The sequence below is a fragment of the Amycolatopsis sp. A133 genome (assembly GCF_031082405.1).
In the GTDB taxonomy this organism is placed as follows: Bacteria; Actinomycetota; Actinomycetes; order Mycobacteriales; family Pseudonocardiaceae; genus Amycolatopsis.
Genome location: NZ_JAVHJU010000023.1, coordinates 1 through 54,850, shown reverse-complemented (window position 1 = coordinate 54,850; position 54,850 = coordinate 1). Strand labels below are relative to the sequence as shown.

59 protein-coding genes, 1 tRNA gene and 1 pseudogene are annotated in these 54,850 nt (G+C 70.1%); 29 read left to right on the top strand and 32 right to left on the bottom strand.

Translation table 11 applies throughout. The features are described 5' to 3' along the window. The first annotated feature begins 74 nt into the window (after positions 1–74). The 6 genes from Q5425_RS17930 (at position 75) to Q5425_RS17905 (ending at position 5,923) form a co-directional block, all read left to right on the top strand. Positions 75–593, top strand: a complete 519-nt coding sequence (locus Q5425_RS17930) for a DUF402 domain-containing protein (RefSeq protein ID WP_308673383.1) — start codon at positions 75–77, stop codon at positions 591–593. Between the two features lie 119 nt (positions 594–712). Beyond that, positions 713–1,618 carry an ABC transporter ATP-binding protein gene (locus Q5425_RS17925; RefSeq protein ID WP_308673382.1) on the top strand — a complete coding sequence of 302 codons (906 nt, stop codon included), beginning with the start codon at positions 713–715 and terminating at the stop codon, positions 1,616–1,618. A gap of 11 nt (positions 1,619–1,629) precedes the next feature. Beyond that, complete coding sequence (locus Q5425_RS17920; protein WP_308673381.1) at positions 1,630–2,373, top strand: ABC transporter permease; 744 nt, start codon at positions 1,630–1,632, stop codon at positions 2,371–2,373. A 68-nt stretch (positions 2,374–2,441) separates the two neighbouring features. After that, a complete protein-coding gene (locus Q5425_RS17915; protein WP_308673472.1) occupies positions 2,442–3,860 on the top strand; it encodes a glycosyltransferase family 39 protein in 1,419 nt (472 codons plus the stop codon). Positions 3,861–4,031: 171 nt separating this feature from the next. Further along, entirely contained in the window at positions 4,032–5,303 is a 1,272-nt protein-coding gene (locus Q5425_RS17910; RefSeq protein ID WP_308673380.1) for a sensor histidine kinase, read from the top strand. Continuing rightward, on the top strand, positions 5,300–5,923 hold the full coding sequence (locus Q5425_RS17905) for a response regulator transcription factor (protein ID WP_308673379.1): 624 nt from the start codon (positions 5,300–5,302) through the stop codon (positions 5,921–5,923). Before Q5425_RS17910 ends, Q5425_RS17905 begins: the two co-directional genes overlap by 4 nt. On the opposite strand, the gene coaE is transcribed toward Q5425_RS17905, so the two are convergent. Then, positions 5,920–7,104, bottom strand: coding sequence for a dephospho-CoA kinase (coaE, locus tag Q5425_RS17900; RefSeq protein ID WP_308673378.1), 1,185 nt, complete (start codon positions 7,102–7,104; stop codon positions 5,920–5,922). The two genes, Q5425_RS17905 and coaE, sit on opposite strands and share 4 nt — an antisense overlap. Positions 7,105–7,638: 534 nt before the next feature. On the opposite strand from coaE, the gene Q5425_RS17895 reads away from it, so the two are divergent. Then, a complete protein-coding gene (locus tag Q5425_RS17895; RefSeq protein WP_308673377.1) occupies positions 7,639–7,887 on the top strand; it encodes a hypothetical protein in 249 nt (82 codons plus the stop codon). Between the two features lie 10 nt (positions 7,888–7,897). Here Q5425_RS17895 and Q5425_RS17890 read toward each other — a convergent pair whose 3' ends face one another. Further along, positions 7,898–8,344: an OsmC family protein gene (locus Q5425_RS17890; RefSeq protein ID WP_308673376.1), complete on the bottom strand. Its 447-nt coding sequence runs from the start codon at positions 8,342–8,344 to the stop codon at positions 7,898–7,900. Positions 8,345–8,518: 174 nt separating this feature from the next. Between Q5425_RS17890 and Q5425_RS17885 the strand changes: the two genes are divergently transcribed. After that, the gene (locus Q5425_RS17885; RefSeq protein WP_308673471.1) at positions 8,519–9,133 is read left to right on the top strand and encodes a TetR/AcrR family transcriptional regulator; all 615 of its coding nucleotides are present in this window, start codon (positions 8,519–8,521) and stop codon (positions 9,131–9,133) included. A gap of 78 nt (positions 9,134–9,211) precedes the next feature. Here the strand turns inward: Q5425_RS17885 and rpsA are convergent, their stop codons facing one another. Further along, entirely contained in the window at positions 9,212–10,711 is a 1,500-nt protein-coding gene (rpsA, locus tag Q5425_RS17880) for a 30S ribosomal protein S1 (RefSeq protein ID WP_093952570.1), read from the bottom strand. A 318-nt stretch (positions 10,712–11,029) separates the two neighbouring features. On the opposite strand from rpsA, the gene Q5425_RS17875 reads away from it, so the two are divergent. The 6 genes from Q5425_RS17875 to Q5425_RS17850 all read left to right on the top strand — a co-directional run bounded on the left by Q5425_RS17875 (position 11,030) and on the right by Q5425_RS17850 (position 17,017). Continuing rightward, positions 11,030–11,881: a class I SAM-dependent methyltransferase gene (locus tag Q5425_RS17875; protein WP_308673375.1), complete on the top strand. Its 852-nt coding sequence runs from the start codon at positions 11,030–11,032 to the stop codon at positions 11,879–11,881. Further along, positions 11,878–12,792: a GNAT family N-acetyltransferase gene (locus Q5425_RS17870; protein WP_308673374.1), complete on the top strand. Its 915-nt coding sequence runs from the start codon at positions 11,878–11,880 to the stop codon at positions 12,790–12,792. The genes Q5425_RS17875 and Q5425_RS17870 overlap by 4 nt, the downstream gene beginning before the upstream one ends. A gap of 22 nt (positions 12,793–12,814) precedes the next feature. After that, on the top strand, positions 12,815–13,735 hold the full coding sequence (locus tag Q5425_RS17865) for a GNAT family N-acetyltransferase (protein ID WP_308673373.1): 921 nt from the start codon (positions 12,815–12,817) through the stop codon (positions 13,733–13,735). 122 nt (positions 13,736–13,857) lie between these two features. Continuing rightward, positions 13,858–14,556: an ABC transporter ATP-binding protein gene (locus tag Q5425_RS17860; RefSeq protein ID WP_308673372.1), complete on the top strand. Its 699-nt coding sequence runs from the start codon at positions 13,858–13,860 to the stop codon at positions 14,554–14,556. Then, positions 14,553–16,448: a YhgE/Pip domain-containing protein gene (locus Q5425_RS17855; protein ID WP_308673371.1), complete on the top strand. Its 1,896-nt coding sequence runs from the start codon at positions 14,553–14,555 to the stop codon at positions 16,446–16,448. The genes Q5425_RS17860 and Q5425_RS17855 overlap by 4 nt, the downstream gene beginning before the upstream one ends. After that, complete coding sequence (locus tag Q5425_RS17850; RefSeq protein ID WP_308673370.1) at positions 16,445–17,017, top strand: TetR/AcrR family transcriptional regulator; 573 nt, start codon at positions 16,445–16,447, stop codon at positions 17,015–17,017. Before Q5425_RS17855 ends, Q5425_RS17850 begins: the two co-directional genes overlap by 4 nt. Positions 17,018–17,168: 151 nt before the next feature. Here the strand turns inward: Q5425_RS17850 and Q5425_RS17845 are convergent, their stop codons facing one another. The 3 genes from Q5425_RS17845 to polA form a co-directional block, all read right to left on the bottom strand. Further along, positions 17,169–18,770 (bottom strand): serine protease, encoded by a 1,602-nt coding sequence (locus Q5425_RS17845; RefSeq protein ID WP_308673369.1) that lies wholly within the window; start codon positions 18,768–18,770, stop codon positions 17,169–17,171. A gap of 102 nt (positions 18,771–18,872) precedes the next feature. Continuing rightward, complete coding sequence (locus Q5425_RS17840; RefSeq protein WP_308673368.1) at positions 18,873–19,400, bottom strand: EF-hand domain-containing protein; 528 nt, start codon at positions 19,398–19,400, stop codon at positions 18,873–18,875. 157 nt (positions 19,401–19,557) lie between these two features. Further along, a complete protein-coding gene (gene polA, locus Q5425_RS17835; protein WP_308673367.1) occupies positions 19,558–22,299 on the bottom strand; it encodes a DNA polymerase I in 2,742 nt (913 codons plus the stop codon). Between the two features lie 62 nt (positions 22,300–22,361). On the opposite strand from polA, the gene Q5425_RS17830 reads away from it, so the two are divergent. Next, positions 22,362–22,802 carry a hotdog fold thioesterase gene (locus Q5425_RS17830; protein ID WP_308673366.1) on the top strand — a complete coding sequence of 147 codons (441 nt, stop codon included), beginning with the start codon at positions 22,362–22,364 and terminating at the stop codon, positions 22,800–22,802. Positions 22,803–22,806: 4 nt separating this feature from the next. Beyond that, complete coding sequence (locus Q5425_RS17825; protein ID WP_308673365.1) at positions 22,807–23,778, top strand: LysR family transcriptional regulator; 972 nt, start codon at positions 22,807–22,809, stop codon at positions 23,776–23,778. Here the strand turns inward: Q5425_RS17825 and Q5425_RS17820 are convergent. Continuing rightward, a complete protein-coding gene (locus Q5425_RS17820) occupies positions 23,744–24,514 on the bottom strand; it encodes an alpha/beta hydrolase (protein ID WP_308673364.1) in 771 nt (256 codons plus the stop codon). The two genes, Q5425_RS17825 and Q5425_RS17820, sit on opposite strands and share 35 nt — an antisense overlap. 550 nt (positions 24,515–25,064) lie before the next feature. On the opposite strand from Q5425_RS17820, the gene Q5425_RS17815 reads away from it, so the two are divergent. The 5 genes from Q5425_RS17815 to Q5425_RS17795 all read left to right on the top strand — a co-directional run bounded on the left by Q5425_RS17815 (position 25,065) and on the right by Q5425_RS17795 (position 29,892). Continuing rightward, positions 25,065–26,222, top strand: coding sequence for a branched-chain amino acid ABC transporter substrate-binding protein (locus Q5425_RS17815; protein WP_308673363.1), 1,158 nt, complete (start codon positions 25,065–25,067; stop codon positions 26,220–26,222). 110 nt (positions 26,223–26,332) lie between these two features. Beyond that, complete coding sequence (locus Q5425_RS17810) at positions 26,333–27,295, top strand: branched-chain amino acid ABC transporter permease (RefSeq protein WP_308673362.1); 963 nt, start codon at positions 26,333–26,335, stop codon at positions 27,293–27,295. Further along, positions 27,292–28,419 carry an ABC transporter permease subunit gene (locus tag Q5425_RS17805; RefSeq protein WP_308673361.1) on the top strand — a complete coding sequence of 376 codons (1,128 nt, stop codon included), beginning with the start codon at positions 27,292–27,294 and terminating at the stop codon, positions 28,417–28,419. Before Q5425_RS17810 ends, Q5425_RS17805 begins: the two co-directional genes overlap by 4 nt. Before the next feature lie 5 nt (positions 28,420–28,424). Then, a complete protein-coding gene (locus Q5425_RS17800) occupies positions 28,425–29,189 on the top strand; it encodes an ABC transporter ATP-binding protein (protein WP_396135189.1) in 765 nt (254 codons plus the stop codon). Next, the gene (locus tag Q5425_RS17795) at positions 29,179–29,892 is read left to right on the top strand and encodes an ABC transporter ATP-binding protein (protein ID WP_308673359.1); all 714 of its coding nucleotides are present in this window, start codon (positions 29,179–29,181) and stop codon (positions 29,890–29,892) included. The genes Q5425_RS17800 and Q5425_RS17795 overlap by 11 nt, the downstream gene beginning before the upstream one ends. Before the next feature lie 45 nt (positions 29,893–29,937). On the opposite strand, the gene Q5425_RS17790 is transcribed toward Q5425_RS17795, so the two are convergent. Both Q5425_RS17790 and Q5425_RS17785 read right to left on the bottom strand, forming a co-directional pair. Continuing rightward, the gene (locus Q5425_RS17790; protein WP_396135186.1) at positions 29,938–30,462 is read right to left on the bottom strand and encodes a hypothetical protein; all 525 of its coding nucleotides are present in this window, start codon (positions 30,460–30,462) and stop codon (positions 29,938–29,940) included. A 34-nt stretch (positions 30,463–30,496) separates the two neighbouring features. Then, positions 30,497–31,111 carry an ANTAR domain-containing response regulator gene (locus tag Q5425_RS17785; RefSeq protein WP_020646628.1) on the bottom strand — a complete coding sequence of 205 codons (615 nt, stop codon included), beginning with the start codon at positions 31,109–31,111 and terminating at the stop codon, positions 30,497–30,499. A 175-nt stretch (positions 31,112–31,286) separates the two neighbouring features. Between Q5425_RS17785 and Q5425_RS17780 the strand changes: the two genes are divergently transcribed. Beyond that, positions 31,287–31,360 (top strand) — tRNA-Leu (locus tag Q5425_RS17780). A gap of 620 nt (positions 31,361–31,980) precedes the next feature. On the opposite strand, the pseudogene Q5425_RS45745 reads toward Q5425_RS17780, so the two are convergent. After that, positions 31,981–32,433: pseudogene (locus Q5425_RS45745) on the bottom strand (recombinase family protein); the annotation flags it as partial. Positions 32,434–32,448: 15 nt separating this feature from the next. On the opposite strand from Q5425_RS45745, the gene Q5425_RS17770 reads away from it, so the two are divergent. Further along, positions 32,449–33,057 (top strand): hypothetical protein, encoded by a 609-nt coding sequence (locus Q5425_RS17770; protein WP_308673357.1) that lies wholly within the window; start codon positions 32,449–32,451, stop codon positions 33,055–33,057. Positions 33,058–33,678: 621 nt separating this feature from the next. Here the strand turns inward: Q5425_RS17770 and Q5425_RS17765 are convergent. The 17 genes from Q5425_RS17765 to Q5425_RS17685 form a co-directional block, all read right to left on the bottom strand. Then, a complete protein-coding gene (locus Q5425_RS17765; RefSeq protein ID WP_308673356.1) occupies positions 33,679–36,387 on the bottom strand; it encodes a LysM peptidoglycan-binding domain-containing protein in 2,709 nt (902 codons plus the stop codon). Positions 36,388–36,397: 10 nt separating this feature from the next. Further along, positions 36,398–36,802: a pilus assembly protein TadG-related protein gene (locus tag Q5425_RS17760; protein WP_308673355.1), complete on the bottom strand. Its 405-nt coding sequence runs from the start codon at positions 36,800–36,802 to the stop codon at positions 36,398–36,400. Further along, entirely contained in the window at positions 36,799–37,215 is a 417-nt protein-coding gene (locus Q5425_RS17755; RefSeq protein WP_308673354.1) for a hypothetical protein, read from the bottom strand. The genes Q5425_RS17760 and Q5425_RS17755 overlap by 4 nt, the downstream gene beginning before the upstream one ends. After that, positions 37,212–37,580: a hypothetical protein gene (locus Q5425_RS17750; RefSeq protein WP_308673353.1), complete on the bottom strand. Its 369-nt coding sequence runs from the start codon at positions 37,578–37,580 to the stop codon at positions 37,212–37,214. Before Q5425_RS17750 ends, Q5425_RS17755 begins: the two co-directional genes overlap by 4 nt. Continuing rightward, the gene (locus Q5425_RS17745) at positions 37,580–37,774 is read right to left on the bottom strand and encodes a hypothetical protein (protein ID WP_308673352.1); all 195 of its coding nucleotides are present in this window, start codon (positions 37,772–37,774) and stop codon (positions 37,580–37,582) included. The genes Q5425_RS17750 and Q5425_RS17745 overlap by 1 nt, the downstream gene beginning before the upstream one ends. Before the next feature lie 13 nt (positions 37,775–37,787). Then, positions 37,788–38,630: a type II secretion system protein gene (locus tag Q5425_RS17740; protein WP_308673351.1), complete on the bottom strand. Its 843-nt coding sequence runs from the start codon at positions 38,628–38,630 to the stop codon at positions 37,788–37,790. After that, entirely contained in the window at positions 38,627–39,487 is an 861-nt protein-coding gene (locus Q5425_RS17735) for a type II secretion system protein (protein WP_308673350.1), read from the bottom strand. The genes Q5425_RS17740 and Q5425_RS17735 overlap by 4 nt, the downstream gene beginning before the upstream one ends. Next, on the bottom strand, positions 39,484–40,836 hold the full coding sequence (locus tag Q5425_RS17730) for a CpaF/VirB11 family protein (RefSeq protein WP_308673349.1): 1,353 nt from the start codon (positions 40,834–40,836) through the stop codon (positions 39,484–39,486). The genes Q5425_RS17735 and Q5425_RS17730 overlap by 4 nt, the downstream gene beginning before the upstream one ends. Next, on the bottom strand, positions 40,826–41,632 hold the full coding sequence (locus Q5425_RS17725) for a hypothetical protein (RefSeq protein ID WP_308673348.1): 807 nt from the start codon (positions 41,630–41,632) through the stop codon (positions 40,826–40,828). The genes Q5425_RS17730 and Q5425_RS17725 overlap by 11 nt, the downstream gene beginning before the upstream one ends. Beyond that, positions 41,629–42,174, bottom strand: a complete 546-nt coding sequence (locus Q5425_RS17720; RefSeq protein WP_308673347.1) for an SAF domain-containing protein — start codon at positions 42,172–42,174, stop codon at positions 41,629–41,631. The genes Q5425_RS17725 and Q5425_RS17720 overlap by 4 nt, the downstream gene beginning before the upstream one ends. Positions 42,175–42,272: 98 nt before the next feature. Continuing rightward, complete coding sequence (locus Q5425_RS17715; protein WP_308673346.1) at positions 42,273–43,154, bottom strand: hypothetical protein; 882 nt, start codon at positions 43,152–43,154, stop codon at positions 42,273–42,275. Further along, positions 43,148–43,558: a hypothetical protein gene (locus Q5425_RS17710; RefSeq protein ID WP_308673345.1), complete on the bottom strand. Its 411-nt coding sequence runs from the start codon at positions 43,556–43,558 to the stop codon at positions 43,148–43,150. Before Q5425_RS17710 ends, Q5425_RS17715 begins: the two co-directional genes overlap by 7 nt. 264 nt (positions 43,559–43,822) lie before the next feature. Next, a complete protein-coding gene (locus Q5425_RS17705) occupies positions 43,823–44,242 on the bottom strand; it encodes a DUF6355 family natural product biosynthesis protein (protein WP_308673344.1) in 420 nt (139 codons plus the stop codon). A gap of 547 nt (positions 44,243–44,789) precedes the next feature. Continuing rightward, entirely contained in the window at positions 44,790–45,998 is a 1,209-nt protein-coding gene (locus Q5425_RS17700; RefSeq protein WP_308673343.1) for an NAD(P)/FAD-dependent oxidoreductase, read from the bottom strand. Further along, a complete protein-coding gene (locus Q5425_RS17695) occupies positions 45,995–47,089 on the bottom strand; it encodes an MAB_1171c family putative transporter (protein WP_308673469.1) in 1,095 nt (364 codons plus the stop codon). Before Q5425_RS17695 ends, Q5425_RS17700 begins: the two co-directional genes overlap by 4 nt. A 26-nt stretch (positions 47,090–47,115) precedes the next feature. Beyond that, positions 47,116–47,667 (bottom strand): hypothetical protein, encoded by a 552-nt coding sequence (locus tag Q5425_RS17690; RefSeq protein WP_308673342.1) that lies wholly within the window; start codon positions 47,665–47,667, stop codon positions 47,116–47,118. Beyond that, positions 47,664–48,110, bottom strand: coding sequence for an XRE family transcriptional regulator (locus tag Q5425_RS17685; RefSeq protein ID WP_308673341.1), 447 nt, complete (start codon positions 48,108–48,110; stop codon positions 47,664–47,666). The genes Q5425_RS17690 and Q5425_RS17685 overlap by 4 nt, the downstream gene beginning before the upstream one ends. Positions 48,111–48,262: 152 nt before the next feature. Here Q5425_RS17685 and Q5425_RS17680 point away from each other — a divergent pair, with 152 nt between their 5' ends. Then, the gene (locus tag Q5425_RS17680) at positions 48,263–48,715 is read left to right on the top strand and encodes a helix-turn-helix domain-containing protein (RefSeq protein WP_308673340.1); all 453 of its coding nucleotides are present in this window, start codon (positions 48,263–48,265) and stop codon (positions 48,713–48,715) included. On the opposite strand, the gene Q5425_RS17675 is transcribed toward Q5425_RS17680, so the two are convergent. The 4 genes from Q5425_RS17675 to Q5425_RS17660 all read right to left on the bottom strand — a co-directional run bounded on the left by Q5425_RS17675 (position 48,716) and on the right by Q5425_RS17660 (position 50,718). Then, complete coding sequence (locus Q5425_RS17675; protein ID WP_308673339.1) at positions 48,716–49,345, bottom strand: prepilin peptidase; 630 nt, start codon at positions 49,343–49,345, stop codon at positions 48,716–48,718. A 97-nt stretch (positions 49,346–49,442) separates the two neighbouring features. Next, positions 49,443–49,628, bottom strand: a complete 186-nt coding sequence (locus Q5425_RS17670; RefSeq protein ID WP_308673338.1) for a hypothetical protein — start codon at positions 49,626–49,628, stop codon at positions 49,443–49,445. A gap of 80 nt (positions 49,629–49,708) precedes the next feature. After that, positions 49,709–49,885 carry a DUF397 domain-containing protein gene (locus tag Q5425_RS17665; protein WP_308673337.1) on the bottom strand — a complete coding sequence of 59 codons (177 nt, stop codon included), beginning with the start codon at positions 49,883–49,885 and terminating at the stop codon, positions 49,709–49,711. Continuing rightward, positions 49,882–50,718: a helix-turn-helix transcriptional regulator gene (locus tag Q5425_RS17660; RefSeq protein ID WP_308673336.1), complete on the bottom strand. Its 837-nt coding sequence runs from the start codon at positions 50,716–50,718 to the stop codon at positions 49,882–49,884. Before Q5425_RS17660 ends, Q5425_RS17665 begins: the two co-directional genes overlap by 4 nt. A gap of 179 nt (positions 50,719–50,897) precedes the next feature. Between Q5425_RS17660 and Q5425_RS17655 the strand changes: the two genes are divergently transcribed. The 5 genes from Q5425_RS17655 to Q5425_RS17635 all read left to right on the top strand — a co-directional run bounded on the left by Q5425_RS17655 (position 50,898) and on the right by Q5425_RS17635 (position 53,337). Further along, positions 50,898–51,128, top strand: coding sequence for a hypothetical protein (locus Q5425_RS17655; protein ID WP_125592348.1), 231 nt, complete (start codon positions 50,898–50,900; stop codon positions 51,126–51,128). 433 nt (positions 51,129–51,561) lie between these two features. After that, positions 51,562–51,894 carry a hypothetical protein gene (locus tag Q5425_RS17650; protein ID WP_308673335.1) on the top strand — a complete coding sequence of 111 codons (333 nt, stop codon included), beginning with the start codon at positions 51,562–51,564 and terminating at the stop codon, positions 51,892–51,894. A gap of 24 nt (positions 51,895–51,918) precedes the next feature. Continuing rightward, entirely contained in the window at positions 51,919–52,284 is a 366-nt protein-coding gene (locus Q5425_RS17645; RefSeq protein ID WP_308673334.1) for a hypothetical protein, read from the top strand. Beyond that, positions 52,281–53,057 carry a Scr1 family TA system antitoxin-like transcriptional regulator gene (locus Q5425_RS17640; protein WP_308673333.1) on the top strand — a complete coding sequence of 259 codons (777 nt, stop codon included), beginning with the start codon at positions 52,281–52,283 and terminating at the stop codon, positions 53,055–53,057. Before Q5425_RS17645 ends, Q5425_RS17640 begins: the two co-directional genes overlap by 4 nt. Before the next feature lie 13 nt (positions 53,058–53,070). After that, entirely contained in the window at positions 53,071–53,337 is a 267-nt protein-coding gene (locus Q5425_RS17635) for a hypothetical protein (protein WP_308673332.1), read from the top strand. Positions 53,338–53,360: 23 nt separating this feature from the next. On the opposite strand, the gene Q5425_RS17630 is transcribed toward Q5425_RS17635, so the two are convergent. Next, entirely contained in the window at positions 53,361–54,692 is a 1,332-nt protein-coding gene (locus Q5425_RS17630) for a helix-turn-helix transcriptional regulator (protein WP_308673331.1), read from the bottom strand. Positions 54,693–54,850 lie beyond the last annotated feature (158 nt).

Here is a 54,850-nt window from a genome sequence, read left to right as displayed (position 1 = left end):
CGCACCTTAGCCCGAACGCGTGACGGCCGTGACGGAAGTGCGCGAATCGTCACCGGCCCGGCAGGATGACCGGCATGGCCCCACTGCACCCCCCGAAGATCGAAGTCTTCGACCCCGCCGCGCGCGTGAACATCGACCCGAAGGGCATCCACCGGGAGGTCGAGGAGTTCCGCGAGGAGCCGTTCGGCCTGTACCTCGCCCGCCCGACGCCGGGCCGCGCGCAGTTCCACTACCTCGAGTCGTGGCTGGTGCCCCGGCTCGGCCTCCGCTTCACCGACTTCTGGTTCTCCCCCGGCCACGAACGCGACCAGGACTTCTACCTCGACGTCGTCCGCGTCCGCCGCGACGGCCCGCGCTGGATCGCCACCGACCTCTACGTCGACATCGTGCTCAAGGACAAGCTCTCCCTCCGCGTGATCGACACCGACGAGCTCCTCGAAGCCCACGCCGCCGGTCTCGTCACCGCCGAAGACGCGCAGTACGCGCTCGAGACCACCTACGCCGCGGTGGAAGGACTGGCCGCGCACGGCTACGACCTCACCGCCTGGCTGGCCACCCTGGACATCACGCTGACCTGGCGCCGCCGCCCCTAGGGGTCGCCCATCCGCCGATCGGTTGATGCAGGTCCGAGCCGTCCTGACGATCCGCCGAGGGGCCTCCCCGCGCGATTCTTGATCCGTCCACAACGGATCCGGGAAAAGGGGACGGCGCCATGCCGGTCATCGAAGTCGAGCACCTCCACAAGCGGTACGGGGACAAGGTCGCGGTCGACGACGTGTCGTTCAGCGTCGAACGCGGTGAGATCTTCGGGATCCTGGGCCCGAACGGCGCGGGCAAGACCACGACCGTCGAGTGCCTGGAGGGCCTCCGCACGCCCGACGGCGGTGAGCTTTCGGTGCTGGGGCTCGACCCGCGCCACGACCGAGCCGAACTGCGCCAGCGCGTCGGCGTCCAGCTCCAGGAGAGCCGGCTGCAGGACAAGCTGCGGGTCGGCGAGCTGCTCGGCCTCTACGCCGCGTTCTACCGGACGCCGGCCGACCCGGACCGGCTGCTCGCCACGCTGGGCCTGAGCGAGCACCGGAACACCGCCTACAAGAAGCTCTCCGGCGGGCAGCAGCAGCGGCTGTCCATCGCGCTCGCGCTGGTCGGGAGCCCGGAGGTGGCGGTGCTCGACGAGCTCACCACCGGCCTCGACCCGCAGGCCCGCCGCGACACGTGGGACCTCATCGAGACGGTGCGCGCGCAGGGCGTGACGATCCTGCTCGTCACGCACTTCATGGCCGAGGCCGAACGGCTCTGCGACCGGATCGCGGTGATCGACGCCGGCCGCGTCGTCGCCGTCGACACCCCCGCCGGCCTCGTCGCCCGGGTCACCGACGAGCAGGTCGTGCGGTTCCGGCCGTCGGCACCCCTGGACCCCGGCCGGCTCCAGGCGCTGCCGGAGGTCCGGAAGGCCGAGTGGCACGCCGACCGCCTCGTGGTCAGCGGCCGCGGGAACGTGCTCCACGCGGTGACGTCGCTGCTCGCCCGCCTCGGCGTGATCGCCGAGGACCTGCGCGTGGAGCAGGCCAGCCTCGACGACGCCTTCGTCGCACTCACCGGCCACCGGCCGGAATGAAGGGGGAAACCATGTCCGTCCTGACCAAGCTGACCGCCGCCGAAGCCAAGGTGTTCCTGCGGGACCCGGGCGCGCCGGCCATCGTCGTCGGCATCCCGCTCGCGCTGCTGCTCGTGTTCGGGCTGCTGCCCGGGGTGAACGAGCCGAACCCCGAGTACGGCGGGCACAGCGTGCTGGCCACCGTCATCGCGCCGATGGCCATCACGATCCTGCTGGCCATGCTGGCGCTGACGCTGTTCCCGACCGCGATGGGCACCTACCGCGAAAAAGGCCTGCTGAAGCGGCTTTCCGCGAGTCCGGTGTCGCCGGGCCTGCTGCTCGCCGCGCAGCTGCTGGTGAACCTGGCCGCCGCCGTCGTCGTGGTCGTGCTGATCGCCGGGGTCGGCGGGCTCCTGCTCGGCATTCCGTTGCCGGGCAACCCGGGCGGCTTCCTGCTGTCGATCGTGCTCGGGGCGGTGGCGCTGTTCTCCGTCGGCCTGCTGGTGGCGGCCCTGGCGCCGACCGGCCGCGCGGCCAGCGGCATCGGGAGCGCGCTGTTCTTCCCGATGCTGGCGCTCGGCGGGGTCTGGGTGCCGAAGGAGAACCTGCCGGTCTTCCTGCAGCACGTCGCCGACGCCCTGCCGCTGGGAGCCACGCTCAACGCGCTGCGCGCCACCTGGGCCGGCGACGCCCCGGAGCTGCTGCAGCTCGGCGCGATGGCCGTGTTCGCCGTCGTCTGCACGACCATCGCGGCGCGGGTGTTCCGGTGGGAGTGACGACCGCGCCCGCCCCGGTCCGGCTCGCCCCGGTCGCCGTGCGGCCGGTGGCGATCGTGACGGCGCTGATGGCGATCCCGTTGCTGCTGACGGCGAACCGCTACGGCTACGCCGGCGACGAGCTGTACTTCCTGGCCGCCGGCCGGCACCTCGCCTGGGGATACGTCGATCAACCGCCGCTGCTGCCGCTGCTGGCGAAGGCGATGGACTCCCTCGGGCACTCGCCGTTCGTGCTGCGGATCCCGGCGATGCTGGCCGTGCTCGCCGGAATCGCGCTCACCGCGCTGATCGCCCGCGAGCTGGGCGGCGGTGTGAAGGCCCAGACGCTCGCCGCCGCCACCTTCGGCGTGTCGGCCGAGCTCCTGGCGGGCGGGCACTACCTCGCGACGTCCACAGTGGACCCTTTCCTGTGGACCCTGGTGCTGTGGCTGCTGGTCCGCTGGCTGCGCACCCGGGCCGGCAGCCTGCTCGTCTGGGCCGGCGTGGTGACGGCGATCGCGCTCTACACGAAGTTCCTCATCGGCGGCTTCTGGCTCGCCGCCGGAGTCGCGGTCCTCGCGTGCGGACCACGGGAACTGCTGCGCCGGCCCGGGTTGTGGCTCGGCGCGGCGATCGCCGCGGTGGCGCTGGTGCCGACGCTGATCTGGCAGGCCACGCACGGCTGGCCGCAGCTGGGCATGGGCGCGGCGATCTCGGCGGAGGTCGGCGGCGCCTGGGGTGGCCGGGCGACGTTCGTGCCGGGGGCGTTGTTCGTCGCCGGGCTGCCGGTCGGCGTCGTCTTGCTCTGCTACGGCCTGTGGCGGCTCCTGCGCAGCCGCGAACTGCGCTTCCTCGGCTGGACGACCGTGCTGCTCACCGTCGTGTTCATCGCGGTGAACGGCCGGTTCTACTACCTCGCCGGGATGTACCCGGTGTGCTGGGCGGCGGCCGCCGTCGCGCTCGAACGCGGGGAGCCGGCGCGCTGGTGGCGGTGGATCGCGACCTGGCCGTGGTACGCGCTGTCCGCGTTGCTCGTCCTGCCCGTCGCGCTGCCGATCTGGCCGCGGGCGTGGCTGGCCGAGCACCCGTCGCTGCCGTCCCCGCTGCTGGCCTACAGCGAGATCGGTTCGCCGGAGGCCGCCCGCTCGGTGGCCGGCGCGTTCGCCCGGCTGCCCGAGCGGGACCGGACCGCGGTGGTCACCGAGACCTACTGGGAAGCGAGCGCGCTCGACCGGTACGGCCGCGACCTCGGCCTGCCCGAGCCGGCCAGCGGGAACCGCGGCTACGCGACGCTGGTCGTCCCGCCCGAGAGTGCCACGGACGTCCTGTTCGCCGGCGCAGATCCGCGGCCGCTGCTCGGGCACTTCGCCGCCGTCCGGCCGATCGGCGCGGTGGACACCGGTGCCGCGAAGCCGAGCTATTTCGACGGCGTGCCGCTGTGGCTGGCGACCGGCCGCGCCGAACCGTGGTCCGCGTTGTGGCCCAAGCTGGTGAACACGCGTGCGTGACCATCCGTCCGGTGCCCCACGTAGGGTGCGGGAAAGACCGGCGCCGACCACGGACAGGGGCAGGATGGACGCCGTAGGCACGGCCACCGCGCTGCCGCGCACCGCGGGCCGCTGCTTCGGGAGCGCGAGCGACTTCGGGCCCGTCCGGCGGGAGCTCGAGGACGTGAGCGCGTGAACCTCGGGGTCGCCTGGGACCGGCCGATGTGGCCGCCGGAGTCGGCGCGGACCGCGGCCGGCTGGCAGCCGTGGCTGTACCGCGTCGAACGCTTCCTGCCCGGCGTGCTCCTGGCCGTCGCGTTCGCCATCAACCTCGGCGTCGGCGGCCACGACGGCCACTGGTGGGCCGTCACCGGCGCCCTGGTCGCCGGGACCGTGCTCTGGGTGCTCGGCACGGTGGTCTTCGCGCCGGCGCGGCTACGCGATCGGCCCCTCTTCGCCCTGCTCACGTTCCTCGGCATCCTCGCGCTGGGCAGCGCCCTCCAAGTCCGCGACGTCACCTACGTCATCTTCATGATCTACGCGTTCCTGTCCGCCATGCGGCTGCGGCCCACGTGGCTGGCCTTCACCGCGCTGGGCGTGACGTCGCTGCTGATCAACACCCTCGGCAACGGCGGTCCGGTGCACGCCCTGCGGGAGCGGCCGGGCGTCTGGATCACGATCATCGTCGTGCAGACCGCGGCCATCGGGGGCGGCGGGCTGCTGTCGGCGGCGGTCGCCCGGCAGAACGAAGAGCGCCGGCGCATGCTCGACGAGCTGGCCGCGGCCCAGGCGGAGAACGAAGGCCTGCAGCGGCAACTGCTCAGCCAGGCCCGCGAGGCCGGGGTGCTCGACGAGCGGCAGCGGCTGGCGCAGGAGATCCACGACACCCTGGCGCAGGGCTTCACCGGCATCATCACGCAGCTCGAAGCCGCCGCGCTGGCCAAGGACGAGCCGGCGCAGTGGCAGCGGCACCTGGACTCCGCGACCGCGCTGGCGCGGGAAAACCTCACCGCCGCCCGCCGTTCGGTGCGGGCACTGCACCCCGAGCACCTGGACTCCGCGACGCTGCCGGAGGCGCTCGCCGGCGTCGCGGCGCGGTGGAGCGCGCGGACCGGGGTGCCCGCCGCGGTGACCGCCACCGGCGTCCCGCGGCCGCTGCACCCCGAGATCGAGTCGACCATCCTGCGCGTCACCCAGGAAGCATTGTCCAATGTGGACAAGCACGCCGCGGCCGGCCGGGTCGGCCTCACCCTGTCCTACATGGACGACGAGGTGACCCTCGACGTCCGCGACGACGGCGTGGGGTTCGTCCCCGCACCCGGCCCGGGGTTCGGGCTGCCCGGGATGCGGCGCCGCGTCCAGCGGCTCGCCGGCACGCTGCACGTCGAGTCCGAACCCGGTGGCGGCACCGCGATCTCGGCCGCCCTGCCCGCCGTCCCGTCCCCGCCGGAGGCCTCCGCATGACGATCACCGTGCTCATCGCCGACGACCACCCGGTGGTGCGCGACGGCCTGCGCGGCATCTTCACCGGTCGCGGCTTCGAGGTCGTCGGCGAAGCCGCGAACGGCGCCGAAGCCGTCTCGCTGACCGAGCGGCTGCGCCCCGACGTCGTGCTGATGGACCTGCGGATGCCGGGCACCGACGGCGTCGCGGCGATCACCGAGCTGGCCCGGCTGGGCAACCCCGCGCGCGTGCTGGTGCTCACTACGTACGACACGGACTCCGACGTCCTGCCCGCGGTCGAGGCGGGCGCGACGGGTTACCTGCTCAAGGACGCTCCGCGCGAGGACCTGTTCCGCGCGGTCGAGGCCGCCGCCCGCGGCGAGGCGGTGCTCTCCCCCGCCGTCGCGAGCCGGCTGCTGGGCCGGATGCGCGAGCCCGTCCGGGAACCGCTGTCCCAGCGCGAACTTGAGGTGCTCACCCTGGTCGCGCGCGGGTCGACGAACAAGGAAGCGGCGAAGAAGCTGTTCATCAGCGAGGCGACGGTCAAGACCCACCTCGTCCACGTCTACGCGAAACTCGGCGTCAACGACCGCGCGGCCGCGGTGGCCGTGGCCTTCGAACGGGGGCTGCTGGGTTCCTAGGGCGTCCAGCCGCCGGTCGCGGCCCACTTCTCCGCGCGGGCGAAGACGCCGTTGACCCACTCCTGCTTCTCGTCGGCGTAGGCCTCGACCGTGCCGTCGGCGGCGTGCGCCCCGGCCAGCCGCAGCTTCACGTCGCGGTAGTCGTCGCGCTCGCCGGGGTTCGCGCGCAGGAAGTCGCGGAAGAGCAGCGCGAGCCGCCACGCCGGCGTCTCCGCCGATCGGACGTGCAGGTTCACCGCGCGCTTCGGGTCGGCGCCGACGTGCAGGCGTTTGGGCCACGTCCCGGCGCCGTCCTGGGCGTCGTCGTACCAGTCGCCGGCCAGCCGGGGGAATCCGGCGTCGGCCAGCAGTTCCCCCAGCGTGTCCGCGTCGGCCGAGGTGGGCACCGTCAGCTGCAGGTCGAGGACGTCCTTGGCGGGCAGGCCGGGCACGGCCGTCGACCCGATGTGGTCGGCGCGGACGCCCAGCTCCCCCGCCGCCGCGCGGACCCGGGCCAGCACCCGCTCGGCCTGCGCCGGCCAGGTGAGGTCGTACTCCGCGATCTTCGGCGACACCGGCGGCCGCGGACGGCGCAGCCGGACGTTCGCCTCGAACGGCACCAGCCGGTCCGCCCACAGCGCGTCCACCTCGGCCAGCACGGCGTCTTCGGCGCCGCCGTTGTCCAGCCAGACGTCCGCGACGGCGCGGCGCTGCTCGGTGCTCGCCTGCGCCCGCATCCGCGCCCGCGCGTCCTCTTCGGCCATCCCGCGCGCCGACACCAGCCGCCGCACCCGCACCTCGACCGGCGCGTCCACGACGACCACCAGGTGGTAGGCCGTCGCGAGCCCGTTCTCGACCAGCAGGGGGATGTCGTGGACGATGATCGCGTCCGGGTTCGCGGCCGCCATCAGCTCGCCCGTGCGGGCGCCGACCAGCGGGTGCACGATCGCGTTGAGCCGGCGCCGCGAGTCGTCGTCGGCGAACGCCTTCGCGGCGAGCACCGGCCGGTCGAGCGAACCGTCGGCGGCCAGGATCCCGGCGCCGAACTCCGCCACCAGCCGGGCGAGCCCCTCGGTCCCGGGTTCGACCACCTCGCGGGCGATCCGGTCGGAGTCCACCAGCACCGCGCCGTGCTCGGCGAGCCGGTTCGCCACGGTCGACTTCCCGGCCCCGATCCCACCCGTCAACCCCACACGCAACATGCCGATCACCCTAGTCAAGCGGTGGTCGCACCCTCGGTGGACACGTCCGGTGAACCCTGCGCCATTTGTGTGACAGGTGGGAAAATGTCGTAACACTGCGCTGATCCGGTCGACTTCACCGGCAAGTGCGCCGCCTGGCGCGCGATCGAGGGGGGTTCGCGAGGAGGACCAGAACCGGCAGAACGGCCGCCGTCCTGCTGTGCGCCGCCGGGCTCGCTTTGGCCGGGCCCGAAGCCGCCGCCCGGCCCGCACCGGCGGCGGGCGCAGCGGAACCGCCGGTGCGCTGCCTGGCCGGCGTCCGCCGGGTGCAGACCACGAGCCGGGCCACGCCGTCGCAGCGGCTGTACGCGGTGCAGAACGCGTGGATCCCGTTCACCACTTCGGGCTCCGCCCCATGCCTCAAGAACGGAGGATTCACAAGGCGATCGTGACGCGTGACTCAACCGATATCCGGACACGCCGTGTTGCTTACCCACGCCGACCCGCGCGGATGCGTACGGTGCCCGCGTCGGAGTCGCCCCACGCGGAGGAACGATGGCGGGAAGCAAGCACGTCGGGAGGCACCGGCTCGGTACGCCGGGGCTGGTGCACTGCGTTCTCCATCACCCGGTGGCCGACGCCTTGGCCGATTACCGGCGGACCTGGCTCAGCACGCTGCTGGTGCCGGCCAAGCACAGCTTCGCCGGCCTCCGCCGCAAGGCCCGCGCCGCCGCGCTCGAACGCATCTGGGTCCCGGCCGTCACCCCGCGCGGACCGGTCGCCGTGACCGTGCGCGCCGCCTGAGCGACGCCGGTCAGCGGCCGGTTTCGCGCGTCTCGATCGCGATCTCCGACGACAGCGTGCGGTGCACCGGGCACTTGTCGGCGATCAGCATGAGCTTGGCGCGCTGGTCGTCGTCGAGGTCGCCCTCGAGTTCGATCTCGCGCGTGATCCGGCTGAGCATGCCGCGCTCGGTTTCGCACCGTTCGCAGTCTTCGGCGTGGATGCGGTCGTGCCGCAGCCGGACGGTCGCCCGGGTCAGCGGGATGCCCTTGCGGTCGGCGTACATCCGCAACGTGATCGCTGTGCACGAACCCAGCGAGGCGAGCAGCAGCTCGTACGGGTTCGGGCCGGCGTCGGCGCCGCCGACCGCGACCGGCTCGTCGACGAGCAGCGTGTGGGTCGCCGTGGTGACCCGCTGCGTGTAGGTGCCGTCGCCACTCGCGGTGACGACGACGGTGCCGGGTTCGGGGTGGTCCATCCGCTCGCAGTCCTCTCGATCACGCCCGCGGAACGGGATACCGGCGATCCGGACATCCGGCGCATTCCCAAGACGCGGCGGATATCGTATCTTCTGCTGCGGGTGGGTCACCCGGACGCCGCCTGCGCCCGGCTGCCGCAAAGGGGGTGCGCCGTGGCTACCAGGCACTTGCCGATGCGCCCGGCCGACCAGGGTGGCCGCGAGCGCTACCTCGACGCGGCGCTGTCGGTGCTCGTGGACCGAGGTGTCCCGGGGCTGACCGTGCGCGGGGTGGCCGAGGCGGCCGGCGCGTCGACGCTCTCGGTGTACGCCCGCTTCGGCGGCCGCGCGGGCCTGCTCGACGCCCTGTACGAACGCACTTTCGACTCGCTGCGGGAGCTGCTGGAAGGCCTGCCGCCGTCGAGCGAGGACGGCGTCGCCGATCTGCTGCACCTCGGGCTGGAGTACCGGCGCTTCGCCCGCGACAGCCCGACCCGCTACGCGTTGATGTTCGAGCGCCCGGTCCCCGATTTCGACCCCGATCCGGCGCTGCGCTCGGCGGTGCTGCGGACGACGTTCACCTTGTTCATCGCCCGCGTCCAGCGGGTCTGCCCGCCCGGCGCGGACGCCCGGTCGGCGGCCTACCGGCTGTGGACGGCCATGCACGGCCTCGTCGGCGCGGAGCTGATGATGGCTTCGCGGCGGCCGTTGCCGGACTGGTTCATCCCGCCCACCGACGAAGCCAACGAGGAGATGTACCGCCAAGGCGTCACCGCCATGATCACCGGCCTCGGCCTGCGCAACCGCTGACGCGGAAACGACGGAAAACGCCAGCACCCCCGGTCCGCTGGACCGGGGGTGCTGGCGTTCAGCTCGGAGAGCTAGTGCTCACGCACCGCCGGAGAGCTTCTCGCGGAGCGCCGCGAGCTGCTCGTCGGAGGCGAGGGTGCCACCGCTGCTCTTCGTGTCGGTCGCGGTCGAGCCCGAGGTGTAGCTTTCCGCGCCACCCTCGATGCCGGTCGCCGCGTCGGCCGCCGCTTCTGCGTCCTGCTCGACGGCCTTCACGACCTGCTTCATGTGGGCCTCGTAACGAGTGTGCGCCTCGGCGTACTGGCGCTCCCACTCCTCACGCTGCTTGTCGAAGCCTTCCTGCCACTCCTGGGTGTCCGGGTCGAAGCCTTCGGGGTAGATGTAGTTGCCCTCGGCGTCGTACTCGGCGGCCATGCCGTACTGGGTCGGGTCGAACTCGGTGTCCGGCGTGACACCCTCGTTCGCCTGCTTCAGCGACAGCGAGATGCGACGGCGCTCGAGGTCGATGTCGATGACCTTGACCATGACGTCGCCGTTGACCTGGACGACCTGCTCCGGGATCTCCACGTGGCGCTCGGCCAGCTCGGAGATGTGGACCAGACCCTCGATGCCCTCTTCGACGCGGACGAACGCACCGAACGGAACCAGCTTGGTGACCTTGCCCGGCACGATCTGGCCGATCGCGTGGGTGCGGGCGAACTGGCGCCACGGGTCTTCCTGGGTCGCCTTCAGCGACAGCGAGACGCGCTCGCGGTCCATGTCGACGTCCAGGACCTCGACCGTGACCTCCTGGCCGACCTCGACGACCTCGGACGGGTGGTCGATGTGCTTCCAGGACAGCTCGGAGACGTGCACCAGGCCGTCGACGCCACCCAGGTCCACGAAGGCACCGAAGTTGACGATGGACGACACGACGCCCTTGCGGACCTGGCCCTTGGCGAGCGCGTTGAGGAACTCGCTGCGCACCTCGGACTGGGTCTGCTCGAGGTAGGCGCGGCGGGACAGGACCACGTTGTTGCGGTTCTTGTCCAGCTCGATGATCTTCGCCTCGAGCTCGCGGCCGACGTACGGCTGCAGGTCGCGCACGCGGCGCATCTCGACCAGGGACGCGGGGAGGAAGCCGCGCAGGCCGATGTCCAGGATGAGGCCGCCCTTGACGACCTCGATGACGGTGCCCTTGACGGGCTCGTCCTTCTCCTTGAGCTCCTCGATCGTGCCCCAGGCGCGCTCGTACTGCGCGCGCTTCTTGGACAGGATCAGACGGCCTTCCTTGTCCTCCTTCTGGAGAACGAGGGCTTCGACCTCATCGCCGACGGTGACAACCTCAGCCGGGTCGACATCGTGCTTGATGGACAGCTCACGCGAGGGGATGACACCCTCGGTCTTGTAGCCGATGTCGAGCAGGACCTCGTCGCGGTCGACCTTGACGATCGTGCCTTCGACGATGTCGCCATCGTTGAAGTACTTGATCGTCTTGTCGATAGCCGCGAGGAAATCTTCCTCCGACCCGATGTCGTTGATGGCGACCTGCGGGGCCGCGTTCGGGGCGGTCGGGGCGGTGGCGGTGTCGATGGTCATTAGGCGGGTTGCTCCGGTGGATGGGAATCGAGGGTTGGCAGTTGTCGGCGCGATGGGGCGGCATGCGGCGACCCTGCAAGCAAACGTCCACCAGTGAACGACCGCGGCATGACCCCGCATACGGTGCGCGACCCGAGTCCCAACCAGAAGCTGAGCGGAAGGCAGCGCGAACCCACTGCGCTAACACTTATCCTACGCGGCAGCCGCTAGGCGGCACAATCAGGGTCCCCCTGGCTCGCTAAGGTCCTCGCGGAAGCAAACCGCACGCACGAGGACGCAGGTGGAGCAGGTAGCGCCCACCGGGACCGGAGACCCATCATGCCACCGGAGCAGGCGCCCGCGCCCGGGCGCCACGACGCCGCCGAGCACCGGCTGGGCACCACCGCGGTCGCCTACCGCGAGGTCGGCGGGGCCGAAGCTGCCGCGGCCAACCTCGCCTGGTGGGACGCCGACGCGGACGACTACCAAGCCGAGCACGGCGGGTTCCTCGGCGACGCCGACTTCGTCTGGTGCCCGGAGGGCGTCCGGGAAGCCGAGGCGCGGCTGCTCGGCGACGTCCGGGGCAAGCGCGTGCTGGAGATCGGCTGCGGGCAGGCCGCCTGCGCGCGCTGGCTGACGGCCGAAGGCGCCCACGCCGTCGCGACCGACCTTTCCGCCGGCATGCTGCGCCACGCCCGCGACGGCAACACGCGCACCGGCCTCGACGTCCCGCTGGTGCAGGCGAACGCCGAGCGGCTGCCGCTGGGGTCCGGCAGCTTCGACGCGGCCTGCTCGGCCTTCGGCGCGATCCCGTTCGTGGCCTCGGTGGACGCGGTCTTCGCCGAGGTGCACCGGGTGCTGCGGCCGGGAGCGCCGTGGGTGTTCTCGGTGACCCACCCGATGCGGTGGATCTTCCCCGACGACCCGGGCCCGCAGGGGCTCACCGTCACCCAGCCCTACTTCGACCGCACGCCGTACGTCGAGGTCGACGACGAGGGCACCGCCACCTACGTCGAGTACCACCACACGCTCGGCGACTACGTGCGCGCGCTGGCGGGGGCCGGGTTCACCCTCACCGACCTGGTCGAGCCCGAGTGGCCGGACGGGCACACGCGGGTGTGGGGCCAGTGGAGCCCGCTGCGCGGCAAGCTCTTCCCGGGCACCGCGATCTTCCGCACGCACCGCTCGTGAACCCCCTCGAAGCGCAGCAGAACGCCCGGTTCGCCGCGCTCGACCCGCTGCTCCCGCCGATCGCGGCCCCGCCGTCGCCGTCGAGCGAGCCGCTGGTGGTGACGGCGGGCGGGCTCAAGGCAGGCGGCCTGCTGACGCACGTGGTACACCCGCCGGGGTCGTGGCCGACACTCTGGGGGCCGTCGGACATCCGGGACCTGACCGCGGTGCCGGGCGACAGCGGCGCGGCGGGCCTGGCCGCCCTGCTCGGCGCGTGGCGCGACCGGCTGCGCGGGACACCGGCGGCCCCGGACTCGGCCTGCACGCTGACCTGGCCCAGCCGCGACGCCGAGGCGTCCGCGGTGCTCCTGGCGCACGGGTTCGCGCCGATGACGTGCCTGGCCGTGCGCGCCCCGGACCCGCCCGAGGGGCCCGGGACGGCCCGGGTGACCGTCCGGCGCGCCGACGAGGGCGACGCCGAGGCGCTGACCGACCTGCGGCTGGCCGAGTGGCGCTACACGTCACTGGTCGGCACCGCGGTGCCGCGGCCGGGTGCCCGGGCGCTGCTGCGCGCGGAGGTCGTCCGCGCGGTGCGCTTCGGCGGGCAGACCTGGCTGGCGGAGGACGACGGCGTGCCGGCGGGCATGGCCGCCTGCGCGCCGGCCACGCCCACGCCGGGCGACGCCGTCCACGGACGGCTGCGCCCGGGCCGCTGGGGGTACGTCGACACGCTGTCGGTCGCGCCCGCGGCCCGCGGCGGCGGGGTGGGCCGGGCGCTGATGGCGGTGGCGCACCGGGAGCTGCTCCGGCCGGGGACCGCCGGGACGTTCCTCTTCTACCACCCGGCGAACCCGCTCTCGCCGGTGTTCTGGCACCGGCAGGGCTATCGTCCACTGTGGACCATGTGGATCCGGCGTCCCGCCTGGTCCTGATCCCACGATCCGAGGGGCCACCATGGAGATCGCCGAGCCGTTGCTCGCGGCGCACCGGGCGCGCTTCGCCGCCGTCGACGCGCTGCTGCCGCCCGCCGCACCGCCGGCCGACGGCGAGCGCCTGGACGCGGCGACCGCGGACGGCACGCGGGTCACCGGGGTGCTGCAGCGGCAGCGGTTCGCCCCCGGCGACGTCCCGATGCTGTGGTCGGCCGCCGACACCTGGCAGCTGTTCCCGTACTTCGGCGCGACCGGCACCGAAGGTGCGGACCTCCTGCTGCGCGCGCTGAAGGGCCGGCTCGAGACCGAGGAGACCGGCGACGACTCGGCGTGCGTCGTGCTCTGGCCGAGCCGGGACGCCGAGGCGATCCGCGCCTTCCTCGACCACGGCCTCGTCCCGCTGTCGGCGCTCGGCGTCCGGACCGCTCCCCCGCCCGAGGCGGTCCCGGGTGTCACCGTCCGCCGGGCCGGCCCGGCGGACTACGCCACCGCGCTGAAGCTGGCCGAAGCGACGTTCGACTACACCGGCCTGGTCGCCTCGCCGCGGCGGGACAACACCGCCGAGCTGCTGGGCCCCGGCCTGAAGCGGGCGCTCGCCGAGGACGAACCGGCCGTCTGGCTGGCCGAAGAGGACGGCGAAACCCGCGCGGTCGCGCACTGCGCGTGGGAGGAGGCGACGCCGGGGAACGAAGCCGGCGAGCTGCTGCAGCCGGGACGCTGGGGGTACGTGAACAACGTCGTGACCGCCCCCGGCGAGCGGGGCAGCGGGTTCGGCCGGGCGCTGATGGCCCACGTGCACCGGGAGCTGCACCGGGGCGGTGCCACCCGGACGTACCTCTACTACAACCCGACCAACCCGCTGTCCTCGGTGTTCTGGCACCGGCAGGGTTATCGTCCACTGTGGACGACGTGGGAGGTGCGACCGGCGTCGGGACTGCGCTGATCCAAGATCCGGCGAACCACCCACAAGTGTGACGTGCGTCCGGTGATCTTGCCGCCACTCCCGGCGGGGACTAGTTTTTGAACTGACCGGTCAGTTCAAAAGTTCGCGAGGCGGGAGAAACCGTGCAGGTCCGAGCCGATCGGGTGTCCCTCGAAGGGCACCACGGCACCTTGTTACCGCCCACCTCGCTGACCGTCGGCGCGGGCGACCTGGCGATCGTGCACGGCGAACCCGGCGTCGGCGTCACCGCGTTCGGGCTGGCGCTGGCCGGGCGGCTCAAGCCGACCACCGGCACGGTGCACGCCGAGGGCGTCGACGCCCCGCTGACCGAGCTCGTCGCCGTCGTCGACGCTCCCGGCGTCAGCGAGCCCGACGACGCGCTGCCCCTGCGCGTGGTCGCCGGCGAGGAACTCGCGCTGGCCCACCGCCCGGCGGGCAAGGAGGACGTGGCCCGCTGGCTCGCCGGCCACGACGCCGCGCCGTTCGCCGGCACGCGCTTCGAGAACCTCGCCCCGGCGCTGCGCACCCGGCTGCTCACCGAGCTGGCCGCGGAACGCAAGGGTGTGCGCCTGCTCGTGCTCGACACCCCCGACCGGCACACCAGCGACGTCGAAAGCTGGGCCGGGCTGGCACGCGAACTGGCCGGGCGCGGCCTCGCCGTCGTCGTGCTGACCGCGACGACCCCGCGGTCCGCGCTGCCCTTCACCCCGGCACAGGTCGGCGCGGCCGAGCAGCCCGCGCCGCAGCACTGTGCTCTCCCCGAAGCTCCCCCCGAACCGACCGAAGAGCTCCCCGAGAGCACTGACGGAGTCCCCGAATGAACGCCTTCCGGATCGCGCGCAACGAGCTGCGCCGCCTCTCCACCGGCACCCTGCCGAAGCTCGCGCTGGTCGCGCTCGTGCTGGTGCCGCTGCTCTACGCGTCCTTCTACCTCTACGCGAACTACGACCCGTACGGCCGGCTCGACAAGCTGCCCGCCGCGGTCTTCACCAGCGACACCGGCGCGAAGGACGCCGGCGGCCAGGAGCGCAACGTCGGCCGCGAAGTGACCGACGAGCTGGTCAAGTCCGGCACCTTCCAGTGGCACGAGGTGTCCGAGCAGGAAGCCCGCGACGGCGTCCGCGACGACAAGTACTCGTTCGCCATCGGCATCCCCAGCGGGTTTTCCGCCGCGCTGCTGTCGGTCGGCAACTTCCAGCCCCAGCAGGCGACGATCACGCTGACCACCAACGACGCCAACAACTACCTGTCCGGCACGATCGCCAAGCAGGTCGCCGAGCAGGTCCGCAAGACGATCGCCGAGAAGGTCGGCAGCGAGGCCGCGGACCGGTTCCTGGTCGGTTTCTCCACGATCTACGCCAAGACCCAGGAGGCCTCGACCGGCGCCTCGCAGCTCGCCGACGGCGCCACGCAGCTCAAGAAGGGCCAGCAGCAGCTGGCCGACGGCGCGGCGAAGCTCGCGGACGGTTCTTCGACGCTGGCGACCGGCCTGGGGACGCTCAAGAGCGCGACGGCGTCGCTGCCCTCGCAGACGCAGCAGCTCGCCAACGGCGCTTCGCAGGTGGCCGCCGGGAACCAGAAGGTCGCCGACGCGGCCTCGATCGCCGCGACGGCGTCGTCCGACATCCAGGGCAAGCTCGACTCCTACCGCAGCCAGCTGCAGACCGACCTGCGCGACGCGGGCGTGCCCGACGCGCAGGTGCAGGCGATCCTGGCCAAGGCCGACCAGCTGCGCTCCCCCGTCGACCAGGCGAACAGCAAGATCCAGCAGGCCAACGGCGACCTCGCGAAGCTGGCCGACGGCGCCCGCCAGGTGTCCGACGGCGCGGCCAAGCTCGCGGCGGCGTCCCCGCAGCTGGCGAGCGGCATCGCCCAGGCGTCCGACGGCGCGAACCAGCTGCGCGACGGCGCGTCCCAGCTCAGCGACGGCGAAAAGACCGCGGTCACCGGCACGAACCAGCTCGCGGACGGCGCGGTGAAGCTGCGCGACGGCCTCGCGGCCGGGCTCAAGCAGATCCCGAACCCCGACGACCCGACCCGCAACGCGACGGCCACCACGATCGCGGACCCGGTGGCGGTGAACGCCAACGGCGAGGCGTCGGCGGGAACGTACGGGGCGGGGCTGGCCCCGTTCTTCATCTCGCTGGCCACCTGGATCGGCGCGTTCGTGCTGTTCCTGATCCTGCGCCCGCTCTCGACGCGCGCGCTGACCGCGGGCGCGGCGCCGTTCCGGGTCGCGGTCGGCGGCTGGCTGTCCTCGGCGCTGCTGGGCATCGCGCAGGTGGTCGTCCTGTTCGGCGCGGTGACGTGGCTGGTCGGCATCCACATCGCCCACCCGCTCGCCGCGATCGGGTTCGCCGTGCTGGTGTCGCTGACGTTCGCCTCGGTGGTGCACGCGCTCAATGCGTTCTTCGGTGCGGTCGGCAAGTTCCTCGGCCTGGTGCTGCTGGTGCTGCAGCTGGTGAGCGCGGGCGGCACGTTCCCGTGGCAGACGATCCCGGACGCGTTGTACCCGCTGCACGTGGTGCTGCCGATGGGCTACGCGATCGACGGCTTCCGCCACCTGTTCTACAGCGGGGCTTCCGTGCAGATCCTGGGTGACATCGGAGTGCTGCTCGCGTACTTGCTGGGCGGGATACTGGTGTCGACGCTGGCGGCGCGCAAACGTCGCGTTTGGACGGTGTCCGCGCTCAAGCCCGAGCTGAGCCTGTGAGCGGCGGGACGAAGCAGAAGCTCTTCGAGGCGACGTTGGAGCTCTCGAAGAGCCGGGGCCTGGTGGGCCTGACGGTCGACGACATCGCGGCGGCGGCGGGCGTCGCGAAGGGCACGGTGTACTACAACTTCGGCTCGAAGGACGGCCTGGTCGACGCGTTGCTCAGGTACGGCGTGGACATGCTCGCGGGCCGGCTGCGCGCGGCGGTGTCTTCCGGTGACCCGCTGGACGTGATCGAGGCGCAGGTCGACACGACGCTGGAGTTCATCGCGCAGTACCCGGGGTTCTCCCAGATCCTGGTGAGCGAGCTGTGGCGGACGCCGGGCCAGTGGCACGGGACGTTGTCGCTGCTGCGCGAGGAGATCATCTCGATCGTCAAGCAGCAGCTGTCCCGCTTGGAGGCGGACGGGCGGCTACCGGAGGGCGTGGAAATCCCCACGGCGGCGGCGGGGTTGTTCGGGACGATGCTGGTGGTGGCGCTCGACTGGCAGGTGTTCGGGCCCCAGCGGACGCGGGCCGAGGTGCGGAACGCGGTGATGGTGCTGATCCGCGGCCTGGGGCGCCGCTAGCCGCAGGCCGCCGAAGCGCCCCAATGTGGCGTTGGTTGCGTCCAACGCACCGAACGCCACATTGGGGCGCATGGAACCTTCGCGGGCCGTGGGGGCGCCCCCCGTTTTCCACGCTGCCGGGCGGCACCGGCGATTCCGGTGCCCGAAGCCGCTAGCCGCGGTCCTCGATGCGGGCCCGGACCGCCGCCGCGTAGGTGTCGACCGCCGTCGCCGCTGCCGTCAGCTCGCAGGGGCCGTCGATCAGCAGCCGCTTCGCCGGGGTGTACGCCTGCTCGATCTCCGGGTCGCCGACCAAGCCGTACTCGCGGGCCAGCTCGTGGTCGCCGGCCAAGCGGGCCCTCAGCTCCTCGCGGCGGGCCACCAGGCCGTCGAGGACCGCGCGCTGGCGGCGGCCGTCCTCGACCGCCGGGGCGACCGCGTGCTCGTGGCTGTCGATGTGGCGCTCGACCCACTCCGCGTCGCCGTCCACCTCGGCCGAGCGGAGCTGCTTGAGCGCGCCGCGCAGCCGCTGTGCCCGGGCCGGGAGCATCGCGACGCCCGTGAAGCGCGTCGCCACGCGCAGCTGGTACGCCTCGATCTCCGCCAGCTCCGCCACCGCCTGGGTGAGCACCTCCAGCCGGCCGGCGAGGTCGTCCGCGGCCGGCCGGGCCTGGCCCGTGCTCGCCCGCACCGCCGCGACCCCGGGCGAAGACTCCTCCCGGAAACCCAGCAGCAGGCGAAGACCGAGCTCGGCCGCGCGGCCGGCGAGCGGGGCGAGCACCTCGCCCACGAGCCGGTCGGGTTCGGCCGAGTCGTCGATCGCGTCCACGACCAGGGTGCGGCCGGCGACGCCGGTGGTGAGGCGGTCGGCGATGCGGTGCCGGACGGCGTCCGCGGTGCGGCCGGTCGCGTCGACCGCGAGGTCGACGCTGCCCGCCGGCGGCATCTCGCCGAGGGCGGGCGGCAGGCCGGGCACGCCGAGGGAACGTTCCCGGTCGGCGAGGACGATCCCGAACCGCAACGCCGCCGCGACGGGCGAGCCCGCCTCGCCGGTGTCGACGACCCAGACGGTGCCCGGCTCCGCTTTGCCGAACCAGTCGGCGACGCGCTGCACGAAGGAGACGTCGACGGCCTCGCCCACCGGACGCGAGAAGCTCGCGTCGACGGCCGGGCTGCCGGAGGTCCAGATGCTCAGCTGGGGCAGGTGGCCGAGCATGGTCTCCACCGGCACCATCCACGTGCCGGTGTCCTTGCCGACGACCATGCCGACGACGTGGCCGGTCGCCTCGTCGAGCACCGCCGTGCCGCCGAAGCCGGGGCCGAGCGGTTCGGCTTCGGCGGTGCGGAAGAGGCGGACCCACTCGCCGCCGGTCTGTTCCGGGCCGCCGAGCCGGGCGTGCGTCCAGCGGCCGACCGAACCCGGCGGAAAACCGAAGGCGCGGACGAGCTGGTGGTCACCGAGGGGCATGCGGTGCAGCGGGGCGCGGAACACGCGGGACTCGGGGCGTTCCAGGCGCAGCAGGGCGAGATCGCCGTGGCCGCCGCCGTCGGAGGGCACCCAGCAGCCTTCGACGACGGTCGCGGTGCCGGGCATCGCCTCGGCCAGCCCGACGAAGTCGACGCTCAACGCCGAGCGCGGGCCACCGGCGGTCTCGACGACGTGCGCGCTCGTGAGCACGTGGTACTCGTCCAGTACCGTGCCCGCACCGCACACCCGGCCGAGTTCGTCGTGCAACCGGACCCGCCAGCGTCGTCGCTCACGCTCGAACCCCATTCGGCGGACCCTACGCCGTGATCGCCGCGCGCCGCCGCCGACCTCCCTACCCAGTGGTAATCGCTCACCCGAACGGAGTCCTCCGTTCGGCACAACGCGCAATCAGTAGCGGCCGAACACGCGGCTGCCGGGTGCGGCCGGGTCGTCGCCGGCCCAGAACTCGAACCAGTGCCCGGTGAACTCCTCGCGGGACAGGCGGCCGTCGCCGTCGGAGTCGAGGAGGGCGAAGACGTCGTCGGTCGGCGTGTCGACGCCGTTCCAGGCCACGATGAGGCGGTGGTACTCGGCCGCGGAGATGGCGCCGTCGCCGTTTTCGTCGACAGCGTCGAACATCGCCGCGGCCGTGCCGGTGACCGCACCCGGCATCTTCGGGAGTTCGTCGACGACCTGCAGCACCTGGTCGAGGGTGACCTTGCCGCCGCGGCCGGCGGCGTCGTCCAGGGTGCCCCACCAGCCCATCATGACGGCGGCGAGCCGCTGCCCGTCCGGTGTGCCGGCGTCGGTGCCGCGGACGGCCAGCCATCTCGTGGTGAGGGCCCGGAAGTCGGACTCCGTCAAGTACCCGTCGCGGTCGGCGTCCATGGCGCCGAAGACGCCGGAGATCTTGTGCCGCTGGAAGTCACTGGCCATGGCGCCCAGCATTGCCGTGACGCACGGCGCTGGACGACGTCCGCCCGAGTGCTCCCGCGCCACGACCCGGTGATCCGGGTCGTGACGCTGAGCGACCTGCTTGCGGGGGTCCGGGTGGCGAAGCCCCCGGCCCGGGGCGGAGCCCCGGATGTCACAGTCAGTGCGCGGCTTCGTTCCACGACCGGCCGTAGCCGACCGACACCTCGAGCGGCACGGCCAGGTCGTAGGCCGAGCCCATGCCGTCGCGGACCAGCTTCTCCAGCTGCTCCTTCTCCCCGTCCGCGACTTCCAGCACCAGTTCGTCGTGGACCTGCAGCAGGATCCGGCTCTTCAGCTTCGCCTCGACCAGCGCGCGGTGGACGTTCAGCATCGCGACCTTGATGATGTCGGCCGCACTGCCCTGGATCGGGGCGTTGAGGGCCATGCGCTCGGCCATCTCGCGGCGCTGGCGGTTGTCGCTGTTGAGGTCCGGCAGGTAGCGGCGGCGGCCGAAGATCGTCTCCGTGTAGCCGCACTTGGCCGCTTCGCCGACGACCGAGTGGAGGTAGTCGCTGATGCCGCCGAAGCGGGCGAAGTAGGCCTCCATCTGGGACTTGGCCTCTTCGGTGGAGATCCGCAGCTGCTGCGAAAGCCCGTACGCCGACAGGCCGTAGGCGAGACCGTACGACATCGCCTTGACGCGGTAGCGCAGCTCCGGCGTGATCTCCTCCGGCGGCAGCGAGAACGCCCGCGACGCCACGAACGTGTGCAGGTCCTCGCCGCTGTTGAACGCCTCGATGAGCCCCTCGTCCTTCGAGAGGTGCGCCATGATCCGCATTTCGATCTGGCTGTAGTCCGCGGTCATCAGCTCGGTGTAGCCCTGGCCGACGACGAAGGCGTCGCGGATGCGGCGGCCTTCTTCGGTGCGCACCGGGATGTTCTGCAGGTTCGGCTCGGTCGAGGAAAGCCGCCCGGTGGCCGCGATCGTCTGCAGCAGCGTGGTGTGGATGCGGCCGTCGTCGGCGACGGACTTGATCAGCCCCTCGACCGTGGTGCGCAGCTTGGTCGCGTCGCGGTGCTCCAGCATGTGCTGCAGGAACGGGTGCTCGGTCTTCTCGAACAGACCCTGCAGCGCCTCGGCGTCGGTGGTGTAGCCGGTCTTCGTGCGCTTGGTCTTCGGCATGCCGAGCTCGTCGAACAGCACGACCTGCAGCTGCTTCGGCGAGCCGAGGTTGATCTGCTTGCCGATCACCGCGTACGCCTCTTCGGCGGCCTGCGTGACCCGCGAAAGGTAGTGCGCCTCCAGCGAAGTCAGCTGCTCGAGGTCGACGGCGACGCCGGCGATCTCCACCTCGGTGATCACTTCCAGCAGCGGCAGCTCCAGCTCGGCGAGCAGCTTCGCGCCGCCGATCTGCTCGAGCTCCTTGTCGAGCGCGCCGGCCAGCTCGAAGATCGCGCGGGCCTTGACCAGCTCGTCCTGGATCTCCTTCTGCTCCAGGCCTTCCGCGCCGCCGTCGAGCAGCGACAGCTGCCCGTCGCCGCCGTCGGTCTCCGAGCGCAGCTCACGGTGCAGGTAGCGCAGCGCGAGGTCGTCCAGCTCGAACGTCCGCTGCCCGGGCCGGACCAGGTAGGCGGCCAGCGCGGTGTCCATGGCGAGCCCGGCGAGGCCCCAGCCGCGGGCGTGGATCGCGTGCAGCGGGCCCTTGAGGTCGTGGCCGGTCTTGCGGATCCCTGGTTCGGCGAGCCAGGCGGCCAGCGCCGCGTCGTCGGCCTGGTCCATGGCCGTGACGTCCACGTACGCGCCTTCGCCGTCGGCCGTCGCGAAGGCGATCGCGCGCAGGTCGGAGCGGACCGACGTGCCCACGGTACGGAAGGCCAGCGCCACCGGCTCGCCCGCGCCCGCGTGCGCCGACAGCCACGCGCCCAGCGCGCCGGGCGCGAGCGCCGAACCCGAGACCTCGAAGCCTTCGTCGGCTTCCGGCTCGGCGCTCTGCAGCGTCGCGAACAGCCGGTCGCGCAGGACGCGGAACTCCAGCTCGTCGAACAGCGCGTGCACCGCTTCGCGGTCCCACGGGCGCAGTTCCAGCCCCGACGGCGCGATCTCCAGCTCGACGTCGCGGATCAGCTCGGTGAGCTGGCGGTTGAGCTGGACGGCGCTGAGGTGCGCCCGCAGCGCGTCCCCGACCTTGCCCTTCACCTCGTCCACGCGGTCGATCAGGTCGTCGAGCGAGCCGAACTGCCGGATCCACTTGGCCGCGGTCTTCTCGCCGACGCCCGGGATGCTCGGCAGGTTGTCCGACGGGTCGCCGCGCAGCGCGGCGAAATCCGGGTACTGGCGCGGGGTGAGCCCGTACTTCTCTTCGACGGCGTCCGGGGTGAACCGGGTCATCTCCGAGACGCCGCGCTTCGGGTACAGCACGGTGACCTGCTCGTTGACCAGCTGCAGCGCGTCGCGGTCGCCGGTGCAGATGAGGACGTCGAAGCCGTCCGCCGTCGCCTGCGTGGTGAGCGTGGCGATGATGTCGTCGGCTTCGAAGTTCTCCTTCACCAGCGACGGGATGCCGAGCACGTCGAGGACCTCCTTGACCAGGTCCACCTGGCCGCGGAACTCGTCCGGCGTCGAGCTGCGGTTCGCCTTGTAGTCGGCGTAGGTCTCCGAGCGGAACGTCTTGCGCGAGAGGTCGAACGCCACCGCCAGGTGGGTCGGCGCTTCGTCGCGCAGCAGGTTGATGAGCATCGAGGTGAAGCCGAAGACCGCGTTCGTGACCTGACCGGTCTTCGTCTTGAAGTTCTCCGCGGGCAAGGCGAAGAACGCGCGGTAGGCCATCGAATGGCCGTCGATCAGCAGCAGCTTGGGCCGCTCGGCGACACCGGTGTTTCCTGTGGCGTTGGCAACGGTCGTCTTCTCACTCGGGCTCACGAGCCCGAGTCTAGGCTGAGGGTCCGACACTCTTACGTGTCGCATAGGAACAGGAGCTTTGTGTGACGGACAGTGCCGCCCCCATCGACGTGGAGCGGCTGTCGGGGATCGACCCGGCGGCGGCGGACCAGCAGCTGAACGACAAGATCGGGATGAAGCTGCTGGAGGCGACGGCCGAGCGGGTGGTCGGCACGATCCCCGTCGAGGGCAACCTCCAGCCGTACGGCCTGCTGCACGGCGGCGCCAACGCCGTCCTCGCCGAAGCGCTGGGCTCGACGGTCGCCGCGCTCAACGCCGGCCCCGGCCGCGCGGCGATGGGGCTGGAGCTGTCCTGCACGCACCACCGGGCCGTCCGCTCCGGCACCGTCACCGGCGTGGCGACCCCGCTGCACGTCGGCCGCGGCACGATCACCGCGGAGATCGTGCTGACCGACGACGAGGGCCGCCGCACCTGCACCGCCCGGCTCACCTGCGTGGTCCGGGACCGGCCGCCGGGCGCCTGAGCCGGTGGACCTCGACGTCGCCCAGGTCCGGGCGTTCGTGACAACCGCGGAACAGCGGCACTTCGGGCGGGCCGCCCAGGCGCTGTTCCTCACGCAGCAGGCGCTGTCGAAGCGGATCCGGAAGCTCGAAGACGCGCTCGCGACGCCGTTGTTCCTGCGCACGCCCCGCTCGGTCGAGCTGACCGCCGACGGCGAGCGCTTCCTCCCGCACGCGCGCGAGCTGGTGCGGGTGGCCGACGCCGCGGTGGCCGCCATGGGCGCCGACGACCGGCCGCTGCGCCTCGACCTCGTCGACCACCGGCTCTCCCCCATGTTCCTGCTCCGCCGGCTCGCGGCGCACGAGCCGGGGCTGCGCATCGACCGGGTCGCCGGCCGCGGGTTCGCGAACGCGATCGACCCGCTGCTGTGCGGAGAACTCGACGCCGCCTTCGGCCGGGTGTCCGGCTGCGGGCGGCCGCTGCCGGACGAGCTGGAGCACCGGCCGGTCCGGCTCGAGCCGCTGGTCGCCCTGCTCGCCCCGGAGCACCCCCTGGCCGTGCAGGACGTGCTGCGGCTCGAGGAGCTGCGCGCCGACGGGATCTGGCTGCCGGGGCTCGGCGGGCCCGCCGAATGGCTGTCCTACCTGCGGGAGCTGTGCGAGGGGTTCGGCGTGCCGATCGACGACTCCGGCGTCAGCTACGACCTGCGGCACACGCTCGAGCAGACGCGGTACGGCAAGCGGCGCGTCACCCTCGCCGGCGCCGACATGGAACTGGCGCCGGACCTCAACCTCAAGGTGCTGCCGTTCGAGCCGTCACCGTTGTTCCCGTGGTCGCTGGTCTGGCGCCGCGGCAAGGCACACCCGGCCCTGCGGCGGCTCTTGGCCGTGGCCGGGCGCACCAGCCGCGAAGAGGACTGGTGCGCCTACGACCCGGAACACGCCTGGCTGCCGGCCGACGACGTCAGCCTCGCAACCGCCGCGCGAACCACTCGGTGAAGGCGGCGTCGACGCCGGCCGCGGCCGGCGTCCCCGGCGGGAACTCGTGCGCCATCCCGTCCACCGTCACCAGCTCGGCCCCCAGCTTCCCGTGCAGCGCCTCCGCCGGCTCGCGCACGGCGATGTCGTCGTCCGCCCCCGCGACCAGCAGCAGCGGCACCGTCAGCTCGGCGGCGCGGTCCACGTAGTCGTAACGCGCCGCGACCGCGCGGGACCGCTCCGTCCACGTGTAGGTCACCCCGAAGCGCCGCTCGTTGGCGGCGATCACCGGCGCCAGCTGGACGACCGGGCTGGCCACCGCCGCGGCCGCGATGCCGGTGTCGCCGCGGGCCAGCACCTCGAGCGCCACGATCGACCCGGCCGAGCCGCCGAACACCCCGAGCGGGCCGGACGCGCCCGGCAGCCGGTCCCGCAGCTCGGCCAGCGCCGCGGGGAACTCGGCCGCCGCCTGCTCGGTCACCGGCTCGAACACGTTCAGCACGGCGTCCTCGCTCGCGCGCCGGAAGACCTCCTCGGGACCGCCTCCGGGCAGCCGCGCCCCGGAGAGCGGAAGCCCGAAGTAGACGCGCCACGCCTGCAGGCCCGCCATCGGGACGGCCTCGGCCATGGCTCGTTCACCGGCCGGCGCATCCATCAGGTGCCAGCCCGCCACCAGCGCCGCCGGCGCGTCCGGGTCCACCGGCGGCACCGCCACGAACGGCACCCCCGCCGCGACCCCCTCGACCATCCCCGCCATCTCGCTCTCCTTCTCTCTCGGCTGCCCTCAGCCAACCGCGGGGAGCCGGGGTGGGTCCAACAGCCGTTCCGGCGGCCACGACAACCGTTGGTTGTGACGATCGGGTGCCCGAAAGAGGCTTTTCGGGCAGACCTGGCGGCGAGGGGGTGGTCCGTTCGGCGGCCCGAACCGGACGTAAGGTGCATCCCTACGGCGGTGCCGGGGCCCCCGCCGCCCCGTCAGGGTGAACAGCGGGTCACCGGAAACCGGCCCACCCACCGGTCCCCGAAATAGGCGATGACATACCGCCGAAACACGGCTGTCACCCATTCGCAGAACGAGTGGAGATGCTTAGCATCGCTGCGTGACCAGCAGCGGCCTGTGGCGAAACATCGTTCGCCTTTTCGTGCAATTCGTGTCGGTTGCGATCGTCACGATGTGGACACAGAGTAGTGAGGCCGCCTGTGCACAAGACGGGCGAGAGGGATATCTTCCTGCCCTAACCTAGCCCCTGTGTCGGGGGCAACGCCTACCGGCGATGGTTGGTCATGGGAGGTAGTCGGTGTCAGGAGTGCGTTTTGGACGGGTTCTCGCCCTCGCAGCGGCGACGTCGCTCGCGCTGGCGGGCTGCGCCGGTGGCGGCGGCTCGTCCAGCAACAGTGGTGACGGCAGCACGCTGAAGATCGGGTTCATGGGCGACCTGACCGGGGAGAACTCCGGGATCGTGATCCCGCCCAACAACGGCGCCAAGCTCGCCATCGACGAGTACAACGCCACGAACCCCAAGGTGAAGCTCGAGCTGAAGAACTACGACAGCCAGGGCAAGCCGGAGCAGGCCACCTCTCTGGTGCAGACCGCGATCGGGACGGACAAGATCACCGCCCTCATCGGCCCGGCGTTCTCCGGTGAGTCGAAGGCCGTCGGCGGCGTCCTCGAGCAGGGCAAGATCCCGAGCGTGTCGCCGTCGGCGACCAACCCGGGCCTCGCCGCGAACGGCTGGAAGTACTGGCACCGCGTCGTCGCGAACGACAACGACCAGGGCCCGGCCATCGCGAACTTCCTCATCACGGCGAAGTCGCCGAAGAACGCCTTCGTCATCTCGGACGACCAGGAGTACAGCGTCGGCCTCGCGGACGCGTTCGAGAAGACGTTCAAGGACAAGGGCATCACGACCGAGCGCGACAAGTTCGCCAAGGACGCGTCGGACTACTCCTCGACCGTCCAGAAGGTCAAGGCCGCCAACCCGGACGTCATCACCTTCGGTGGTTACTACGCCCAGGGCGGCCGCCTGCTCAAGCAGCTCCGCGACGGCGGCGTGAAGGCCATCTTCGCCACCGGTGACGGTTCGCTCGACCCGCAGCTGGTCTCCGGCGCGGGTGCCGCGGCCGGTGAAGGCGCCGTCATCGGCTGCCCGTGCAACATCCCGGACGCCGGCGCCGCCAACGAGTTCGCCACCAAGTACAAGGCGAAGTTCAACGTCGACCCGGCGATCTACGCCACCGAGGGCTACGACGCCGCGACCGCGCTCATCAACGCGATCAAGGCCGGCAACACCACCGGTGAGAAGATCAACGACTTCCTGAAGACGGAAGACTTCAAGGGCGCGTCGAAGCAGATCAAGTTCAAGGACAACGGCGAGCCGCAGACGAACGCGATCTACGTGTACCAGGTCGTCGGCGGGGTCATCAAGAACCTCGGCGCCTCGACCGAAGCCAAGATCAACGGCTGACGGATAGCGGAACACCTCACGGGAGCGGGGGCGCTGTGGACGACCACAGCACCTCCGCTCCCCGCCAATGTGGCGACCATCCTCGCCCCGTCAGGTAAGGCAACTACGTCATGTTCCAAGATCTGCAGAGCCAGTTTCTGGGCAGCACCATCGGCGGCCTGGTAGCCGGCTCCATCTACGCCCTCATCGCCCTCGGCTACACGATGGTCTACGGCGTGCTGAGGCTGATCAACTTCGCACACTCCGAAATCTTCATGATCGGGACGATGACGTCCCTGTTCATCCTCGTCACGATCGCGCCGACGGCGCCGTTCACGATCTTCTCGATGATCGGCATCCTGCTCCTGCTGATCGTCGCCTCCGCGCTGGTCTCCGGCGGCTCGGCGATCGTGCTCGAACAGCTCGCCTACCGGCCGCTGCGCAAGAAGGGCGCGACCCGGCTCGCCGCCCTGATCTCGGCGATCGGCGCCTCGCTGTTCCTGCAGGAGGCCTTCGGCCTCAAGATCATCCCGTGGCTGTTCGACAAGCCCGGCCGCGTCCAGCAGTCCGCGCCGCGGTTCGTCCCGCACGAGGAGCTGTTCCGGATCGGCAACGGTGTCGTGCGCACCGACCACGTCTTCGTGATCGTCGGCGCGGTCATCGTGATGGTCGTGCTGGACCAGCTGGTCAGCCGCACCCGCATCGGCCGCGGTATCCGCGCCACGGCGCAGGACCCCGAAGCCGCCGTGCTGATGGGTGTCAGCATCGACCGGATCGTCCGCATCACGTTCCTGCTCGGCGGGGCCATGGCCGGTGTCGCGGCCGCCCTGTTCGTCATGGAGTACGAGAACACCGACTACCGCATCGGCTTCCTGCTCGGCATCAAGGCGTTCACCGCCGCGGTGCTCGGCGGCATCGGCAACCTGCGCGGCGCCCTGCTCGGCGGGATCGTGCTCGGCCTGGTCGAGAACTGGAGCTCCATCTTCCTCGGCTCGGCCTGGAAGGACGTCACCGCGTTCGTCGTCCTGGTGCTGGTCCTGATGTTCCGGCCCACCGGCATCCTCGGTGAATCGCTGCAGAGGGCACGCGCATGAAGGGCGAAGAAGTGGCTACCGGCAACGAAAAGCCCGCGCGCAGCGGGTTTCACCCCGTCGACGGGATGCGGGACTGGTGGGCGGACGCTCCGCAATGGCAGCGTTACGCCGTCTACATCGCCCTGATCGTGTTCGCGCTGATCCTGCCCGCCCCCTGGGTCGGCGCGTTCATGTCGCCGGACTCGGACTGGACGACGGTGCTGATCTTCCCGATCGGGACCTACATCCTGCTCGCGGTCGGCCTGAACATCGTCGTCGGCCACGCCGGCCTGCTCGACCTCGGTTTTGTCGCGTTCTTCGCGATCGGCGCCTACACCTGGGCGTCGATCGGGACGAGCTACGGCTGGTCGTACTGGCCGACGGTGGTGCTCGGCATCTTCCTGGCGTCGATCTCCGGTGTCATCCTCGGCGCGCCGACACTCCGGCTACGGGGTGACTACCTGGCGATCGTGACCCTGGGCTTCGGCGAGATCGTCCGGATCACGGCGAACAACACCGACGCCATCGGCGGGGCTCGCGGCATCACGAACGTTCCGCACCCGGAGCCGATCTTCGGGGTCGAGTTCTTCCTCGACCCGGCTCCGTACTACTACCTGATGCTGTTCGCGATCGTGCTCGTCGTCGTCTTCTCGGTGCGGCTGCACAAGAGCCGGGTCGGGCGGGCGTGGGCGGCGATCCGCGAGGACGAGGACGCGGCCGAGCTGATGGGCGTGCCGACGTTCAAGTTCAAGCTGCTCGCCTTCGCGATCGGCGCGATGATCGGTGGCTTCGCCGGCACGATCTACGCCAGCAAGGCCGTGTTCATCGAGCCGAACAACTTCCCGTTCATCCTGTCCGCGACCATCCTGGCCGCGGTCGTGCTGGGCGGCTCCGGCAACCTGCCGGGCGTCATCCTCGGCGCGTTCGTCATCGCGTGGCTGCCCGAGCGGTTCCGGTTCCTGTCGGAGTACCGCATCCTCATCTTCGGTTTCGTGCTGGTCCTGATGATGGCGCTGCGGCCGGAGGGCCTGCTGCCGTCGCGGCAGCGCAAGGCCGAACTACGGGAAGGAACCGGCGGCATGGGCGCCATGGGTGCCGAAGTGGCCGGGCCCGACTCCGACGCTTCGGCGGAGGTCGTCAAGTGAACACCATGCTCGAAATCGACAACGTGACCATGCGCTTCGGCGGTGTGACCGCCTTGCGCGAGGTCAACATCAGCATCAACGAAGGCGAGATCTTCGCCCTCATCGGGCCGAACGGCGCGGGCAAGACGACGGTGTTCAACGTGATCACCGGCGTCTACCAGCCGACCGAGGGCCAGGTCCGCTTCGACGGCGACCGCATCGACGGCATGAAGCGGTTCAAGGTCACCAAGCGCGGGATCGCCCGGACGTTCCAGAACATCCGGCTGTTCCACAACATGACCGCGCTGGAGAACGTCATGGTGGGCGTCGACGCCCACCACAAGACGGGCGCGATCGGCGCGACGCTCGGCCTGCCGTGGCACCGCAAGGAAGAGAAGCACGGCCGTGAGCGGGCCCGTGAGCTGCTCGACTTCGTCGGCATCGGCCGGGTCGAGCACAACGTCGCGAAGAACCTCTCCTACGGCGACCAGCGCCGGCTGGAGATCGCGCGGGCGCTCGCGACCGATCCGAAGCTGCTGCTGCTCGACGAGCCGGCCGCCGGCATGAACCCGGCGGAGAAGAACGACCTGCAGGCGCTGATCCGCAAGATCCGGGACGACGGCCGCACGGTGCTGCTGATCGAGCACGACATGGGCCTGGTCATGCACATCAGCGACCGGCTGGCGGTGCTCGACTTCGGGCAGAAGATCGCAGAAGGGCTGCCGCACGAGGTGCAGAACAACCAGAAGGTGATCGAGGCGTACCTGGGGGTGTCCGAAGATGCTTCTTGAGGTCGAGGACATCAACGTCCACTACGGCAAGATCGCGGCCCTCAAGGGCATGAGCATCCAGGTCGGCGAGGGTGAGATCGTCTCGCTCATCGGGGCCAACGGCGCCGGCAAGACCACGACGCTGAAGACGATCTCCGGGCTGCGGCCGCTCACCAGCGGCCGGATCCTGTTCGACGGCCAGGACATCTCGAAGACCCCGGGGCACAAGCGCGTGCTGCTCGGGATCGGCCAGTCACCGGAAGGCCGGGGCGTGTTCCCCGGCATGACGGTGCAGGAGAACCTCCTGATGGGTGCCTACACCCGCAAGGACGACCTCCAGGCCGACCTCGAGGAGGTCTACGAGCTGTTCCCGCGGCTCGCCGAGCGCAAGACGCAGTTCGGCGGCACCATGTCGGGCGGCGAGCAGCAGATGATCGCCATCGGCCGGGCGCTGATGACGAAGCCGAAGGTCCTGCTCCTCGACGAGCCGTCGATGGGCCTGGCGCCGATGCTGATCGCGCAGATCTTCGACATCATCCGCGAGATCAACAAGCGCGGCACGACGGTGCTGCTGGTGGAGCAGAACGCCCAGCAGGCGCTGAAGCTGTCGGACCGCGCGTACGTGCTCGAGACGGGCCGTGTGGTCCAGAGCGCCCGCGGGATCGACCTGCTCAACGACCCGAAGGTCCGCGCCGCCTACCTCGGTGGCGACCTCGGCGTCTGAGTTCTGGTGAAGGAAGGGGCCCGGCCTTTCGGCCGGGCCCCTTTTTCACAGCTTGACGTCGGTGCCGGTGAGGTTCTTCATGTCGGTGATGGTGGGACCGCCGAAGGCCCTGATCGCGGCCGGCGTCCGGTCCTTGGGGATGTCCCAGTAGAGGTCGAACTCGACGCGCACGCCGTGCCCGAGGTCGAACTGGCCGGGCTGGCGCTTGATCAGCATGGCCTGCTCTTCCGGCGGGCGCGCGACGCCCTGGTCGTCGACGAGCAGCTGCCGTTTGGTGTCGAACAGGACGCTCGAGGTGCCGGTGTTGGTCACGACGAGCCGCAGCCGCACGAACTGGCCCTTGGCGGGGAACTCGGTGTGGCTCCCGGTGATGCTGGACAGCCCGGCGGCCAGCCCGATCAGGGTGAACTCGGTGTCACCGTTCTTCACAGGCGGCAGCTTGAGGGCGGTCTCATCGGGCCGCACCGGCCGCGGCGGCAGCTCGTAGGTGGTGGGCGCGGGCGGGCTGGGCGGTCCGGCTTGGCAGCCGGCGGCCAGCACCAAGACGACGACGGCCGGCAGGAGTTTCACCCGGGTGATTCTGCCTGCCGGCCGTCGTTCCCGGCTAGCTCCCGATGCTTTCGACGACGGCTTCGGCGACGGCCTTCATGGTGGTCCGCCGGTCCATGGCGGTCCGCTGGATCCACCGGAAGGCATCGGGCTCGGTGAGCCCCTGACGGCTCATGAGCAGACCCTTGGCGCGGTCGATGACCTTCCGCGTCTCAAGCCGGTCGGTCAGCCCGGCCACCTCGGCCTCGAGGGCCTGCAGCTCGGAGAACCGGCTGACGGCGAGCTCGATGGCGGGCACGAGGTCCCGCTTGGCGAAGGGCTTGACGAGGTAGGCCATGGTCCCGGCATCCCGCGCGCGTTCGACGAGATCCCGCTGGCTGAAGGCGGTGAGGATGACAACGGGCGCAATCCGGTCACCGGTGATCTTGGAAGCGGCCTCGATGCCGTCCAGTTTGGGCATCTTGACGTCGAGGATCACGAGATCGGGCTTGAGATCGGTGGCCAGCGCGATGGCCTGCTCGCCATCCCCGGCCTCCCCGACGACTTCATAGCCCTCTTCACGCAGCATTTCGACGAGGTCCAGCCGGATGAGCGCCTCATCCTCCGCGACGAGCACCCGTCGCTGCGGCACGGTGGCGGCACCGTTGGCCTCGGTAGCCTGATCGGTCACCGGGGTCCTCCTGAAGACTCGGCGGGGCGTGGTCGGTTCGCGGCTTCCCGCGAACCTGAAGCCTACCGGGAACGATCCAGTTGCCGAGATGGCGTTCACCACGTAGTGGCCCGCACAACACCAGCCGACCCGCCCACGCCCCGGGGGCGGTGATCCCGTAGAGTCACGACGTCACGCCCCCGTAGCCCAACTGGCAGAGGCAACGGATTCAAAACCCGTCCAGTGTGAGTTCGAATCTCACCGGGGGCACGATCCAGAACCCCACCGGCACGCCCCTTGGGCGTCCCTTGCGGGTTCATCTGGTCGCCTATCCTCTCTGCTGTGCCCGCGACCTCGCTGACCTGGTCGGCGGGCAGGGTGATCGTCATTGTCGCATGCTCGCCCTTGTCGTGGACCTGGACGCTGAGCTGAACCACCTCGAAGAGGGTCCTTAAGAGGTCCTCGGGTGCCTTTGCCAGGTTCACCGCCAGGTATGGCAGCGCGTCGAGGATCGACAGAGCCTCGGCACTCGGCTTGTCCGGCTCGGCTCCGACCGACTCGTCGACGGCGTCAAGCTTGGCGGCTAGAGCGGCGCGTTGGGTCTCGAGGTCGTTGTACCGCCCTCTGAGCGCCTTGGTGAAGGCGTCATCGGGGTCTCCGTTCATCGCTTGCTCGAGGACCGACTCCTGCTTCTTGGCGAGGCCGTCCAGTGCGTTCTGCAGCTGCGCGCGTTGCGCCTCGCGTTCGTCGGCTTCGCCGGTGTCCATGCCGGCCAGCTGAGCGTCGAGGATCGCTCGGCGTTCCTGGCCGAAGACGCGGTCGGCGAAGAACGCGGTGACGGCTTCGAGGAGTGCATCTTCGCGCAGGTAGAGGGTCTTCGGATGGCCCCGGTAGTTATCGGGCCGTCCGCGGTTGTTGTTGCTCGGTCGGCACAGGTAGTAGGGCCGGCCGTGGCGGATCTCCCCCACCATGCGGCGGCCGCACGGGCAGTAGATCACGCCGCGGAACAGGTAGGTCCGCTTCGTCTGCGGATGTGAGTTCGGCTCGTTGCTCGCTCTGGAGCGCTCCTTGCTCCTGCGGCGTGCGATGAGCTCGTCGTACATCCACTTCGGGATCAGCGGTTCGTGGGCGGGCTCGGGCGACCAGACCCACTTGACCGGGTCGTTGTGCTTGCCCTTGCGGGACCGGGTGGCCCGGCGGTTGTAGACCTGGTAGCCGGTGTACTTGGGGTTCCGGAGGATGTCGTTGACGCTCGACCTGCTCCAGCAGCCCCGGGCTCGGCGGCTGTCCGGCGGGCATGGTGGCGGATGCTTGACGAGGTCTTGGTTTAGCAGGTCCGCGATGGCGTCGGTGCCCAGGTGGTCGTAGTAGGCCCAGGCAGCGATCTGCGTGACCGTCTCACCGCAAGGGCCATCCGGCTCGAGGCGGGATTTGGTGAATCCCTTTGCCGCTTTCGCCGGATTGGGATGCCGGAAGACCTTGGCCTTGTAGCCGTAACAGGGCTTGCCGATGTTCCAGCCCTCGCGGACGTGAGTGCAGGTACCTCCCCAGGACTGTTCGAGGGTGTTCAGGACCTCGTACTCGGCGACGGACTGGTTGATCCGGCGCTGCAGGATCCGCTGGGCTCGGCTGCCCGAGACGCTGATGGTCTCGTTCGCGGCGAACAGCGAGACCTCGCACCGCTCGAGGTCTCGTTCAACCGAGAGTCCCTCGAAGGCGCGGCGGGCGACACGCGCGATGTTCTCGCAAATGACGACGTCGAACCTGCGGTTCGGTCTCGCAGCTTCCCGCAGGAGGTCTGCGATGCCTCCGTCGCGGGCGATGGGGATGTCGAAGCGGTCGTAGTGGTCCCCACGGCCACGCCGGTCCAGTTCCATCCGTCCGGATTCGACGTCGTAGAAGTGCGCGACGATGACCCAGGATTCGGGCAAGGCTGTCTTGCTGTTCCCCAGCTGGCGCAGGATTGACTGGCGGGGGTCCTGCTGGTCCTCTGTGGAGGTTCGCCCCAGGAAGGCGACGCGGACCTCGTCGCGCAGCAGGGCCAGTGGCATGCCCAAGGGCGAGACGGCGTGGTCGGACAGTCCCGATGGCCCCGAGACACCGGCGTGAAGGCCACGCTGGCCGAAACCGGGCAGTCCGGGGGCGGGAGGGTTGACGATCACACGCTCGGGTGAATTCATGGCGATCAGGCATCCTTGGCGGGTTCAGCGGACGACGCGTCGGCAGCCCAACGAAGAAGATCTGCCGATGCGCGAGCAAGCCGGGCGCGCAATCCTTCTGCGCTTGCTCCACCGACAAGCTCGATGCGGCCAGAGAAATAACATTTCTCACCGCGGGAATGCTCCTGATCGTAACACCATGGGGGACCGCTCTGGCGCGATGCCAACTCCCCCATCGGGACGCGACTGCGCCCCGATTCCTCTGCCGAGACTGCCACTTCGACCACCGAGACCGTTCGCGAGACCAGGGTCGAGACCGGCATGACTCCGATTCACAGGTCTCGCAACCCACGTCAGGGATAACTCTCGAACGAGACATGCGGAAAGACGTGATCGACAATTCAATATTGCGGCAGGCCAGCTTGATCGCTACGACCGATTGGCCAGTAGCGTGCTCACCAGAGCGCTCGTTTCCTCATCGAGCTCCAGGTCAAGTGAGGCCGCGAGGGCGGCAAGCTTGTCGGCCGTCTGACGAACGGCTGCGAGGTTGCCCGCGCGGTACTCGATGCGGAGCAAGTCTCGGTACAGGATCTCGCTCACCGGCTCGGCGAGCAGGCCGCGCATGGCTGCCCGGCGTGCCGCGGGGAGGTCACCGGCCTTCTGGTAGGCGTCAGCCAGCGTGTGGGCGACGTCCACGATCGCATCGATCATCTCCCGCTGGTGCCACGAGCTCCACGCGTACCTGCCGGCCGGGACGTTGCCGAACGGGGTCCCCCGAACCAGGTCGAGAGCCTGCTGCAGGTCCGAGACCCCGCTGTCTCGGTCGGCGAGACCACAGCGAGCCAAGTCTCGGAAGATGCGCCAGTCGGAGGTGAACGAGTCCGACATCCGGTAGCCGCCGTGACGGGCGTCGACGTTCGGCACGTACGGCTCGCCCTTCTCGTCTCGGCCGAGCCACGTGCGGAGGCGCGAGATGTAGCCCTGCCGGGTCGCCGCGGACCACGGTTGGGTGTCCATGCCGAGCTGGTGGGAGATTTCGTCGGCTGTCACGCCGGGGTGCAGGGCAAGGAACGCGGCCAGCTCGGTCAGGCGGTTGAGCTTCTTGCCCTCCACGGCTCGCGGGTCGGCCCCGCTCAGCCGGACCGGACCCAGCAGCTGGAGAGACGGCGATGCCGCCACGGTGGGGTGTGGCGCAACCAGCGCTGGCGGCTCGCGTGCCTGGCGCGGCTCTGGCGCACCCTCTTCCTCCGGCGGGACGCCCCGGTATTCGTAGTGCAGTACCTGATTGGGCTCATCCGCCTCGGCGAGAGCTGATACGAGTTCGGCGACCTGCGCCGGTGAAAGCCTCTGCAGCTCGATGTCCTCGCCCAAGACCTCTACCGGCGTGAACCTGTTCGTCACGTCGAGGTGCCACGCACCCGGCAGCACGACTTCTTCGTCGTGAGCTGCCACGACGGCGTCCAGGCGAAGGGGCTGAAGGCGTTGCACGACGTCGCCGGTCAGCGGGATGGCCGACAGCAGCACCTGAGGCCGGTCTGGTTCGGGCTCGAGCGACTCGATGGCGTCTTCCCAGCCCGACGTGAACCGGAGTCGATCCGGGTGGGCCTTGGCCGAGGTTCTCCCCACACCGACCAGCGTGATCTGCGTCCGAGCGGCCCATGGAGCCGCGGCGAGGTCCCAAGCCATGGCGAGCAGGACAGGCTCGATCGCCTCACAGTCGCCACCGAGGGTAAGGACGCCCACTTCTCGCAGGTCAATCAGGACGAGGTCGCGCTTCTGGGTGTGCCCGAGGGACACCAATGCCGGATACGGCGGCGGGACGTCGACGCCGTCGAGATTCGCAATCGAGTCCAGGCGCCATTCTGTCTGCCCTGACTTGACGAACGGCTCGATCGGCTTGCTCTTCCCGGCGAGCCGAAGCTTGATCCCCTCCGCCCCGATCTCCACGGCTCGGAGCTTCGGCAAGTCGTCTCCGACGTGTCCCGCAAGCGTTTGCAGCGCCCGAGCCAGGTCATCCACAGTGGCCGGATGCTCGGCCGCACGGAGAGCGTGTTCAAACGGGCGAGACTCTTTGATGTGGATGCGGTGTCCGGGACGACGGCGCCGCTGTGCGCGGCGTCGCCGGATCACCAGCAGGGTGAGCAGACCGGCGGCGAGGACACCACCGACGCTCGTCAGCACGACCGACGATCCGTCGTCCGCCTCGGCGGCCGACGTCGGCGCCTTCGAGGGCTGGCTGATCGGGGCAGGGGTTTCGCTGCCAGCCGGCTCCGGCGGTTGGACGGGTTGAGGCGGAGGCGGAGGCGGAGACGGTTCAGCCGGCTGGCAGGAGTCGGAGACGCGGACGAACACTGCGGCTGCTGGAGCCCCGCCACCTCCGGCGGCTGGCTTCGGTGAGCGGGGTATGCGCAGGACATCGCCGGGATGGATCGTGTCGGGGTCGTCGAGCAGGTGCCCAGCGGGCTCGAGTCGTCCGCGGTTGAGGTCGAAGATCTCGCGGTACCGTCCAGCGTCGCCGAGTTGTTCGCGGGCAATCTGGGTCAGCGTCTGACCAGGCCGCACGACGACTTCTTCGCAGTCGGAGTCATGCGGCAAGCGCAGGACCCAACCGGGCCGAAGCAGGCCGGGGTTCTGGAGGGAGTGGCCGTCAGGCTGGCGGACGCCGCGGTTGAGGTCGTAGATCTCCTGGTAGCGGGCGGCGCTGCCGAGTTCGCCGGCGGCGATCTTCGTCAGGCTGTCGCCGGGGACGACCACGTGCGTGGGCGAAGCTTCGTCGCCAGCTAACTCCGTAGCTTCGGCCGCTGTGCCCGTCAGTACGACGAGCAACAGAGCCGCAGCCGTGCGCTGTGCCCATGCGAAGCCAGGCAACTGGGGCACGGTGGCGCCGCGGAGCCGAGCAACCACTTCCAGCGCGATCGCGACCACCAGCTGGAGCCAGGCGACGAAGCCCGCGCCGACCAACAGCAGCAGGAAGAGCTGGCCGGTGTCTTCGCTCGTCAGCCATGTGGCGACCTCGGACGCCGACGGCATGCGGTCAGGCAGGTAAGCGGACCGGAAGTGCCACAACGCCATCGGCGGCACCGCGACGATCGCAACCAGCGCGGCGACGCCGGCGAACAGCCTCGCAGTCGTTCGCATCGCACTCCTCCTACCCCGCCGAGACCACGACGGCCGCTCCGACGCCATGGACGGTGAAGGAGGGGATACGGATCGAGCCAAGGAAGACGGTGGACCTGGTGATCGTCGTCTCGACGATCAGGCGTCGGCCGTCCCACCGCGCGGTTCCGCCGGCACCGAACGCGGTGAGGTAGCGCTGAGCTTCGACCACGGCCAGCTGGGGATCGACGTCGGTATCGGTCCCCTCGGCCAACGCGTGGGCGCGCAGTGCCTGGCCGCCGGCGCGCGCTGCTTCCTCGGCAATCGAGGTGGCTTGGGAGTATGCCTGGCCTTTGCGCGTGCCGTCGACGGCGAACCCGACACCGACCAGCACCGCGATGCTCAAGCCGAGGATCAAGACGGACGCCGAGCCGCGTTCTCCGCGCAGCGACCTCATGATCGGGCCCCGTACCGATCGATCGGAGAGCGGAACTCCGAGCGGAGTGTCTTCGAGCCGATCCCCGGAACGAGGTCGACGAGAGGCACGACGCAGGTCACGGTGGCGATGACGTATCCGGTCTCGCCGAGTGACTTGGCGAAGTCGCGGGCGTCCACGTTCACGTTCAGGCTCCTGCACGTCAACTTCTGCTCGGCTAACACCGCGCGGGCGCGCCGGTCCGCCGTGATCGCTGCGGCCCGGCCGTCGTGAGCGATCGATGCTGCCCGACTTGCTGCGCGGGCTGCATCGTCGATGGCCGCGTCGGCGACAAGCACGCGAAGACCGACCAGGCCGAGTTGGAAGATCAGGAAGAGTGCGACAATTCCGACCACCGCCTCGATGGTGATGTCGCCCCGCTCAGACGGCTTCACGGCCGCAGCTCCTCGATCGGGCCGGACGAGGTCTGGCTGATCGGAAACTGCGCGAACGGCACCAGCGACACAGCTTCCCCGGTGACCGTCACCGACACGTTGCGTCCGTCGGTCTCGGCGTGCGCGGCGACCTCGTTCAGCCATGAGCCCGTGGCTCGGGTGACATAGCCGGCCGCTGCCGAGGCAGCGGCCGCGGTGTCCACCGGTGGGAGCCGCGCCGCGTGGACGCCGTCGCGGGCGGCTTCGAGCGCGACGCTGCGGCCGAGCAGTACGACCGCGACCTGCAGGATCGCCCAAGCGACCAGCAGGATGGCACTGAAGATGATGGCCGCGACGTTGTCGTCGCCGCGCTCACCCGCCAGCATCAGTGGCCGCCGATCAGCGGGAGTTTGCCGTTGACGAAGGCGGTGATGCCGGCGCCGATCAGCGTGGCGACGGTGATGCCGAGTGCGGCGTAGAACGCCTTGGTGATGTTCTCGTCGCCGCGCTCGCCCTCGTCGGCGAACTGGCTCAGCCTGGCCTGGATGTGAAGCCACCAGAACGTGATCTTGCCGAGCATGATCTTCTCCCTTTCAGGTGTGGAGCATCAGGTAGAGGCCGGGGAACGCGAGGAAAGCGATGAACGCCAGCCCGAGCAGGGCGACGGGCATGTCCATGCGGTCCGAGCGGACCGATGAGCCGGTCTTGCGGTCGGCGAGCTGCTTCTCGTCCAGGGCGGCGGCCTTGGCGCGGAGGGTGTCGACGATGCCAGCGCCGTCCTGGCCGGCGGCGGCGATGATGTGCCCGATGTCCTTTAGCTCGCGGACGCCGGTTTCCTCAGCCAGCTCGGTGAAGCCGTCCCAGGGCATCCGGCCGCGCAGGGTGGCTTCGTCGATGGCCAGCTTGATCCGCTGGAATGCCCAGCCCGAGCCGAGGGTGGCTGGGGCGCGCAGGGCCTCGACCGGTCCGCGGTCGCCGAGCCGTCCCAGCGCGACGAGCCGGCAGTAGGCCGCGAGTGCGCCGGCGAACGCTGCCCGGGCGTGCTTGACCTTGCCGTTCAGCATGATCACCGGCAGCTGCCAGCCCAGGAGCGCGCATCCCACGGACGCCGCACCGGTCAGCACGATAGGCGGCGCAGCACCGACCAGCGCCAGGACGACGGTCAGAACCGGGATCCACAAGGCACCGACGAGCAGCAAGCCGACCCGCTGGACCACAAAGGACTCCCGTGACTGGCCGACTAGCGCGAGGTCAACGGGTTTCGCGATGAGCTTCAGCCGGTCCGCCCGTGCGACGAGACCATGGCGTAGTCCCTGCGGCGTCTCGTGGAGCACGTCGGCGAGCCGTGGCCGCGTCGGCGCGAAGGCCGCCACAACCAGCGTCACGCCAACCGCCGCCACGATCGCCAGGGTGATCAGCGCTGCTTCGGTGCTCATGGTCGCTCCCGGCGGAGGAATCGCGCTGCCGGAGGTTCGACACCGAGCCGACGCAGCCACACCACCGCAACGCCGACGACGCCGAGCACCCCAGCGAGCACCAGCTGTCCGCCGACCGAGCTGTAGACCGAGGTATAGCTGTCGCTGCCGAAGGCGGCGAAGCCGACGAACATCACGGCCCAGAGCCCGAGCAGGATCCGGGCGGCGGACCGCCTCCGGGCCCGCTCGGCCTCGACGTCCCGGCGGGCCGCGACGTCGGCGGCGATCTGCCGGGCCAAGGTGGTCAAGAGCTCGGCGGTGCCGGTCCCCTGCCGATGGGCGACGCAGAGGCCGGCCGCGGCGGCGTCACCAATCTGGTCGTCGAGGTCGTCGGCGAATTGGAGGAGGGCGTCCGCGACGTCCCAGCTGCGCAGACGCTGCCCCAGCGTCGTGACTTCGGGACTGATCGCGAGCGGCGCGTCGTGAGCCGACCCCTGCAGCGCGCCGACAAGGCCGGCGTTGCCCGCGCGCAGGACGTCCGCGAGGCGTCGCAGCCAGTCCTCGAGCGCCTCCAGCCGCTCGATCCGCTCGGCGGCGAGCTTGCCGGCGCCGAACAGCCACGGCAGGAAGACACCGGCTGTGGCGATGGCGAGTCCGGCGACCGGCCAGCCGCTGACCAGCCAGACGAGCGCGCCCGCGCCGCAGGCCACTGTCCATCGTGCTGAGCTGCGTCGCCGGGCCGACCACCAGGCGAGGAATCGTCGGCCGCGCCGGAACGCCGGCACGTTGTTCGGCTCAAGACCGTGGATGCCGAGGACGGCCAAAGTGAGGCCCAGGCCTGCACCCGCGCCGGCCAGGGTCAGGACGAACTCGGTCATCGCCGGCTCCGATCGGTCAGCCAGCCGCCGTCGCCGCTGCTCGTCAGCCAGCTGCGGTCGAAGCCACCACGTTCGTAGTCCTCGATGTCGGTCGGCAGGTTCCCGGTCGGCACGGAACGCCGACCCTCCGCGGGGGCGAAGAGGAACGTGCGGGCCGGTCGCCCGTACTCCCCTGGCTCGACAGCGACGATCTCGGCGATGTGGCGATCGAGACGGCCAGGAACGTGCACCAGGTCGACGTGGACGATCAGGTCGATGGTGTTGGCGACGACCTCGTAGGCGAACTCGGGCGTCCACGCCGCGTTCGCCTCCAGGCAGAGCAGGACCATGCGGTGGATGGCCTGCGCGGCGCTGCGCGCGTGCAGAGTGGACAACGAACCGGCACCGCCGGCGGCGAGCGCGTTGAGCATCGGGACAATCTCGCTCCCGCGGACCTCCCCGACGACCGTCCGCGCGGTGTGCATCCGCAGCGACTGCCACACCAGCCGTGGAAGGTCGACGCCACCGACCGGCCTACCGTTCTCCCAGCGCTCGGTGTTGCCCTCCCGCTCCTCGAAGGCGACCACCGCGGGGAACCGGTCACGATGGCGGTGCAGGCCGAGCTCGAACTCGGTCTCCAACGTTGCGAAGCGCTCGGTGGGCGGAACCTCCCAGCACAACGCCCGCAGCAACGTCGTCTTCCCGGCCTTCTGCCGACCGCAGATGACGATGTTCTTCTCCGCCCGGACCGCCGCGCGCAGGAGCGCCAGCTGAGCGGTCGAGAGCATGCCGCGCTGCCGCAGCGCCTCCAGGCCCGCGGTCGGCAGCCGGTGCCGTCGGATCGAGATGTGCGGGCGGTCGGTGACGCCGATAGCCGCGGCCAGGCGTTCCCCGCCGGGGAGTTCCATGTTGAGAAGCGGGCGGGCGTCGTTGATCGTGTGCTCGGTGCGGCCCATCCGGGCGGCGACCCGCTGCAGCCACTGCACAACAGCTTCGTCGGTGGCGGCGATCCGCGGGGCCCGGCCGACACGGCCGTCGTGGTAGGACAGCCACACCGGGTCGCTGCCGATGATGTCGATGTTCTCGACCTCGTCGTCGACCAGAAGGGCCTCGAGCCGGCCGAGGCCGAACATCTCGGCCAGCACAGCCGACCGGATCGCCAGCTCTTGCTCGAAGTCGAGGAACGGCCGCCCGGAGCTGGCCCACTCCTTGATCACCGTCGCGAGGACGTCGTCGAGCAGGATCTCCGCGGCCGCCCGCTCATCCCGTTCTCCCGACGCGATCTTCTGCTGCACCAGCGGCGCCAAGCGCTGCTGCACCCGGTCGACGATCTCGTCGAGGTCCGCGAACGCGGCGACGTCAACGGACATGGCCGTTCACCACCGGTGGTGGCTTCCGCAGCCAGCTCATGCGCTCCATCGCGCGGCGGCCGATCTCGTCGGCGGCTTGGCGAGCGTGGGTCAGGAGGGGCGATGTCTCGAACTTCCGGCCGGGCCGGTGCAGGTCGGTGAACTGCGCCGCGCAGGTCGGGTCCCAAGGCAGCGCGCCGACGACGTGCAGGCCGAGTTCCTTGCCGATCTCGCTGTGCGGAAAGCGCTGATGGGTTCGGGAATCCGGGTCGGTGATCAGGACCACGAGCCCTTCGTTGTCGAAGATGCCGTGCTCCTCTCGGAGTACGCCCGCGGCTTTCACGAGGGTCTGCAGCGAACCGCGACAGTTGCGCACGACCACGACGACGAGGTCGGCTTCGGACAGCACCGCAGTCGGCGTCGCCCGGCTGCGGAACCGGCCGCAGTCGGCAAGGACGTCGACCGTCTCCAGGTCCAGGAACAGCGAGGTCAAGCGGCGCCAATCCAGGCTGTCGGCCTCTCGCGGAGAACTCGCTCCGGCCAGCAGGTGGTGCCGGCCGGTACCGTCCGGCAGGACGAGCAGCTGGCTCGACATCGCCCGGTGCAGCGGCATGGTCCGCGCCTGCAGCATCAGCTCGAAGACTCCGGTCCGGCTGTGGCTGCCGTCCGGGTCGAACACGCCGAGCGCGCGTCCACCGGTCGGGTCGCACTCGGCGACCACCGCGTGGCGTGGCCAGACCCAGGTCAGCGCCATCGCAGCCGTCGAGACGCCCGGGCTGCCGTTCACCGAGATGAAGGAGATCAACACGTCGATCACCGATCCTTCGGCAGCACGACGATTGCGACGCCGCCAGCCGATGCCCGCGAGGCGAGCTGCACGCCATTCGCTTCCGGCACGACGACGTCCACCACCTGCGTCGAGGTCGCATCGCGATCGCTCACGCTGATCACCGCGCCTCGGACCGGCGGCCATGCGTCGGCACCGGCAGGGACCAGAAGGATCGGCTGACGCGGCTGCAACGGCGCGGCGGGTAGCTGGCCGGGCTTCACTGGCACGCCGATCAGCTGCTGCCCGGCGCCCGGCACCGTGGCCGAGCCTGCGACCGCGTCGGGCGTCACGATCTCGCCCGGCTCGAGGTCCGTCGGGGCCGTCCGCCCGACGATCTGGAACCGCTGATCCCACGGCATCGGCCGGAGGCCTGGGTCCGGCCGGACCTGGACCTCGCGCAGCGCCTCGGCGGTGATGACCTCGCCGTAGCGAACCGGCCGAGCGACACCGACCGCGGCCACTGCGTCGTCCGTCGCCCGGAAAATCCAGACGATGCCCGCGGCCGAGACCGCCGACAGCACTACACCCATCAGGACGAGCAGCTTGGACCGGCGACGACGCGGCGGCCGGAGTGGAACTGGCGCAGGCGATGTGTCGGGCATTCCGCGCAGCTGCTGTACCCGCGTGCTCATCGCGGACCCCGGGTGTTCAGTGTGCGAATCTCGCGGACGGGAAGGCGCGCCGACGAGGTCAGCCCCATCGTCCGGAACGCGCTCTGCCCGCCGCCGGACCAGCGGATCTCCCAACGGCTGGTCGCATTGATGGCAGCCACTCCCCCAGCGACCAGGCCGCGATAGACGTAACCGCAGGTCGGCGACTGCTGCCCGGCCAGTTCGTCGGTGAACTCGGTACCGGGTCCGGCGCAACTGGTGGTTGCCCCGTCGCCCATCGACCAGTCGATCTTGGCCAAGGTCGCCGTGGCAGTCACGGTGATCGAACCCGCGCTCGCGGTCCGCGTGATCGGCCCGACGGTGGCCTCCCGACGGGCAGTCCACATCCACACCGGAAAGCCGATCGTGGCACCGTGCGCGGAATCCGCCGGCGGCGCGAGCCGGATGTCCGGCGCCGACAACCCCATCGCCGAGATGGCCTGTTCGGCCAGCTCGGCCGGTGACACCTGCGGCACCACGACCGGCTGCCCATTCGGGGCGAATACCACCCGCGGCCAGCCCTGCAGTGCTCCGCCGCCCTGGCAGATCAGCAGCCTCAACGAGCCCTCGGACGGCGAATGGCCACCCCACAGAGGATCGCCCGCGGGCGGCGGTGTCCACGGCTGGTCGACGCACGCGGACTGCGGCCGCCCGGATGCGTGGCCACCAGCTTGCTGGGCCGGTCCCGATCCCTGCTGCGGGGAGCTGGCCGATCCCGAACGCCCCGGGTCGGTGGCCTCTACCCAGCACATCCCGCGGGTGCCCGCCGACTGGCATCCGCCCGGGCCCGCCTGGCCGTACGCCACCGCGGGCAAGGCGGCGACCAGACCAACGGCCAGGACGCAGGTTCCTTTCAGCATGGCTTCTCCAAGCGTGGTTGGACTTGCTGGACCAGCCAGCGATCGGGGTTCGGGTAGCGGACGAGCTGCGCTTCGAACTCGTACCGCCGCGGCTGGTCGGGGTTGTCGAGGTTGCGGCCGGGCTCGCCGGCCTTGTCGCTCACGAGGTGCTCGTCGGTGGCGTCGAGGCAGTCGGTGACGACGACCCGGGGCGGCTCGCCCAGGGACACCGAGGTCACCTTCGGTGCCCGCCGGTACCGGCCGACAGTGTGTGCCGGCACGGAGGCGAGGTTGGCGACCTCGTTCACGTAGTCCGTCAGCGCCGGGTCGGCCATCGCCTTCGCCAGCTCCGGCCGCCAGTCTTTCTCGCGAGGTGTGCGACCTGCCTGTTCGCTGATCTGCCAGTAGAGCTCGTAGGCAGCCAACGCAGCTCGGGAGGCTTCATTCTCGGGCCGGACGGGCTTCGAACCCGACGGCAGTGACACCCCGGACGGCAGAGTGCTCGGTGCCTCCTTCTGGGTTTCTCCCGTACAACTCACCAATCCCGCCGACACGAGAATGAGTCCCGCCACCGAGAACCAGCTTTGCATCATTGTTCAACCTCTCTGACGAACCGTTGATCAGGTTCATCAAACCGGGCAAGCGAGACGACATGAGCCAACACAGTTCTATTCACTCGAATGTGTGCTTCACTCCGGCCCGTAGTAGCCGGGAGCACACCCGACGCCACCGTTCCACCAGGCGCCAGTAACACGCCATCTGATCACTGGCTGCAGGTCCGTCACGCCAGGACCGACGCAGTAGTGGTAGATGTTGCCCCAGATGTCCTGGACGTCAAGCATGACGGTGGCACCGGTTCCACCGTCGCAATGCCGGTACTCACCCCAGCCTTGGTAACCGCACGTTCCCTCCAAGCTAGAGGGAACAGCTGCGTCCGCGGCCGACGTCAACCCTGCACCGAGCATGGCGATGACGATCGTCCCCGTGGCAGCGATTCGACCCGTCAGGCGAAGAGATTTCGAATTTTTCATTCCGGCCTCCGACCGATCCATGTTCTTGCTATGAATCCGGTCTACAGGCCGCAGCACCACGCACTGCAAACGGCGCATGACACGGACTTTCAGGTACGCATGACGAGTTCCCCGGAATCCACCCGTTCAGGAGCGCGCAGTTCGGCGGCGAGCGCAGGGGCTAAACAGGCACGGGGACCCGAGCACCGAGTATTTCGTTGTCCCGAACTCATTCCTGTGGGCACACTTCGTCCCACCTTCCTGGGAGTCACCGTGGCCGGGCCAGCCGACCTCCGTCAGGCGAGGTTTTCCGGCTCACCGATTTCACCGGCGCGCGGTTCGCCGGGTCGTTCGACGCCGAGGCCGCCGGATCCGCCGGCCGGACTTCATTCCGTGCCGCGCAGTTCGTGAACAAGTCTCGATTCGGCGAGGCCAGTTTCCCCGCTCATGCTGACTTCACCGGTGCGTCCTTCATCGTTCCGCCCGAGCTGACACGTGTCTGGGCACGGACGAACCGGTACGCCGTCCGGCACATGGCCGGCAGGCTGGACTATCGGCAGCGAAGACGTCGTGCTGCTGGAACGGTCCGGCCGCTGGGCGGACTGCGCAGCTGCGACGGGTCGTCATAGCCGGACTCGGTTACCTTTCAGTCGTGCGCCTGGGAGACCCCGTCCGGCACCGGCGTATGCCAGTCGATGTGGTGCTGGGTGAGCCACGCCGCCGTGTTGCGCGGGCCGCTCTTGAGCCGCTTGGAGATAGCCATGTCACGGATGAGCCGCTTGATCGGCCCCGGCGTGGCCGTACCACCCATCTTCGCGCTGGTCGCCACCAGGCGCTCGACCCGCTCCCGGCGCTGCTGTTCGTAGGCCCGGAACGCTGCCGCCGGTTCTCGCAGGTCCCGCAGGCACTTGGCCAGGACAACAGCGTCCTCCATCGCCATCGACGCGCCGTGGCCGGCGTTCGGGGCCGCGGCGTGGGCGGCGTCGCCGATCACGATCATCCGGCCCGCGTGCCACCTCGGCGTCAAAGCGATGTCGTAGCCGTTGCTCGCGCGGATCTGCCCCGACGCCTCCACGATCGCCGCCGCCGGCGAGCGGTCACGGCGAAGCAACGCCGTCGCCTGCCGCTTCCACTCCTCGAGCGACGTCGACGCGAGCTCCGCCTTCGACAGCTCCGGACGCGGCAGGTTCACGAACCACCACGTCTCGCCGTCCGGCGCGGTCGTGTAGGCGAAGAAGACACGCTTGCCGTAGATCATCCGGTACACGCCCGGCACCGGGTCGACCGGCGCCTGCCGGGCGTAGCCGCACAACACGACCGTCCCGGTGTACCGCGGCTCGGGCGCCTCCGGGTCGATGAGCACCCGGGTGGCCGAGTGGATCCCGTCGGCGCCGATCAGCAGGTCACCTACCTGGCGGGAGCCGTCCTCGAAGATCGCCGCCACCCCATTCTCGAGGCCACTGTCGACGTCGTCGAGCCGCATGCCGTGCTCGATCTTGATCCCGCGCCGGGCGGCCTCGTCGTGCAGCACGCGGTACAGCTCAGCCCGCTTGATGGTGTGCGGCCCGTACGAGCCGGCCGAGCCGCCGCCGATGGGCGCTTCGCCGAGTCGCTTACCCGAGCCGCTCCAGAACAACGCGCGGTCGGCCGGGAAGGAGGCCTGCAGCACCGGCTTGTCGGCGTCGACCGCATTCAAGGCGTCGAAGCCGTTGTTCATGATCGTCATGAACGCGCCGACGTCGTCCGCGCCTGTCCGGTATGCCTCGTACACAACGGAGTCGATGCCCGCCTTCTGCAGGGCCATGGCCGCAACCGGCCCCGCGATGCCCCCACCGATGATCAACGCCTTGGTCATCCCGCTCCCCTCGACTCCAGGCCTCGCGCCAGCTGCACCAGCTCGCAAACGTCCGACTCCAGCCCGTCCCCCTCCGGTAGCGCGACCGGAACCGCCTTCGTCGGAACAGGCTCGCCGGCCGCGTGCGCTGCGAGTGCCTCCTGCAGACGGCTCGGCAAATCGGCGGAAGCGTCGGTCCGCGCGAGGTACGGGCTGATCCGGACCAAGCCGTCGCGGCATTCGACGACCCGGCGGTCGTACCGCCGGTGCGTCCCACGCAGCCGCAGCGCGTCTCGCCACGGCGCTGCCGGCACACGATCCAGCGCGTCATCGGGAAACTCCGAGTGCAGCACCGTCCACAATGGCGCAAGTTGCCGGTACCCGCGGCGATGGCGCCACCAGATCCGCACCGCACCCAGCCTCGTCATCACGGCCGGGTAGCTGACTCCGGCCAGGAACAGTAGGACACCCGGCATCAGCAGGACGGTGACGGCGAGCGCACCCACGACCGTCCCGGTTGACCCGCCGCGATCGGCGACGCCGATGTGGAAGATCAACCCCAGCACGATCGCGGGCACGAACACGCAGTTCGCCAAGACGATCGCGACCAGGCCGACGGCCGCGATGCGCAGTCCTCGGGCCAGCCGCCCGCCCGCTTCACGCGCGTACCGCCAGGCCCAAACTGCAGCCGTCGCGAAGCCGAATGCCATGAAGACGTCGGCGGCGATGAAGAAGACCGCCACGCTGGGCACCGACTGGTCGTTGGTCCGGGCGGACGCCGGTGTCGCCAGCGCGGCGACGAGGAGCACGCCCTCCGCCACCACGAGCAGAGCTGCGTACCAACCGGCGCGTCGCCGGGCGGCAGTTCGGTCCCGGGTCGAGAACAGGAAGAAGCACACGAGGCTGTACACGCCGACCAGCAGAAGACCGTGCTGGATCAGCCGCGCGATCATCGGCGCCAGGCCTGCCACATGGGCGCCTTTGTCGGCCGCAGCGCCGAACGGGAACGCCAAGGCCAGGCACGCCACGAGCGCCGTCACGCTACGCAGGGCGAAGTTCCTCGGGTTCCGCGCCAGCCTGGCGGCTAGCCACAGCAGTAGGGCGGCCGACACGATCCCGTACGCGAGGACGAGAGGCGTCACAGCCACCCCAGCCGGCCTTCGAGCGCAGCTCCCATTTCCTGGGCGGTGTCGCTCGATCTTCCGCTGACGCCGACCTGATCCAGGACCGACGCCCATTCCAGGATGATCGTCGCCGTCGTCTCGGCCTCGCGCTCCTGGTCGGTGTCGTACGAGGTGCGACGCAGCGCTCGGCGAACGGCGTCCGGCTCGAGATCCGGATAGCGCTGGCGCAGGCTGTCCGTCGACATGTCCGGGTACAGCCCGGCCAAGAGCTCGTCATCGCACGGATCGCTCTCGTGGCCGGCCAGCAGGTGGCCGAGTTCGTGCAGGACGATGTGGTTCTGGTGTGGCTTGCTGGTTTCCTGCTGATACAGGATGTAGTCCGCTGGGCGCGTGCTGATCCACACGCCGAACGGGCCGGGCACCGGGATCGAGTGGGCGAGCAAGCGGATCGGCTTGCCACGGCGGTCACCCACGCGTCGGCACAGCTCGAAGACGTCCAGCGGAGGCCGGATGTCCAGATCCTTCAGCAGCCGCCGGCACTGGCGACGCAGCAGTCGCTCGTTCACCTCTCCCCTCGCTCCCGCGCAGCCTGCTGGTCGCGGTAGACGATGTCGAGCAGATCCATGACGAGCTGACGGCGATCCGGCGTCAGTTCACCTGCGCGCATCGCGATCCGCTGCGCTTCCTCGTCACCGGCGTTTGCCTTGAGGCGTTCCTGCTCCGCCGCCAGGTCGCGGAGTTGCTGGTCGACGCGATCGGTCACGTCGTCGTCGAAGAAGTAGTTGACCGGCACTCCGAAGAACTTGGCCAGTCCCTCGACGTGCTTGATCGTCGGATTGTCCCGCTTCCGCTTGCGCAGCTGCCAGATGTACGTGCCGGAGATCTTCGTGCCGGCGACCGTGATCGAGTCCGCCGCGAAGTCGTTGCTGTACTCGTCACCGCCCGGCGATTTCGTGACGGCGAACAGGTGGTTCAGCTTGTCCGCGAAGTCACGCCCGCGTTCGGCCATCACCCCTCCTCAGCTCCCCTCGACGGTACCGCTCACCAGGCGACTTAACTGAAATTAAGACCTGATCAGGTGAATGCCGACGCGATAGTTGAGACGTGACCTGCGGAAACTTAAGATCAATAGTCTGGGGTGATCGAACCGGGGAGGGAACGATGACTCGACCGAGCACACAGGCGATCACCGCCGAGGACGCCGAGCGCCTGCGCAAGCTGCATGACGCGAAGCAGCTCTTCGGCGGTGACTGGATGACGGCGATCCTGCTGGCACTGAAGAGCGGCCCGAAGCACTACACCGAACTGCTCGACATGGTCGGTTCGCTCAACGCCGCCGCGGCGGCGAACAGCTGGTCCGGACGGCCGCGAGTACTTCATGCCAGCGTCCTGACACGGACATTGAAGACGATGACCGCCGACCGCTTGATCGTCCGCGACCAGGAGGCGGGTGTGTTCCCGCCGTCGGTCGTCTACTCGCTGGCGCCGGCGACGTGGGAAGCGCTCGAGGCCATGCAGCCGCTCGCCGACTGGGTGAGCCAGCACGCGGACATCGTCGAGCAGGCACGGCATCGCCGGAGCCAGGACTCGGAAGAGGCCCGGCGCTCAGCCTGATCAGAGCTGGGCGAGCGTGCCGCACACGAAGGCGACCACGATCATCGAGGGCCCCATCGGCACCTGCCCCTTCCGAAACGAGTATGTCCGAAGCAGCACGCCGATCAATCCCGCTACCGCGGTGAGGACATACGTCGCGAGGAACCCGCCCAGGACCCAGGACCAGCCGAACCAGCCCAACAAAATACCGACACTCGGAGCGAGCTTGACGTCTCCAGGTCCCGGTTGACCGGTGATCAGGTAGGACAGCAGCAACGCTGCGCCCCACGCCGCACCGCCAGCGAGAGCGCGCAGGCCGCATCCGACATCATCGCTCGCGATCGCGGCAACGGTTGCGGCGACGCCGCTAACGCCGCACAGCGGGAGGCTGAGCAAGTCCGGGATGCGGTGCTCGGCGGCATCGACGGCCGCAGCCGGGACACCCAATAAGGCGAATGCAGCGCCGAAAGCCATGGCGAACGGCGTCCAGAGCGCCACGACCGCTCCCGCGGCCGCGACCACAACGATCACCTCAGCGACCCACGCGCCCGACAGCTTGGAGTTCATTGTCCGGCGCAGCAGGCACACGGTCACCGGCGTGAGCGCCAGGCCCGCGGCCAGCCCGACGACCAGACGAAGCATCCCCGTCATCCGGCACCCACCCCGCGATCGCCGCACCCGAGGTGATCATCGTAGGAACGGGGCAGCTCCCTCGCCACCGGTGATCATCAGGGCCGCCGAGCAGGCTTTACGACGAGCAGGCCGCCGACGTCCGGCGGAAGCTGGGGAGGCCGTCCGGCGCCCCGGTGACGTCCTCATCGAGGACGTGGAGCTCGAATCTGGCGGTGTCGTAGCCGCCGGCCTCCCAGGCGAGGTCGCTGTCGCCGATGCGCCACTCGCAGCCGGTGACTCGCTCCCTCAGCAACCACGCCACTTCGACCTCCCGGGACCGCGACCTCGAACGACGTGAACCTACCACGTGACTAGAACACGCGTTCGATGAAGCGGTGCGGGTCAGGCTTTCGTGAGGCGCTCCAGGAAGGCGCCCCAAGCGGCCTGATCGACTGAAAGCTGCCCGTCGGACGGGGCCTTCGAGTCACGCACCCCGACGTCGTCACCGAGACGAACCTCAACGCAGTCCTGCGTTTCGGTGCTCCAGCTCGACTTGAACCAACCGGTCGAGTTCGTCATCGCTTCGTCTCCAACAGCTCGCTCTTCACCTTCGCAATAAGCTCGAGACTCTTCTCAACGCTCATCGCCTTGCTGCGCGCCGCCTCGGCCTTCTGCCGATGCACCGCGATGTCTTCCTCGGCGTAAAGCATCAGGCCGCCGCGATGCAGCTCGAGACTGATGATCGACGGCGCCTGAGCCGAGTCGAACAGGATGAACGAACCAGCCAGGAGCGGCGTCCATCCGGCTTCGAACGGGATGATCTGCACCTTGACGTTGGGCAGATCGATCATCTCCGACAGGTACGTCAGCTGTTCCGCCCAGACATCCCGACCTCCGATCACGTGCCGGATCGCCGCCTCGCCGAGCAGCACATCAAGGGTTGCCGGAGCACTTCGAGTAATGAGGTCGCGTCGTCCGATCCGGATCGCGACTCGCTCGTCGATCTCGTCGGCCGGTACGTCGCCCTCTTCCATCATGGCGCGGATGACCGCACTCGTCTGGAGAACGCCAGGGATCAGCAGCGGAGCCAGATGGGTGACAGTCGTCGCCGTCCGCTCCGCGGCCAGCAGCGCGTTCATCTGCTGTCGCCGCTCGGCCACCGTCACGGCATGCCAACGCCCGCTTTGCCCGGCATTGGTGGCCAGCGCCATCAACTCGGCGCCGGCATCGTCGCCGATACCGAGCGCTTCGACGATCGAGGCCACGTCGTCGGGCTTGGGGTTGCGCTCGCCGGTTTCCCAGCGCGAGATCAGTCCGGAATCCGACTCCTTGCGACCGATGAGCACGGCCAGCTTCCGCAGCGAAACTCCACGCGACTCCCGCGCTTCCTTCAGCGCGTCGCCGAGGTTCATCGGCGCCTCGCGGTGCTACCAGCCATGCAGCACATGCTAGTGCAGGTGGAGCCGACCGCAGAGGTCACCCGATCAGGTCATTGCGCACCGCCGCTACCAGCGCTGACACTTGCTACCAACATTCGGTAGCATCGTCAGCGCCCAGCTCATGGCCCTGACAGCCTAACGGGGAGGCGCACATGCGAGGACACCACTGGAGCGGAACACCGCTGATCGTCCCCGCACGAACTCCCGCCGGCTCGGCGACGCAGGTCACATTGGGCCTGATCGACACGACCGACGGGCCTGTCCGCGCCGTCCGGGTCGGCGCCGACGGACCGCCCGCCTTCCTGCCCCGGCAAGCGATGGCCGAGCTGGTCAGCCACGCCCAAACGATGCTGACCCTCGATCTGCCGGGAGACCGCAGATGACCGCTCACGGGTCCGCCGCAGCGGCGGGATGACAGCCCGCCCCTGATCAGCCCGGTCGGTGCGCTTGCCCCGACCAGCGCACCGGCCGGGTGTTCACCGTTCCTTTCGATCCAGCTTCACCGCGGAGATTTCACGATGGCTACCGCACCTACAAGACGCCCGGCTCCCCCACGCCTGCTGTGGGTCACTGAAGCGTCGACCGGCACCAACCACCTAGTCACGGAAGCTGCTTTCGTCGACGGAATACGAGCCTCCGGCTCGTACCGCGGGATCTGCGGCGCCGAGTTCTCCGCTGCGCCGATGATCGCTGCTCCGCGCTGCGCGTGCTCGGCGTGCCGCGGGCGCCTTGTCGCCGATCGAACGTCCTGCCGCAGCAAACCGCGTGGCACCTCGTTGTGGCGACGCCTGCGACGCCCCAAACCCCGGAGGCACAATGACCGGCTCTGATCGCTGGGACGAAACTGCCCTCGCATGGGAGAGCGGCAGCGCGGCCATCAATGAGTCGCGTAACCGCGGCTGGGAATGGCGCGCCACTCCGGCCGGTTCGAACGCACCCGAGCTGCTCATCGGCCATCGGACAACCGATGCTCACCACGACGTCGTGCGCATCGAAATGCTGCAGACGCCACCGCACGCGATCGGCGCCCGTTTTGCGTTTGGCGACTGGGGAAAACGAGAAGCACTCCCCCTGCGAGGACCTGTCGACGGCCCACCAGAAGATGTCCTGCGTCAGGTGATGGGCTGGCCCGACGATGCGCCGCACTGAACTTTCCCGAGGTGGTGGAGCACCGTGCCGTCAACCACGATCGCCTGGCCGTCCGAAACCGACCTGTCCGTCGCGGAGCATCCGGACTACGCCCACCTCTGCAGGGTTCTCGCCGGGCTGCGCCGACTCTCCGACAAGGATAGACCGACTGTCACGCCCGGAGCCCGCATGACCCGCGACACCCAGAAACTCGTCGACGCTCTCGAAGCGACTCAACTTCTAATTTCCTTGCTGGTCATACAGCTTCGAGACGGCACTGCGACCCCGGACGAGCACCACAACCTCGCCGACGCGGTCGGCGAACTACCCGACCTGCTCCGCTCCCACGGCGATGACGTCGCCGCCGGGATCATTCCGGCAGCCCGCGACATGGAACGAGAATGCGCATGACCAAAGCAAGCCCCTGCCTTCCGGCCCTGCTCGCCTTGAGCGCCTCTCTGCGTACTGCCCGAACCGCAGAAGGACTGGGGTTGCGCCAACTGGCACACAAGCTGGGAATCTCAGCCCAAGTCTTGTCTCTTTGGGAGACGGGAAAACGCGCACCGGCGATCGAGGACGTGGCCCACGTCCTCGGATTTCTCCGAGTGAGCCCGGTCGAGTACGGCCGCGTCATGCGGCTCCGACAGCAGCTTGAGGACCCGATTTCCATCGAAACCCTGGATGCGGGCTCGACCAGTCAGCGGCGAGCCTTGGAGGCGCTCGCGGTTCGCACCTTCGATTGGGCGCCACACGTCGTCCCGGAGCCGCTGCAGACGCCGGAGTACATCCGGGCGATTGCGCAGGAGCACGCAGCGGGGCCGGACGACCTCGATCAGGCGGTCTTCGAACATCAAGTCCGGCAGCTCGACCAGGACTGGACCGGCCACCACACCGTTCTGGTGGGCACTGCAGCCTTGGCCCCGGCGATCGATCCGCAACTCCAAGCTCTTCGGGCGGCAGCCAACCTTCCCGGCCTGGTAGTCAAGATCGTTCCTCCGAGCGTCGCGAAGGGGATCGATCCCTTCACAATCTATGAAGGCCAGAGCGGCGCCTTCACGGTCGCACTGCGACACCAAGACAACGTCATCTTCATCAACGAACCCGACGCAGTCCGGAGCTACCGGTCGACCTTCAAGGCTCTCGAACGCGGGTCAGTCACCTGCGCTGACTTCCGGTCTCCCTGATCGGAGCATCGCGATGACCGCACTGATCTACCTCGACGCACAGACCGTTCACCCAATCATCAACGGCGAGTGGCACCGCCTCGCGGGAGCGCTCGAGGCGGCAGAAGTTATCACCACGCTGTGCGGTATCACCGACACTCCGGTGTTCATGCCGTTGATCGAACGGCGAAACCACGGCATTCCGCGGCAGTGCGACGCATGCGACACGATTTACCGGCGGCGCCAAGGCATCCCGTCACGACGAGACCGCCTCAGCGGCCGTCGGCCAGCTCAGGAGTAACCCGAAGCTTCGAGCCGGGCACTTCAGTTGACGACGTGGACGCGGGCGGCGAGGTCGCGGATACCCGGAACAGGAACGCGGCCCTGGTTGAGCAGCACTCCGACGATGTCCCGGACGGCAGATCGGGTGTAGACCTCCCCGGGTGCGCGACGTTCGGCGGCCAGCAGAGTGTTGTACGCCGAACCGGGGCTACCGAGGTCCAGGTGTACGGCGGCAAGGTCGACCAGGAACCGTCCTTCGCGCTCGACGTCGGGGAACCTCACCGGGCCGGCAGCGCGGGCATGCTGAATGGCGGCGGCCGGGTCGCCCAGCAGGTGCTCGACGGAGACACGATGGCTCAGCAGGTTCGCTCCCGCCCGGGCGCCAGCATCGCCGGAGAGACGCGCCGCCGTTGTGGCGGCCGCGTCGAGCAAGTCCCGAGCGCGGGCGCCGTCGCCTGCTCGGGCTGCGGCGTAGCCGCCGGTGCACAGCAGGCTGGAATGCAGCACCAGGTGCCGCGGGTCCCGCCCGTCGAGCGTGAGCCGGTCGGCGGCGCCGAGGACGAGAGCCTGCGCTTGTGCGTGATGACCTGCGCGGCGGCAAACACCCGACAGCATCCGTTCCGCCTCGGCGAGCACCAAGGGCTCCCCGGCCGCGCCGGCGGCACGGACGGCCCGGTCAGCGCTGATCCACTCCAGCCCGTTGGGCACCAGCTTCGCGAGAGCACGGGTGACCAGCGTGTACGCCTGGGCCAGCGATCCCGGGTCTTGAATGACCTCGGCTGCGCGCACCACCGACGGCAGCACGTCGGCCAGGGTGAGGAAGTCGGATTTGCCGAACGCGGTGCGCGCAGCTGCCAGACCGCGGGTCAGCTGTTCGGCGGGCATCGTCGGCCCGTGAGCAGGGGCGCCGACCAGGACGTCGGAGAGGCGCGCGGTGAGCACGGTGGCCGGATCGGGCGCCAGGGCCGCGTCGGCTGCCGCGGGCGTCGCGACGCCGGCGACGGTGGCACCGACAGCCAGGCTGCCGGCCTTCAGGAAGCTGCGCCGACGCACGTCGTCCTCCTCCCGTTCGGGACTGCCGACCACCCTAGAAGGACCAGGCGTGCTGCGCCGGGTTGCCACGCCCTCGTGGTCGTACAGTCCGAAGGCTTCCATGGGCACTGGCAGGACCTCGGCCAGGCGCTGCAGGGTCTTGACATCGCGTAGCGGCCGCCGTCGGGACTCGAACCGCGAGATCACGCTTGGGTGAAAACCCAGCCGGTGGGCCAGCTCGGTCTGGGTCCATCCGGCCAGCTCACGGGCGTGCCGCAGCACGGCCGGGTAATCCTGGCGCGCGATCGCGTCCCGCAACGGCGACGGCATGATTGGGGACATCGGCGTGTCCTCCACCTTCGAGAGGCCGACTCACCCAGGGTAGCCGTCCGGTGACGTGTTGAGGGAAGCGTGCCGGTCCGGCACAGCTGTGCCGGACCGGCACGACGAACGCTCGTATCGGCCGGTGACGCGGTTTTCTCGATCGCACCCGGGCCGGC

Coding starts and splice junctions, on each gene's coding strand:
- Q5425_RS17930 (WP_308673383.1), top strand. CDS start 75: ATGGCCCCACTGCACCCCCCGAAGATCGAAGTCTTCGACCCCGCCGCG.
- Q5425_RS17925 (WP_308673382.1), top strand. CDS start 713: ATGCCGGTCATCGAAGTCGAGCACCTCCACAAGCGGTACGGGGACAAG.
- Q5425_RS17920 (WP_308673381.1), top strand. CDS start 1,630: ATGTCCGTCCTGACCAAGCTGACCGCCGCCGAAGCCAAGGTGTTCCTG.
- Q5425_RS17915 (WP_308673472.1), top strand. CDS start 2,442: ATGGCGATCCCGTTGCTGCTGACGGCGAACCGCTACGGCTACGCCGGC.
- Q5425_RS17905 (WP_308673379.1), top strand. CDS start 5,300: ATGACGATCACCGTGCTCATCGCCGACGACCACCCGGTGGTGCGCGAC.
- coaE (WP_308673378.1), bottom strand. CDS start 7,104: ATGTTGCGTGTGGGGTTGACGGGTGGGATCGGGGCCGGGAAGTCGACC.
- Q5425_RS17895 (WP_308673377.1), top strand. CDS start 7,639: ATGGCGGGAAGCAAGCACGTCGGGAGGCACCGGCTCGGTACGCCGGGG.
- Q5425_RS17890 (WP_308673376.1), bottom strand. CDS start 8,344: ATGGACCACCCCGAACCCGGCACCGTCGTCGTCACCGCGAGTGGCGAC.
- Q5425_RS17885 (WP_308673471.1), top strand. CDS start 8,519: ATGCGCCCGGCCGACCAGGGTGGCCGCGAGCGCTACCTCGACGCGGCG.
- rpsA (WP_093952570.1), bottom strand. CDS start 10,711: ATGACCATCGACACCGCCACCGCCCCGACCGCCCCGAACGCGGCCCCG.
- Q5425_RS17875 (WP_308673375.1), top strand. CDS start 11,030: ATGCCACCGGAGCAGGCGCCCGCGCCCGGGCGCCACGACGCCGCCGAG.
- Q5425_RS17865 (WP_308673373.1), top strand. CDS start 12,815: ATGGAGATCGCCGAGCCGTTGCTCGCGGCGCACCGGGCGCGCTTCGCC.
- Q5425_RS17855 (WP_308673371.1), top strand. CDS start 14,553: ATGAACGCCTTCCGGATCGCGCGCAACGAGCTGCGCCGCCTCTCCACC.
- Q5425_RS17845 (WP_308673369.1), bottom strand. CDS start 18,770: ATGGGGTTCGAGCGTGAGCGACGACGCTGGCGGGTCCGGTTGCACGAC.
- Q5425_RS17840 (WP_308673368.1), bottom strand. CDS start 19,400: ATGGCCAGTGACTTCCAGCGGCACAAGATCTCCGGCGTCTTCGGCGCC.
- Q5425_RS17820 (WP_308673364.1), bottom strand. CDS start 24,514: ATGGCGGGGATGGTCGAGGGGGTCGCGGCGGGGGTGCCGTTCGTGGCG.
- Q5425_RS17810 (WP_308673362.1), top strand. CDS start 26,333: ATGTTCCAAGATCTGCAGAGCCAGTTTCTGGGCAGCACCATCGGCGGC.
- Q5425_RS17805 (WP_308673361.1), top strand. CDS start 27,292: ATGAAGGGCGAAGAAGTGGCTACCGGCAACGAAAAGCCCGCGCGCAGC.
- Q5425_RS17800 (WP_396135189.1), top strand. CDS start 28,425: ATGCTCGAAATCGACAACGTGACCATGCGCTTCGGCGGTGTGACCGCC.
- Q5425_RS17795 (WP_308673359.1), top strand. CDS start 29,179: ATGCTTCTTGAGGTCGAGGACATCAACGTCCACTACGGCAAGATCGCG.
- Q5425_RS17765 (WP_308673356.1), bottom strand. CDS start 36,387: ATGCGAACGACTGCGAGGCTGTTCGCCGGCGTCGCCGCGCTGGTTGCG.
- Q5425_RS17760 (WP_308673355.1), bottom strand. CDS start 36,802: ATGAGGTCGCTGCGCGGAGAACGCGGCTCGGCGTCCGTCTTGATCCTC.
- Q5425_RS17750 (WP_308673353.1), bottom strand. CDS start 37,580: ATGCTGGCGGGTGAGCGCGGCGACGACAACGTCGCGGCCATCATCTTC.
- Q5425_RS17745 (WP_308673352.1), bottom strand. CDS start 37,774: ATGCTCGGCAAGATCACGTTCTGGTGGCTTCACATCCAGGCCAGGCTG.
- Q5425_RS17740 (WP_308673351.1), bottom strand. CDS start 38,630: ATGAGCACCGAAGCAGCGCTGATCACCCTGGCGATCGTGGCGGCGGTT.
- Q5425_RS17735 (WP_308673350.1), bottom strand. CDS start 39,487: ATGACCGAGTTCGTCCTGACCCTGGCCGGCGCGGGTGCAGGCCTGGGC.
- Q5425_RS17730 (WP_308673349.1), bottom strand. CDS start 40,836: ATGTCCGTTGACGTCGCCGCGTTCGCGGACCTCGACGAGATCGTCGAC.
- Q5425_RS17720 (WP_308673347.1), bottom strand. CDS start 42,174: ATGGGTGTAGTGCTGTCGGCGGTCTCGGCCGCGGGCATCGTCTGGATT.
- Q5425_RS17715 (WP_308673346.1), bottom strand. CDS start 43,154: ATGCTGAAAGGAACCTGCGTCCTGGCCGTTGGTCTGGTCGCCGCCTTG.
- Q5425_RS17705 (WP_308673344.1), bottom strand. CDS start 44,242: ATGCGCCGTTTGCAGTGCGTGGTGCTGCGGCCTGTAGACCGGATTCAT.
- Q5425_RS17700 (WP_308673343.1), bottom strand. CDS start 45,998: ATGACCAAGGCGTTGATCATCGGTGGGGGCATCGCGGGGCCGGTTGCG.
- Q5425_RS17685 (WP_308673341.1), bottom strand. CDS start 48,110: ATGGCCGAACGCGGGCGTGACTTCGCGGACAAGCTGAACCACCTGTTC.
- Q5425_RS17680 (WP_308673340.1), top strand. CDS start 48,263: ATGACTCGACCGAGCACACAGGCGATCACCGCCGAGGACGCCGAGCGC.
- Q5425_RS17675 (WP_308673339.1), bottom strand. CDS start 49,345: ATGACGGGGATGCTTCGTCTGGTCGTCGGGCTGGCCGCGGGCCTGGCG.
- Q5425_RS17665 (WP_308673337.1), bottom strand. CDS start 49,885: ATGACGAACTCGACCGGTTGGTTCAAGTCGAGCTGGAGCACCGAAACG.
- Q5425_RS17660 (WP_308673336.1), bottom strand. CDS start 50,718: ATGAACCTCGGCGACGCGCTGAAGGAAGCGCGGGAGTCGCGTGGAGTT.
- Q5425_RS17655 (WP_125592348.1), top strand. CDS start 50,898: ATGCGAGGACACCACTGGAGCGGAACACCGCTGATCGTCCCCGCACGA.
- Q5425_RS17650 (WP_308673335.1), top strand. CDS start 51,562: ATGACCGGCTCTGATCGCTGGGACGAAACTGCCCTCGCATGGGAGAGC.
- Q5425_RS17640 (WP_308673333.1), top strand. CDS start 52,281: ATGACCAAAGCAAGCCCCTGCCTTCCGGCCCTGCTCGCCTTGAGCGCC.
- Q5425_RS17635 (WP_308673332.1), top strand. CDS start 53,071: ATGACCGCACTGATCTACCTCGACGCACAGACCGTTCACCCAATCATC.
- Q5425_RS17630 (WP_308673331.1), bottom strand. CDS start 54,692: ATGTCCCCAATCATGCCGTCGCCGTTGCGGGACGCGATCGCGCGCCAG.